The 56931-nt window shown below is 68.8% G+C and carries 55 protein-coding genes (1 of these 55 only partly in view); 22 read left to right on the plus strand and 33 right to left on the minus strand.

The window, feature by feature from the left end:
* Positions 1–753 precede the first annotated feature (753 nt).
* The 5 genes from ABD810_RS36530 to ABD810_RS36550 all read left to right on the plus strand — a co-directional run bounded on the left by ABD810_RS36530 (position 754) and on the right by ABD810_RS36550 (position 5789).
* Positions 754–1299 (plus strand): hypothetical protein, encoded by a 546-nt coding sequence (locus ABD810_RS36530; RefSeq protein WP_344951879.1) that lies wholly within the window; start codon positions 754–756, stop codon positions 1297–1299.
* Positions 1300–1459: 160 nt separating this feature from the next.
* Positions 1460–1993 (plus strand): winged helix-turn-helix domain-containing protein, encoded by a 534-nt coding sequence (locus ABD810_RS36535; protein ID WP_344951882.1) that lies wholly within the window; start codon positions 1460–1462, stop codon positions 1991–1993.
* Positions 1994–2024: 31 nt separating this feature from the next.
* A complete protein-coding gene (locus ABD810_RS36540) occupies positions 2025–2498 on the plus strand; it encodes a hypothetical protein (RefSeq protein ID WP_344951885.1) in 474 nt (157 codons plus the stop codon).
* Positions 2499–3129: 631 nt separating this feature from the next.
* Complete coding sequence (locus ABD810_RS36545) at positions 3130–3933, plus strand: purine-nucleoside phosphorylase (RefSeq protein ID WP_344952582.1); 804 nt, start codon at positions 3130–3132, stop codon at positions 3931–3933.
* A gap of 224 nt (positions 3934–4157) precedes the next feature.
* Entirely contained in the window at positions 4158–5789 is a 1632-nt protein-coding gene (locus ABD810_RS36550; protein ID WP_344951888.1) for a phospho-sugar mutase, read from the plus strand.
* An 85-nt stretch (positions 5790–5874) separates the two neighbouring features.
* Here the strand turns inward: ABD810_RS36550 and ABD810_RS36555 are convergent, their stop codons facing one another.
* From ABD810_RS36555 to ABD810_RS36570, 4 genes are all read right to left on the minus strand, one after another.
* Positions 5875–6501, minus strand: a complete 627-nt coding sequence (locus ABD810_RS36555) for a hypothetical protein (RefSeq protein ID WP_344951890.1) — start codon at positions 6499–6501, stop codon at positions 5875–5877.
* A gap of 64 nt (positions 6502–6565) precedes the next feature.
* Positions 6566–7645 carry an adenosine deaminase gene (locus ABD810_RS36560; protein ID WP_344951893.1) on the minus strand — a complete coding sequence of 360 codons (1080 nt, stop codon included), beginning with the start codon at positions 7643–7645 and terminating at the stop codon, positions 6566–6568.
* Between the two features lie 84 nt (positions 7646–7729).
* On the minus strand, positions 7730–8083 hold the full coding sequence (locus ABD810_RS36565; RefSeq protein WP_344951895.1) for a cupin domain-containing protein: 354 nt from the start codon (positions 8081–8083) through the stop codon (positions 7730–7732).
* Positions 8084–8114: 31 nt separating this feature from the next.
* Entirely contained in the window at positions 8115–8753 is a 639-nt protein-coding gene (locus ABD810_RS36570; RefSeq protein WP_344951897.1) for an AMIN-like domain-containing (lipo)protein, read from the minus strand.
* Between the two features lie 225 nt (positions 8754–8978).
* Here ABD810_RS36570 and ABD810_RS36575 point away from each other — a divergent pair, with 225 nt between their 5' ends.
* On the plus strand, positions 8979–9350 hold the full coding sequence (locus ABD810_RS36575) for a MarR family winged helix-turn-helix transcriptional regulator (RefSeq protein WP_344951900.1): 372 nt from the start codon (positions 8979–8981) through the stop codon (positions 9348–9350).
* 86 nt (positions 9351–9436) lie between these two features.
* Here the strand turns inward: ABD810_RS36575 and ABD810_RS36580 are convergent, their stop codons facing one another.
* The 9 genes from ABD810_RS36580 to ABD810_RS36620 all read right to left on the minus strand — a co-directional run bounded on the left by ABD810_RS36580 (position 9437) and on the right by ABD810_RS36620 (position 19625).
* Entirely contained in the window at positions 9437–10714 is a 1278-nt protein-coding gene (locus ABD810_RS36580; RefSeq protein WP_344951903.1) for a thymidine phosphorylase, read from the minus strand.
* 48 nt (positions 10715–10762) lie between these two features.
* Positions 10763–11182, minus strand: coding sequence for a cytidine deaminase (locus ABD810_RS36585; protein ID WP_344951905.1), 420 nt, complete (start codon positions 11180–11182; stop codon positions 10763–10765).
* A 28-nt stretch (positions 11183–11210) separates the two neighbouring features.
* On the minus strand, positions 11211–12479 hold the full coding sequence (locus ABD810_RS36590; protein ID WP_344951908.1) for an ABC transporter permease: 1269 nt from the start codon (positions 12477–12479) through the stop codon (positions 11211–11213).
* Positions 12476–13618 carry an ABC transporter permease gene (locus tag ABD810_RS36595; protein WP_344951911.1) on the minus strand — a complete coding sequence of 381 codons (1143 nt, stop codon included), beginning with the start codon at positions 13616–13618 and terminating at the stop codon, positions 12476–12478. Before ABD810_RS36595 ends, ABD810_RS36590 begins: the two co-directional genes overlap by 4 nt.
* Positions 13615–15375 (minus strand): ABC transporter ATP-binding protein, encoded by a 1761-nt coding sequence (locus ABD810_RS36600; RefSeq protein WP_344952584.1) that lies wholly within the window; start codon positions 15373–15375, stop codon positions 13615–13617. Before ABD810_RS36600 ends, ABD810_RS36595 begins: the two co-directional genes overlap by 4 nt.
* 148 nt (positions 15376–15523) lie before the next feature.
* Entirely contained in the window at positions 15524–16594 is a 1071-nt protein-coding gene (locus tag ABD810_RS36605; protein ID WP_344951914.1) for a BMP family lipoprotein, read from the minus strand.
* Positions 16595–16815: 221 nt separating this feature from the next.
* Positions 16816–18057, minus strand: a complete 1242-nt coding sequence (locus tag ABD810_RS36610; protein ID WP_344951917.1) for an amidohydrolase — start codon at positions 18055–18057, stop codon at positions 16816–16818.
* Positions 18044–19225, minus strand: a complete 1182-nt coding sequence (locus ABD810_RS36615; protein WP_344951920.1) for a glutamate--cysteine ligase — start codon at positions 19223–19225, stop codon at positions 18044–18046. The genes ABD810_RS36610 and ABD810_RS36615 overlap by 14 nt, the downstream gene beginning before the upstream one ends.
* A gap of 187 nt (positions 19226–19412) precedes the next feature.
* Positions 19413–19625 (minus strand): SCO4848 family membrane protein, encoded by a 213-nt coding sequence (locus ABD810_RS36620; RefSeq protein ID WP_344951922.1) that lies wholly within the window; start codon positions 19623–19625, stop codon positions 19413–19415.
* Positions 19626–19735: 110 nt separating this feature from the next.
* Between ABD810_RS36620 and ABD810_RS36625 the strand changes: the two genes are divergently transcribed.
* Positions 19736–20863, plus strand: coding sequence for a D-alanyl-D-alanine carboxypeptidase family protein (locus tag ABD810_RS36625; protein WP_344951925.1), 1128 nt, complete (start codon positions 19736–19738; stop codon positions 20861–20863).
* A gap of 27 nt (positions 20864–20890) precedes the next feature.
* Here the strand turns inward: ABD810_RS36625 and ABD810_RS36630 are convergent, their stop codons facing one another.
* From ABD810_RS36630 to ABD810_RS36640, 3 genes are all read right to left on the minus strand, one after another.
* Entirely contained in the window at positions 20891–21832 is a 942-nt protein-coding gene (locus ABD810_RS36630; protein WP_344951928.1) for a YihY/virulence factor BrkB family protein, read from the minus strand.
* 67 nt (positions 21833–21899) lie between these two features.
* A complete protein-coding gene (gene trpS, locus ABD810_RS36635; RefSeq protein WP_344951932.1) occupies positions 21900–22904 on the minus strand; it encodes a tryptophan--tRNA ligase in 1005 nt (334 codons plus the stop codon).
* A gap of 68 nt (positions 22905–22972) precedes the next feature.
* A complete protein-coding gene (locus ABD810_RS36640; RefSeq protein WP_344951935.1) occupies positions 22973–24316 on the minus strand; it encodes a hemolysin family protein in 1344 nt (447 codons plus the stop codon).
* A gap of 154 nt (positions 24317–24470) precedes the next feature.
* Between ABD810_RS36640 and galE the strand changes: the two genes are divergently transcribed.
* Positions 24471–25433 (plus strand): UDP-glucose 4-epimerase GalE, encoded by a 963-nt coding sequence (gene galE, locus ABD810_RS36645; protein ID WP_344951938.1) that lies wholly within the window; start codon positions 24471–24473, stop codon positions 25431–25433.
* Positions 25434–25559: 126 nt separating this feature from the next.
* Positions 25560–25715, plus strand: coding sequence for a hypothetical protein (locus ABD810_RS36650; RefSeq protein ID WP_344951941.1), 156 nt, complete (start codon positions 25560–25562; stop codon positions 25713–25715).
* Positions 25716–25751: 36 nt separating this feature from the next.
* Here the strand turns inward: ABD810_RS36650 and ABD810_RS36655 are convergent, their stop codons facing one another.
* The gene (locus tag ABD810_RS36655) at positions 25752–26606 is read right to left on the minus strand and encodes a hypothetical protein (RefSeq protein WP_344951944.1); all 855 of its coding nucleotides are present in this window, start codon (positions 26604–26606) and stop codon (positions 25752–25754) included.
* 130 nt (positions 26607–26736) lie between these two features.
* A complete protein-coding gene (locus ABD810_RS36660) occupies positions 26737–28203 on the minus strand; it encodes an MDR family MFS transporter (RefSeq protein ID WP_344951947.1) in 1467 nt (488 codons plus the stop codon).
* 126 nt (positions 28204–28329) lie between these two features.
* On the opposite strand from ABD810_RS36660, the gene ABD810_RS36665 reads away from it, so the two are divergent.
* Entirely contained in the window at positions 28330–28884 is a 555-nt protein-coding gene (locus ABD810_RS36665; protein WP_344951950.1) for a PadR family transcriptional regulator, read from the plus strand.
* 4 nt (positions 28885–28888) lie between these two features.
* Here the strand turns inward: ABD810_RS36665 and ABD810_RS36670 are convergent, their stop codons facing one another.
* The 4 genes from ABD810_RS36670 to ABD810_RS36685 form a co-directional block, all read right to left on the minus strand.
* Entirely contained in the window at positions 28889–30757 is a 1869-nt protein-coding gene (locus ABD810_RS36670) for a serine/threonine-protein kinase (protein ID WP_344951953.1), read from the minus strand.
* A 238-nt stretch (positions 30758–30995) separates the two neighbouring features.
* A complete protein-coding gene (locus tag ABD810_RS36675) occupies positions 30996–32213 on the minus strand; it encodes an NADP-dependent isocitrate dehydrogenase (RefSeq protein ID WP_344951956.1) in 1218 nt (405 codons plus the stop codon).
* A gap of 101 nt (positions 32214–32314) precedes the next feature.
* Positions 32315–32599 carry a DUF3017 domain-containing protein gene (locus ABD810_RS36680; RefSeq protein ID WP_344951959.1) on the minus strand — a complete coding sequence of 95 codons (285 nt, stop codon included), beginning with the start codon at positions 32597–32599 and terminating at the stop codon, positions 32315–32317.
* Entirely contained in the window at positions 32586–33707 is a 1122-nt protein-coding gene (locus tag ABD810_RS36685) for a citrate/2-methylcitrate synthase (RefSeq protein WP_344951962.1), read from the minus strand. The genes ABD810_RS36680 and ABD810_RS36685 overlap by 14 nt, the downstream gene beginning before the upstream one ends.
* A 182-nt stretch (positions 33708–33889) precedes the next feature.
* Here ABD810_RS36685 and ABD810_RS36690 point away from each other — a divergent pair, with 182 nt between their 5' ends.
* The 8 genes from ABD810_RS36690 to ABD810_RS36725 all read left to right on the plus strand — a co-directional run bounded on the left by ABD810_RS36690 (position 33890) and on the right by ABD810_RS36725 (position 41444).
* Complete coding sequence (locus ABD810_RS36690) at positions 33890–34537, plus strand: FHA domain-containing protein (protein ID WP_344951966.1); 648 nt, start codon at positions 33890–33892, stop codon at positions 34535–34537.
* A gap of 418 nt (positions 34538–34955) precedes the next feature.
* Positions 34956–36293, plus strand: coding sequence for a cytochrome P450 (locus ABD810_RS36695; protein ID WP_344951969.1), 1338 nt, complete (start codon positions 34956–34958; stop codon positions 36291–36293).
* Complete coding sequence (locus tag ABD810_RS36700) at positions 36290–37354, plus strand: terpene synthase family protein (RefSeq protein WP_344951972.1); 1065 nt, start codon at positions 36290–36292, stop codon at positions 37352–37354. Before ABD810_RS36695 ends, ABD810_RS36700 begins: the two co-directional genes overlap by 4 nt.
* Positions 37355–37455: 101 nt before the next feature.
* On the plus strand, positions 37456–38508 hold the full coding sequence (locus tag ABD810_RS36705) for a polyprenyl synthetase family protein (RefSeq protein ID WP_344951975.1): 1053 nt from the start codon (positions 37456–37458) through the stop codon (positions 38506–38508).
* Between the two features lie 89 nt (positions 38509–38597).
* Positions 38598–39038, plus strand: coding sequence for a nuclear transport factor 2 family protein (locus ABD810_RS36710; RefSeq protein ID WP_344951978.1), 441 nt, complete (start codon positions 38598–38600; stop codon positions 39036–39038).
* Positions 39039–39075: 37 nt separating this feature from the next.
* Positions 39076–39912, plus strand: coding sequence for an SAM-dependent methyltransferase (locus ABD810_RS36715; RefSeq protein ID WP_344951980.1), 837 nt, complete (start codon positions 39076–39078; stop codon positions 39910–39912).
* A 178-nt stretch (positions 39913–40090) separates the two neighbouring features.
* The gene (locus tag ABD810_RS36720; RefSeq protein WP_344951984.1) at positions 40091–40669 is read left to right on the plus strand and encodes a Uma2 family endonuclease; all 579 of its coding nucleotides are present in this window, start codon (positions 40091–40093) and stop codon (positions 40667–40669) included.
* 229 nt (positions 40670–40898) lie between these two features.
* Positions 40899–41444 (plus strand): hypothetical protein, encoded by a 546-nt coding sequence (locus ABD810_RS36725; RefSeq protein ID WP_344951987.1) that lies wholly within the window; start codon positions 40899–40901, stop codon positions 41442–41444.
* Between the two features lie 29 nt (positions 41445–41473).
* Here ABD810_RS36725 and ABD810_RS36730 read toward each other — a convergent pair whose 3' ends face one another.
* The 4 genes from ABD810_RS36730 to purN form a co-directional block, all read right to left on the minus strand.
* Positions 41474–41902 carry a VOC family protein gene (locus tag ABD810_RS36730; protein WP_344951990.1) on the minus strand — a complete coding sequence of 143 codons (429 nt, stop codon included), beginning with the start codon at positions 41900–41902 and terminating at the stop codon, positions 41474–41476.
* 150 nt (positions 41903–42052) lie between these two features.
* Positions 42053–42904 (minus strand): bifunctional methylenetetrahydrofolate dehydrogenase/methenyltetrahydrofolate cyclohydrolase, encoded by an 852-nt coding sequence (locus tag ABD810_RS36735; protein WP_344951993.1) that lies wholly within the window; start codon positions 42902–42904, stop codon positions 42053–42055.
* 209 nt (positions 42905–43113) lie between these two features.
* Positions 43114–44661 carry a bifunctional phosphoribosylaminoimidazolecarboxamide formyltransferase/IMP cyclohydrolase gene (gene purH / locus ABD810_RS36740; protein ID WP_344951996.1) on the minus strand — a complete coding sequence of 516 codons (1548 nt, stop codon included), beginning with the start codon at positions 44659–44661 and terminating at the stop codon, positions 43114–43116.
* The gene (gene purN / locus ABD810_RS36745) at positions 44658–45347 is read right to left on the minus strand and encodes a phosphoribosylglycinamide formyltransferase (RefSeq protein ID WP_344952586.1); all 690 of its coding nucleotides are present in this window, start codon (positions 45345–45347) and stop codon (positions 44658–44660) included. Before purN ends, purH begins: the two co-directional genes overlap by 4 nt.
* Positions 45348–45429: 82 nt before the next feature.
* Between purN and ABD810_RS36750 the strand changes: the two genes are divergently transcribed.
* Together ABD810_RS36750 and ABD810_RS36755 are read left to right on the plus strand one after the other, a co-directional pair.
* Complete coding sequence (locus tag ABD810_RS36750) at positions 45430–45837, plus strand: hypothetical protein (RefSeq protein WP_344951999.1); 408 nt, start codon at positions 45430–45432, stop codon at positions 45835–45837.
* Between the two features lie 137 nt (positions 45838–45974).
* On the plus strand, positions 45975–46274 hold the full coding sequence (locus tag ABD810_RS36755; RefSeq protein ID WP_344952002.1) for a ubiquitin carboxyl-terminal hydrolase 14: 300 nt from the start codon (positions 45975–45977) through the stop codon (positions 46272–46274).
* A gap of 36 nt (positions 46275–46310) precedes the next feature.
* Here ABD810_RS36755 and ABD810_RS36760 read toward each other — a convergent pair whose 3' ends face one another.
* The 3 genes from ABD810_RS36760 to sucC form a co-directional block, all read right to left on the minus strand.
* On the minus strand, positions 46311–48023 hold the full coding sequence (locus tag ABD810_RS36760; protein ID WP_344952005.1) for a cell division protein PerM: 1713 nt from the start codon (positions 48021–48023) through the stop codon (positions 46311–46313).
* 288 nt (positions 48024–48311) lie between these two features.
* Positions 48312–49199, minus strand: coding sequence for a succinate--CoA ligase subunit alpha (gene sucD, locus ABD810_RS36765; protein ID WP_344952008.1), 888 nt, complete (start codon positions 49197–49199; stop codon positions 48312–48314).
* Positions 49199–50377: an ADP-forming succinate--CoA ligase subunit beta gene (sucC, locus tag ABD810_RS36770; protein ID WP_344952011.1), complete on the minus strand. Its 1179-nt coding sequence runs from the start codon at positions 50375–50377 to the stop codon at positions 49199–49201. Before sucC ends, sucD begins: the two co-directional genes overlap by 1 nt.
* A gap of 399 nt (positions 50378–50776) precedes the next feature.
* Between sucC and ABD810_RS36775 the strand changes: the two genes are divergently transcribed.
* Positions 50777–51646, plus strand: coding sequence for a hypothetical protein (locus ABD810_RS36775; RefSeq protein ID WP_344952013.1), 870 nt, complete (start codon positions 50777–50779; stop codon positions 51644–51646).
* Between the two features lie 514 nt (positions 51647–52160).
* On the opposite strand, the gene pcrA is transcribed toward ABD810_RS36775, so the two are convergent.
* Positions 52161–54404, minus strand: a complete 2244-nt coding sequence (gene pcrA / locus ABD810_RS36780) for a DNA helicase PcrA (protein ID WP_344952016.1) — start codon at positions 54402–54404, stop codon at positions 52161–52163.
* Between the two features lie 178 nt (positions 54405–54582).
* Between pcrA and ABD810_RS36785 the strand changes: the two genes are divergently transcribed.
* Complete coding sequence (locus ABD810_RS36785) at positions 54583–55311, plus strand: PIG-L deacetylase family protein (protein WP_344952588.1); 729 nt, start codon at positions 54583–54585, stop codon at positions 55309–55311.
* A gap of 23 nt (positions 55312–55334) precedes the next feature.
* On the opposite strand, the gene ABD810_RS36790 is transcribed toward ABD810_RS36785, so the two are convergent.
* The 3 genes from ABD810_RS36790 to ABD810_RS36800 all read right to left on the minus strand — a co-directional run.
* Positions 55335–56105: a CPBP family intramembrane glutamic endopeptidase gene (locus ABD810_RS36790; protein WP_344952019.1), complete on the minus strand. Its 771-nt coding sequence runs from the start codon at positions 56103–56105 to the stop codon at positions 55335–55337.
* Positions 56106–56149: 44 nt separating this feature from the next.
* Positions 56150–56416 (minus strand): WhiB family transcriptional regulator, encoded by a 267-nt coding sequence (locus tag ABD810_RS36795; protein WP_344952022.1) that lies wholly within the window; start codon positions 56414–56416, stop codon positions 56150–56152.
* A gap of 139 nt (positions 56417–56555) precedes the next feature.
* A protein-coding gene (locus ABD810_RS36800; protein ID WP_344952025.1) for a neutral zinc metallopeptidase crosses the window boundary here: on the minus strand, positions 56556–56931 show its 3' portion. The gene runs 311 nt beyond the window's last position; only the last 376 of its 687 coding nucleotides appear in the window; its start codon lies off the right edge, out of view — the gene reads right to left on this strand; the stop codon is at positions 56556–56558.

Consider the following 56931-nt stretch of genomic DNA (forward strand, 5'->3'; position numbering starts at 1 on the left):
TGGCCATCAGCCTGGAGAAATCTGGCCGCCCATCAGGAGATCGGCGTGTCCGTTGACACAGGTGTTCTGACTAGCTTTGTGCGTTGCTACGCCTTAACAGCTAGAAAGGCGGTCAGCCGACCGCCGGGCACGACGTCGGCACTGGCCCTCGACGACGACCGAGAAATCGAAGGACCCACGTCCACCCCCATCGCGACCCATACCGCTCACCGCCGCCCAACTGTGCTGCTCCGAACCCGACCCCTAGCCCAGGGCCCCGGCGAGTTGATGTCTCGATGGGGTACGTTCGCAGACGTGACGCGCCGCAGGTAAGGAAAGCCAAGCCGCTGAAGACAGAAAGGCATGGTTCCCGAAGATCAGTGGTCTCTGAAGCCGCTTGATCCAAAGAGGAAACCTTGCCCGTCGCGCCATCATCGCTGATCGCCGCTGTCGACCATGAGCAGCTTGGGCCGGAGTTGCATGCGGAGCTACGCGGTTCGGGAACACCGTCAATGGCGAACGCGTGACCCGGCTGATGCGTCTGAACGACATCGCACCTCGCTAAACCGAACGGAAAGAGACTGTCGGGCCGTAATCGGTAGCTTCATCAGTCACGGTGACAAGGAATCTCCTGGCCGGAAATGCCCTCTCCAGTGCGGCGCTCCACATCTCGCCTATCCGTATCGCGAGCTCGGACAGGACTTGATACTCGGCACGCGATCGCGGTGCGATAACGTCCCACAAGTGCACGTGATTCACAACTGATTCGACAGCATGAGGGTCTCCCTTCAACTCACCAAACCAATTGTCAACCGCTTGCTCCTCGAAGAGAAATTTAAGAAACACGGCTCGTACGCCCACCGCACCGTCCTGGTGGGAGCGTCCGTACGGCCCGGAGACGACCTCTTCCTCACCGTCGACCACGACCTGTACCTCGGGCAGTCACCGCTCATGCCAGCCGAAATCGGCATCGACCACGAGTCAGCGGTCGGGCCGGGCAACCTCGAAGACCGTCTCGATGACAGCGACGACGCGCTCATCGGCGCGGCCCGCACCCAGATGCTCGCCTATCTGGCGCTGCGCTCCGCTCCCGCCTCGCAACTGCGCACTGTGCCCGTTTCCGCCGACCGCGCGTCCCGTCATCGGCGCTCCGGACTGACCACACCCCTAGAAGACGACGACCTCACCCGCGGCATGCGGGCCGAAGCCCGCGGAGTAGCGACCTACACCGAGCGGATGGCATCGGCGAACCGCACAGCGCTTCGAGCCTCAGCGCGGTGGCCTCGCTGCCATGCACCATCGGGTCGTTCCTCGCGGTGACCTCCCCCCGCGCCTTGTTGGATCACAGGTGACGATTGCGACAACCTCCGCCCACTCTACCGTCAGAGGTCTGAAGATAGGGGAACAGCCTGCCTGATCGAGGTTCCCGACCCATCGGTCGATCATGGCTGCCCTGCCCGGTGGTGACAAGAGGAGTTCCGTGCCGATCCCCGACTTTCAGACTCTGATGCGGCCCGTTCTGGAATTGCATGCCGACGGTATCGATCACGATTCTGCGGTGGTCGTCGCGTCGATGGCTGATCACTTCGAGCTGAGTGCGCGTATGGAGATGCCGCCCTCAGGCGGACAGAAGCTCTTCAACAACCGGGTCGCCTGGTCCATCACCGACATGGCGCAGGCCGGATTGCTGGAGCGACCCCGCCGGGGTGCCACTCGGATCACCGCCCGAGGTCAGAAGCTCTTGGCAGAGAACCGGGATCGGGTGGACATGAAGGTATTGAGCCAGTTCGCGGAATACCAGGAGTTCCGCACTCGGCGCCGTAAGCCCGACAAGCCGGCGGGCGAGCAGGACCTGTCCACGGCGGATGCGCCCCCGCTGGAGTTGATCCCGCAGCTCATCGCCGAAGCCCGCACGGCACTCGCCGATAAGCTGGTCGAACGACTTCGCCAGGCGCCGCCGCAGTTTCTGGAATATCAGCGACCGTCTCTACGGCCGATCCCTCGACGGTATTGAACTACACGTTCAAAGAGAGGAAGCTCACTTCATGAGCAACGCTGCTGTCACCTTTCGTCCGCGCTTGGGACGGCGTTTGATCACTTGTATTGCGCCCGTGGTGGGCATGGCTGCTGCTGCGGCCGTAGCCGGCGGATTACCACTCGCACTACGTGGCCTGCAGCTTCTTGGTGTGATGGCCCTTGGGGTTGCAGTAGGTGCTGTGCTCGCAATCCGAAACGCTATGGTTGGCATCACTTTCGCACCCGATCAAATCGTAGTCGTGAACGGATTCAAGACGATCCGTATACCCATCAATCAACTTGAACGCTTCGAGTGGTCGCAAGGCCTATATGTCGCATCGCATGGCGCAGGCGATTCGACGCTCACTCCTGTCGACGCATTCAACACCAGTACGAACCCGATGGCCGAACCAGAACACGGATATGAAGTATGGCGACAATTGGAGGCCTTGCGCACAAGTTCCGGTCCGGCACCAAAGCAGCCATCCGAGACGGACAACTAGCGGACGACGTGGTCGGGTGATTCAGCACTGGCCGATCACTTCCTCACCGCCCGCGCCGTCATCATCTGAAAGAATGGGCCGGGTGAGAATTCTGCTCAGCATCACCCCAACGAAGCCCTAGCAATCAACCGCTGAGGTCTCCATCAAAACCGGGGCGATTCAACCTGTTCCTGCGAACGTCCTTCGACAACGACCGCGGTGATGATGAGTCTGGCCTTGGACACAGGCCGGCTGTCGGCCGCCGAGGTTTCCTATGTCTTGAGACATGGGTTTCCTATGTCCTGAACCAGCACACTGAACCTTTTCAACCTAGGTGATGCGCCCTGGCGAGCAGGGGCGATGGAAGCCGACCCGAACTCGGGGTCAGGGTTGCCCGCGACGTCGCGACCAGGTAGCGGCTCGACGACATGGCCTCCGACCTGCGAGGACCGGTTGAAAACGTTTAATATGTCATCTTTGCCCGCGCGGGAAGTTCCTGGCGATCCTGCTCGGCCTAGCGACCGTGAATCGGCGAGGGCAGGGTGGCGATGGCACGACTGGTGAGGGTGCCGGTGGTGAGCCGGCAACCACGGGCATGTAGGACGTCCGGCTGTGTACAGATTGTCACGTTCGAGCGGTAGCCTCGGTGCACGTGGGCAAAGACGCATATGAACTCGCCGCGGAAGCCGCAGGCGCGCTGAAGGATCTTACCGGTGTCGACTCGTTCGACGTGGCTCTGGTGATGGGGTCGGGGTGGGTTCCGGCCGCTGACGCCATTGGGACGACGATCTCCGAGCATGCGGTGACCGAGTTGCCGGGCTTCGCGGCGCCGGCCGTGGCGGGTCACTCCGGCAAGATCCGAGCCGTCGAGACCGAGTCCGGTAAGAAGGCGCTCATCCTGATGGGACGCACACACCTCTACGAGGGCCGGGGCGTGGAGCCGGTCGTGCACGGTGTGCGTACCGCCGTCGCGGCGGGTGCCGGCACGGTGGTGCTCACCAACGCCGCCGGGGGCCTGCGGCCCGAGGTGCAGAGCGTCGGTGAGCCCGTGCTGATCAGCGATCACATCAACCTGACGGGGGCCAACCCGATCACCGGGGCGACCTTCATCGATCTGACCGAGGTCTACTCCAGGCGGCTTCGCGAGCTGGCCCGTGAAGTGGACTCGTCGCTGGCGGAGGGCGTGTACGTGGCCTTCCGGGGTCCGACGTACGAGACCCCGGCCGAAATCCGCATGCTTCGTACTCTTGGCGGCGACCTGGTCGGCATGTCCACCGTGCTGGAGGCCATCGCAGCACGTCAGGGCGGAGCCGAGGTTCTGGGCATCTCGCTGGTGACCAACCCGGGTGCGGGACTGGTCGGCGAGCCGCTGAACCACGCGGAGGTCCTCGAGGTCGGCAGGGCGACGGCGGCCAGGATGGGCGTCCTGCTGGCCAAGGTCGTCAACAAGCTCTGACGCCGTGACGGAAGCACGACGTCGTGGCGGAAGCTCTGACGTCGTGACGGAAGCTCTGACGTCGTGACGGCCGAATGTCCTACCGGTGCTCGGCGACGGGCTGAAGAGCCGTGGCACCTGCTCTTACGGCGCAGGCGAGCCGACGCTCGTGTAGCGCCTAACGGTGGCCGAGCCCGGACGGCGGGTACAGGATGACTCATTGAAATGCGAGCCAAAGGGCTGTGATGTCTGATCTCGTGCGGCGGGCTGAGGAGTGGCTGGCGCAGGACCCCGACCCTGAGACGCGAGCCGAGCTCCAGGAGATCCTCGACAGCGGTGACGCCGCCGAGCTTCAGGATCGTTTCGGGGCCAAGCTGGAGTTCGGTACGGCGGGCCTGCGGGGCGAGCTCGGAGCTGGGCCGAACCGCATGAACCGGGTGACGGTCATGCGTGCGGCGGCGGGGCTCGCCAGGCGGCTGGGAGCGGGCAAGCACGTCGTCATCGGGTACGACGCCCGGCACAATTCCGACGTCTTCGCCCGCGACTCGGCGGCGGTGCTCAACGGTGCCGGGCTGCGGGTCTCGTTGATGGCCCATCACTGGCCCACCCCGGTGCTGGCCTTCGCCGTGCGGCACCTGGACGCCGACGCGGGTGTCATGGTGACCGCGTCGCACAACCCGCCCCGGGACAACGGCTACAAGGTCTACTGGGGCGACGGCGCCCAGATCGTGCCGCCGCTCGACGAGGAGATCTCGGCGGCCATCGACGCCGTGGGCCGGGTGGACGGGCTCCCGCTCGGGGACGAGTGGGAGACGCTGAGCGACGCGGCGATCGTCGAGCCGTACCTGGCCGCGGTCAGCGCGCTGCCCTTGGGCGATGCCCGTGACCTGCGCGTCGTTTACACGCCGATGCACGGCGTCGGCGGCGAGGTGCTGCTGCGCGCCTTCACCACCGCCGGGTTCGAGAGCCCGTCCGTGGCCGAGGCGCAGTTCGAGCCGGACCCCGATTTCCCGACCGTCGCGTTCCCCAACCCGGAGGAGCCGGGCGCGATGGACCTCGCGCTGCAGATGGCCGAGAAGGTCGGCGCGGACCTGGTGATCGCCAACGATCCGGACGCCGACCGCTGCGCCGTGGGCGTGCCCATCCCGGACGGCGGCTTCCGCATGCTGACCGGTGACGAGGTCGGCGGCCTGCTGGGCGAGTACATCATCAACCACACCTCCAGCCCGGACCGGCTGGTGGCGGCCTCCATCGTGTCGTCCTCGCTGCTCGGCAAGATCGCGAGGGCGTACGGGGTCCGGCACGCCGAGACGCTGACGGGCTTCAAGTGGATCGTGAAAGCCGGGGACGGGCTCGTCTACGGGTACGAGGAGGCTCTCGGCTACAGCATCGGTTCCGACCAGGGCTTGCCCGTACGCGACAAGGACGGCATCGGCGCCGCGCTGACCGTCGCCGGCATGGCGGCCCAGGCCAAGCGCGAGGGCAGGACCCTCCTGGATCTGCTCGACTACCAGGCCGGGAAGTACGGCCTGCACGCGACGGCGCAGCTCTCCTTCCGGGTGGCGGACCTGTCGCTCATCGTGGACGCCATGGAACGGCTGCGCTCCGACCCTCCCCGGACGCTCGGCGGCCGGACCGTCCTGTCGACGGACGATCTCAGCATGGGCGCCGACGGCCTCCCGCCCACGGACGGGCTCCGCTACCGCCTCGACGGCGACGCCCGCGTGATCATCCGCCCCTCAGGCACGGAGCCCAAGCTGAAGTGCTACCTGGAGGTGGTCATCCCGGTCACCACCGACACCTCCACCGCCAGAGCCCAGGCCGTACACGACCTGAGCTCCCTCAAGTCCGACCTCTCCATGACCTTGGGTCTCTGATCCGCCTAGAGAGTGGGAAGCACCCGGGTGCCGCGATCAAAGGGGTGCCGAGTGGGTGCTCACTCGATCGCAGCGGCCTGGCTTGTTACGACAGGATGAGGGCGGCGATGAGCAGGATGAGGGCGGCGGCGATGGCGCCCAGGGCGGAGGGGGACCAGGTCGTGGTCAGGGGCTGCTTCTCGCCTTCGGCGCGGGACTTCTTCTCCGCCGTCTCGGTGAGCTGCTGAGCTACCCAGTCGGCGTGGGTGCGACCGGCCATGGCCTGCGCCGCCGCCTGCTCCGCCTTGGACACCTGCGGCTGGGTGCTCGGGTAGCGGCCACGGCCTGACCCGACGGGAACGCCGGCAGCCCCGCGCCGCGCGGCCTTGGCCCGCTCGCGCGCCGAGGACTGGGGCGACCAGCACCGCACGCTGTCGTCGCCCGACTCGATGATGATCGAGTGTGAGACGTGGATGCCGTCGACCGCCTTCCACGGGATGAAGACGTTGCGCAGCGGGTTGCGTACCAGGATGCCGTTCTCCTGGGGCAGGATGCCCGGCCGCAGGCAGCCGACGAACACCGTGGCGGTCAGCACGGCGAGCACCGCGCCGGCGACGAGAGCGGATGGGATGGTGCCGTTGGCGATCAGATCGACGGCGTTGAACGCGGCGAACGCCATCCACACCCAGCCGAGGACCCAGGCCATCGTGGACCGGAAGACTTGTGGCTTCACCGCTAGCTCACCGTACCTCTCCGTTCAGCAGGCGGTCACCACGTTAACGCCTCCGGCACAGTGCTCAAGCCTGCCACTTAAGCTGGGCGAAACCGGGCTTGATGACGCCGTTGATCAGTGCCAGCCGCTCGTCGAACGGGATGAACGCCGACTTCATGGCGTTGACCGTGAACCACTGCAGATCGTCCCACCCGTAGCCGAAGGTTTCGACGAGGTTGGCGAACTCCTGGGACACGCTGGTGTCGCTCATCAACCTGTTGTCGGTGTTGACGGTCACGCGGAAGTAGAGGCGGCGGAGCAGGCCGATGGGATGCTCGGCGAGCGACGAGGCCGCGCCGGTCTGGAGGTTGGACGTCGGGCACATCTCCAGCGGGATGCGCATGTCGCGGACGTACGCGGCGAGTCGCCCCAGCTTGGCGGTGCCGTCCGAGGCGACCTGGATGTCGTCGATGATGCGCACGCCGTGGCCGAGCCGGTCGGCGCCGCACCACTGGATGGCCTGCCAGATCGACGGCAGTCCGAAGCCCTCGCCCGCGTGGATCGTGAAGTGGGAGTTCTCCCGCTGCAGGTATTCGAAGGCGTCCAGGTGCCGGGTGGGCGGGTAACCCGCCTCGGCGCCGGCGATGTCGAACCCGGCCACGCCGACGTCGCGGTAGCGCACGGCAAGCTCGGCGATCTCCATGGAACGCGCCTGATGGCGCATCGCGGTGAGCAGCGCCCCGACGCGGATGTTCCGGCCCTCGGAGCCCGCCTTGAAGCCCTCAAGGACGGCCTCGACCACCTCGTCGAGGCTGAGCCCGCCGGAGGTGTGCAACTCGGGGGCGTACCTGACCTCGGCGTAGACGACGCCGTCGTTCGCCAGGTCCTCGGCGCACTCGGCGGCGACCCGCCTCAGGGCCTCCCGGGTCTGCATGACGCCGACGGTGTGGTCGAAGGTCTCCAGGTAGCGCTCCAGCGACCCGGAGTCGGACGCCTCGCGGAACCAGGTGCGCAGTTCGTCCGCGTCGGTCGTGGGAAGCCGGTCGTAGCCGGTCTCTCGGGCCAGGTCGATGATCGTCTGTGGTCGCAGGCCACCGTCGAGATGGTCGTGGAGGAGGACCTTGGGCGCCTTGCGGATCTCGTCAAAAGTGGGCTGCTGAGTCATCGAAACATCCTAAGGAGTCTTTGCGCCCATGATGGCCCACGGATCGCAGGAACCCCCGTCATCGGCCACAGGAGGACACCACGGTCATTCGTCGCGGTTCACGGTGTCGGGTGAGAAGGCGGGCAGGCACACGGCGATGTACTCCGCGCCCTCGGGGCCCACGGTGTAGCGGATCTTCTCGCCGGGGAGGCTGACGAACGCCTCGCCTTCGGAGGCCTCGGTCACGCCCTCGTCGTGCTCGACGACGACGGTGCCGTGCAGCACCAGGGTGTATTCGGTGAACTCGGGAGTCTGGGCCGGCTCCTCCCAGCCGGCCGGAGCGACCATGTGGGCGATCGACACCTGGTCGTCCCCACTGTTGACGCGGCCGACATACTCATCGATGATCTTGCCGCCTGGCACCGGGATGCGGGTCGCGCCCGCTATTTTGCGTACCACCCGGCCAGTCTAGTGAGCCATCGTCGCCGGGCTAGTGAGCGACATCGATGACCAGGCGTGATGGGTTCGACTGGTCGATGACCCGGAAGCCGGCGCGGTGGCGCAGGACGATGGCGATGGTCACGACGCCCTCGAAGTCACCGGCCTGCACGACGTTCCGCACGTTGGTGAGGTCGGGCTCCAGCACGGGGGTCCTCCCCCAGGTGGGCTTGCCGTCCTCGGTGTGGGCGGTGGCGGGGGTCAGCACGACCTGGAGGTAGGCCCCGCCCTTGATGTCGATGGGGTCTCCCGAGCCGTCCTGGACGAGCTGTTTCACCCAGTCGACCTTGTAGCCCGTCCGGTCGCCCTGGAGGTCGATGACCACCCGGTCGAACCCCTTGTGGCCAGCGAACCGCGCGCCCTTGACGACGGGCGGCTCGGCGGGGGTGCGTTTCACCTCGACCGGCTTGGTGGCCGTGGGCGGCGCCGGCTCGGAAGGGCCGGCCGACGGCGTGAGCGTCGCGGGCCCGGTGGTCGGCGTCGGCGGGGAGGACGTCTGGTCGGAAGCGGACGGCGAAAGGGAGACGATCGGGCTGGCGGGAGTGACCGTCACCTCGGACGGAGCACCCGGGGTCGTGCCGCAGGCCACGAGGAGCGCGAGGGGCACGAGTGCGACGGCGATCCTCTTCATGGCTCGGCACCTCCGCTGGTTTCGTCTACTCCTTTGATGGCGACAATGCCTCACCTGTTCGCGGGGAAACTCGGTATCCCGAAAATGTGTCCGATGTGCTCCCTTGAAACGGCGAGCCCTCCGGCGATCGCAGGCGCCGGAGGGCTCGTTCGAGGGAGCCACGCATTCGATGCACAAGCAAATAATGCGTGTGCATCTAATGAACGTGCATGCTATAGTGCGGTCATGAACGACCACGATGTCGTGGGTTCGTGGCGCGAGCTGCTGGCCCGGCATGCCACCACCTGGTGCGTCCTCGAGCGCGAGCTGGGCGAGAAGCACGGGCTGGGCGTGAGCGATTTCGAGGTCCTCGACCGCATGGCCGAGTCCGAGCACGGCAAGTACCGCGTTCAGGAGCTCGCGGACGAGGTCCATCTGAGCCAGAGCGCGCTGTCGCGTCTCGTATCACGCCTCGAGAAGGCCGGGCTGGTCTGCCGCAACATGTGCCAGGAAGACCGGCGCGGCGTCTTCGTCCAGATCACCGAGGCCGGCATCGACCGCCACCGCCAGGCGCTCCCCACCCACCGAGCCGTGTTGGGCGCGTCCCTGAACGACTGAGCGGCAGCGCCCGGCCACCGGGCTCCGGCCGCCCCCGAGCCGCTTGAAGAGGGATCACCGGCCGTACCCACTCGACGTGACCCCGGTCAGGCGGTGATCCTGTCGATCACCAGGGGAAGCAGGTCCGGGCCGGTGGTCTCCCCGACCTCGTAGGCCCCTTCCAGCGCTTCCAGGGCCCGGTCGAAGCGCACGTCGTCGTCGGCGTGCAGGGTCATGAGGGGCCGGCCCTCCTGGACAGTGTCGCCGGGCTTGGCGTGCAGCGTGATGCCCGCCCCGAAGGACACCGAGTCCTCCTTGCGCGCCCGCCCGGCGCCCAGGCGCCAGGCCGCGAGCCCGACCCCGTAGGCGTCCAGCCTGGACAGCACTCCCGACCCGGGCGCCGCGACCTGGATGCTCTCGGCCGCCTTCGGCAGCGCGGCGTCCGGGTCGCCGCCCTGAGCGGTGATCATGCGCCGCCAGGCGTCCATGGCCGACCCGTCCTTGAGCGCGGTCTCGGGGTCCTTGCCGGAGACACCGGCCGCGGCCAGCATCTCGCGCGCGAGCCGTACGGTGAGCTCCACCACGTCGGACGGCCCGCCCCCGGCCAGCACCTCCACCGACTCCTGGACCTCCAGGGCGTTGCCGACGGCGAGACCCAGCGGCCGGTCCATGGCCGTCAGCAGCGCGACGGTCGTGACCCCGTGGTCGGTGCCGAGGTCGACCATCGTACGGGCCAGCTCACGGGCCGTCTCGACGCTCTTCATGAACGCGCCCGAGCCCACCTTGACGTCGAGCACCAGCGCGCCCGTGCCCTCGGCGATCTTCTTCGACATGATGGACGAGGCGATCAGCGGGATCGACTCCACCGTGCCGGTGACGTCGCGCAGCGCGTACAGCTTCTTGTCGGCGGGCGCGAGCCCGTCACCGGCCGCGCACACGACCGCCCCAGCCTCACGCAGGACCCCGAGCATCTCGTCGTTCGACAGCGACGCCCGCCAGCCCGGGATGGACTCCAGCTTGTCCAGCGTGCCCCCGGTGTGGCCGAGACCCCGTCCGGACAGCTGCGGAACGTAGGCCCCGCACGCGGCCACCAGCGGGGCCAGCGGCAGCGTGATCTTGTCGCCCACGCCGCCCGTCGAGTGCTTGTCGGTGGTCACGCCGTCCAGCACCGACCAGTCCATGCGGGAGCCGGAGCGGATCATCGCCTCGGTCCACTGGCCGATCTCTCCGCGGCTCATCCCCTTGAGCAGGATCGCCATGGCGAGGGCGGACATCTGCTCGTCGGCGACCTCTCCGCGCGTGTAGGCGTCGACCACCCAGGCGATCTGCCCGGCGGAGAGCTCGCGGCCCTCCCGTTTGGTGACGATGACATCGATCGCGTCCATGAAGTTCAGGCTCCCCGAAATGATCGTCAGATGGGCAGGTGAGGCCGGTCAGGCGCCACGAGAGAGGTCGTCGGGACCGAAGGCGAAGGGCAGGAAACGGGCCATCGGCCACGGACCCTCCGGAGTCTCCACCATCAGGTCCGGGCCGCCGTGCTCGAAGAGGAGCTGCCGGCAGCGCCCACAGGGCATCAGCGGCTCGCCGTGGCCGTCAACGCAGGTGAACGCCACGAGCCTGCCGCCGCCCGACGCGTGGAGCGCTGAGACCAGCCCGCACTCCGCGCACAGCCCGACACCGTACGAGGCGTTCTCCACGTTGCATCCGGTCACGACGCGGCCGTCGTCGACCAGCGCGGCGGCCCCGACGGGGAACTTCGAGTAGGGAGCGTACGCGTGGGCCATCGCCTCGACGGCGTGCTCGCGCAGCACCTCCCAGTCGATGTCGTCGGCATCCCGGTTGAGGTCGTTCACGTGCTCTGTCCCCCTTGGTGGTCGTTCGTCACTTCGCCTGTCCCTTACGGTACGGAAGCCCGTCGGCGGCCGGCATGCGCAGCCTCTGGGAGGCCAGCGACAGCACCAGCAGCGTGGTCAGGTGAGGCGTGAACGAGGTGAACTGCTCGGGGACGGTGTCGGTCACCGCGAACACCGCGAACACCGCGATCGCGAAGACGCCGCTGATGAGCGCGGCACGGTTCTTCTGCAGCCTGACGAGCTGGTAGACCGCGACGGCGGCCAGGAGGATCGCCACGACGAGAAGCAGCGCATGGACCGACGTCCCGCCCTGGCGGAGCTGGAGCGCGTCGGTGTACCCGAAGAGCAGCGCGCCGCCCGCGAGGCCGCCGGGCCGCCAATTGCCGAAGATCATGGCGGCCAGGCCGATGAAGCCACGCCCGCCCGTCTGGCCCTCGCGGTAGATCCCGGACGCCACGATCGACAGGAAGGCGCCACCGAGCCCGGCGAGCGCACCGGAGATGACCACCGCGACGTACTTGTAGAAGTACACGTTGACGCCGAGCGACTCGGCCGCCACCGGGCGCTCACCGCACGAGCGCAGCCGCAGCCCGAACGCCGTACGCCAGAGGACGTAGAAGCTCAGCGGCACCAGCAGGATCGCCACGATGGTGAACAGCGAGACGTGCTGCGTCACGCCGCGGAGCACGCCGGCCAGGTCGGACAGGAAGAACACGTGGGTGTCCTCCAGGTCCTGCAGGGACCCGCCGATGCCGGGGATGCTGACGTCCGTGACCGGCGGGATGCGCGGCGACTGGGTCTCGCCGCCGCCCTTCATCCCGGTGAAGACCAGCTTGGAGAGGTACTGGGTGGCGCCCAGGCCGAGGATGTTGATGGCGACGCCGGAGATGATGTGGTCGACGCCGAAGGTGACCGTCACCAGCGCGTGCAGCAGCCCGCCCAGCGCGCCGCCGATCGCTCCCGCGATCACGCCGGCCCAGGGGTTGGCGAAGGCGATGGCCCCCCAGGCTCCGGCCCAGGTGCCGAGGATCATCATGCCCTCGAGGCCGATGTTGACCACGCCGGACCGCTCGGACCACAGGCCGCCGAGCGCGGCGAGGCCGATGGGCACCGCCAGGCCGATCGCCGCGCCGATGGTGCCGCCGGAGGTGATGTCGTTCGCTCCGGTCACCGTCCGGGCGACGGACATCATGAAGATCAGGGCGAGGACGCCCAGCAGGAGCACCTGCCAGCTCAGCCGGAAGCGGCGGACCTGGGGCGTCGCGGGAGGCGCCGCGGAGACCTCGGTGAGCGTCATACGGCCGCTCCTTCCTTGGGAGCGGGGTCACCCGGGGACAGCTGCCGGCTCACCCGGCGCTGTTCGGCCGCGATGCGGTACCGGTGGACCAGTTCGTAGGCGACGATGACCGAGAGCACGATGGTGCCCTGCATGATGATCACGATCTCCTTGGGGATGCCTTCGAGGTCGAGGATGTCCGAGGAGTTGTCGAGGTAGCTCCACAGCAGCGCGCCGATCGCGATGCCGACCGGGTTGTTGCGGCCGAGCAGGGCGATCGCGATGCCGGTGAAGCCGAGGCCGGTGGGGAAGTCCAGGCTGTAGGAGTACGACGCGCCCAGCAACTGCGGCATGCCGACCAGCCCGGCGGCCGCACCCGAGATGATCATCGTCAGCAGGACCATCTTCTTGACGTTGACCCCGCTGGCGACCGCGGCCGACTCGGACCTGCCGGTGGCCCGCATGTCGAAGCCGAAACGCGTCCAGTTGAACAGCACGTGGTACGCGACGCCCAGCAGGGCCGCGACGATGACGAACCCGAAGACCTTGGCCTGCGTGCCGGGGATGAGCGCGAGGCCGGGGAACTGGCCGGACGGCGGGATCGGCTTGGTGCCGATGTTGTTGCTGCCCGACACCGCGACGGCGAGGCGGTCGGTGGTGAGCAGCCAGGCCCCGAGCCCGGTCGCGATGGCGTTCAGCATGATCGTGGAGATGACCTCGCTGACGCCCCGGGTGACCCTGAGCAGTCCTGCCAGGGACGCCCAGAGGCCGCCGACGGCCACCGCCACCAGGACCGTGACCAGGACGTGCAGCGGCCCGGGAAGCACCAGCGCGCCGCCGACCGCGGCCGCGATCAAGGCGGCCAGGCGGTACTGGCCGTCGACGCCGATGTTGAAGAGGTTCATCCGGAAGCCGATCGCGACGGCCAGCGCGGAGATGTAGTACGTCGTGGCGAGGTTGATGATCATCACGATCGTCCGCGGCTGGGAGCCGTAGTCGACCAGCAGGTTCATCGTGTGCAGGGGTGCGCTGCCGGTGAGCTGCAGGATGATCGCGGTCACGATGGCGGCGAAGACGATGGCCAGCAGCGGGGCGGCGAGCGCCAGCAGACCTCCGAGTCTCACCCTGCCGAGCAGCCGGTCGGAGAAGGACGAGGTCATGCTTCCTCCCCGGCGTCGGTCGCCGCCGAGCCGCGGTGGTCAGGGGCGTCGGTCACCGCCGAGCCGCGTCGCTCAGGGGACGGACCGTCCCGGTCGTCGGTCACCTCGGGCTGCGCGGACGCGCCGCCCCCGGCACCGGTCACCTCAGGGTGCGCGGACGCGCCGCCCCCGGCACCGGTCGCTCCGGGAGCCGTGCTGTACGCGCCGTCCGTGGCGCCGGTCATGGCGGATCCGAGCCGCTCGGGGGTCACGTCGCCCGGGTCGACGTCGGCCACGATGCGGCCGCGCAGGATGACCTTCAGCGAGTCGGACAGGCCGATCAGCTCGTCCAGGTCCGCAGAGATCAGCAGCACGGCCAGCCCCGCGGCGCGCGCGGCCCGCAGGTGGTCCCAGATGGCGGCCTGGGCGCCCACGTCGACACCGCGCGTCGGGTGGGAGGCGATGAGCACGACGGGATCGCCGCTCATCTCCCGGCCGACGATCAGCTTCTGCTGGTTGCCGCCGGACAGGGCGGCGGCGTCCACGTCGATGCCCGGGGTGCGGACGTCGTACTCCCTGACGATCCGCTGGGTGTCGGCACGGGCGCCGGCCCGGTCGATCCACGGCCCCCGGACGTTGGGCTTGCGCGTCTGGTGGCCGAGGATGCGGTTCTCCCAGAGCGGGGCCTCCAGCAGCAGGCCGTGCCGCTGCCGGTCCTCGGGGATGTAGCCGATGCCGCCTTCGCGCCTGCGCAGGGTGGACCAGGCGGAGACGTCCGCGTCGCCCAGGGTGATCACGCCGTCGGCCGGGCGCATGCCCATGATGGCCTCGACGAGCTCGGCCTGGCCGTTGCCCTCGACACCCGCGATGCCGAGCACCTCGCCCTTGTGGATGTCGAACGAGACGTCCTCCACGACCGCCCGTCCCTCGCCGCCGCGCACCGTCAAGCCGCGTACGGACAGCGCCACCTGGTCGGTGACCGTGGACTCCCTCGTCTCGGGGCTGGGCAGCTCACTGCCCACCATCAGCTCGGCGAGCCGCCTGGCCGTGACGTCCTTGGGGTCGACGCTCGCCACGGTGGTGCCGCGCCGGATCACCGTGATCGCGTCGGCCACCGACAGCACCTCGTCGAGCTTGTGTGAGATGAAGATGATGGTGAGGCCCTGGCGGACCAGGCGGCGGAGGTTGCCGAACAGCTCCTCGACCTCTTGCGGCACCAGCACGGCGGTCGGCTCGTCCAGGATCAGGATGCGCGCGCCGCGGTAGAGGACCTTGAGGATCTCCACACGCTGCCGCGCGCCCACTCCGAGGTCCTCGACGAGCGTGTCCGGGCTGACCCCGAGGCCGTAGGCTCCGGAGATCTCCTGGATCTTCCTGCGTGCCTCGGCGAAGTCGATGCCGAGTCCGCGCCTGCGCGGCTCGCTGCCGAGGATGATGTTCTCCAGGACCGTGAGGTTGTCCGCCAGCATGAAGTGCTGGTGGACCATGCCGATCCCCGCGGCGATGGCGTCGGCCGGCGTACGGAAGCCGACCGGCGATCCATTGACGCGGATCTCGCCCTCGTCCGGCCGCTGCATGCCATAGAGGATCTTCATGAGCGTGGACTTGCCTGCGCCGTTCTCGCCGACGATGGCGTGAACGTGCCCGCCTCTCACGCTGAGCCGGATGTCACGGTTGGCGACGACCCCGGGAAATCTCTTGGTGATCCCCTGGAGCTCGACGGCGAGCTCGGTCGCGGTAGCCGAAGAAGTCGAAGTGCTGATGGCGGCCTCCTCCATGGCGGTGGCCTCGGTGGCGGGACGGATGCGCCTAGCGGGCGTGGCGGTCGGCACTGTCCATGCCGATGGCCTCGGAGGCCGAGCGGTGAACCGACAGTAATCCAAAGGGCCCGGTGGTATGGCCTCCGGGCCCCTTGGGATCAGCGAACTACTCGGCGGGAACCTTGATCTCGCCGTCGACGATCTTCTGCTTGTACTCGTCGAGCTTGTTCTTGATGTCGTCGACCTGGCCGCCGGTGGTGGAGAAGTCGACGCCACCCGCCTTGAGGTCGTAGGTCGTCGGGCCGGCCTTGACCGCGCCGTCGGCGAAGCTCTTCAGGAAGTCGAACACCGCGACGTCGACCTTCTTGAGCATGGAGGTCATGATGACGCTGCGAACGCTCTCGTCGGCCGTGAGGGCCTGGTCGGAGTCGACGCCGATGGCCAGGGCCTTCGCCGCCTTGGCCGCCTCGAAGACGCCGCCGCCCGAGCCGCCCGCCGCCTGGTAGACGATGTCGGCACCGGAGTCGTACATGCCCTCGGCCGCGGTCTTGCCCTTGGCCGGGTCGTTGAAGCCGCCGAAGTCCGGCGGCTGGGTGAGGTACTTCACGTCGATCTTGATGTCCGGCTTGACCGACTGGGCGCCCTTGGTGAAGCCCAGCTCGAACTTCTTGATCAGCGGCACCTGCACGCCGCCGACGAAGCCGATGTGGTCCTTCTTGGTCTTCATCGCCGCCGCGGCTCCGACCAGGAACGAGCCCTCGTTCTCTGCGAAGACCAGGTTGGAGATGTTCGGGCCCTGGGCCGCGTCATCGACGATCGCGAACTTGGTGTCGGGGAACTCGGCCGCGACCTTCTTGATCGCCTCGGAATAGGCGAAGCCCACCGCGATGACGGGGTTGTAGCCGCCCTGCGCGAGCAGGCGGAGCCGCTGCTCCTTCTGGGCGCCCGTCTCGCTGGAACCGGCCTCGAGCTCCTTGATGTCGGCCAGGCCGAGCTCGGCCTTGGCCTTCTCCAGGCCCGCGGCCGCGGCGTCGTTGAACGACTGGTCGCCGCGCCCGCCGATGTCGTACGCGAGGCCCACCTTGGCGCCGGCGGGCGCCGCCGAGGACGCGCTCGACGCGCCGGGCGTCGCGGTGTCGGTACCCGAGTTACTGCCGCCTCCACATGCCGCGGCGGCCATGAGCATGGCCCCTACCGCGGTCGTGGTGGCCAACTTGCTTGCATGATTGCGCAGCAAGGTGACTCCTTCCGTGTCTTCGCCGTCCAACTCGTGTGCACGCGCGAAGGAACGCACGGCAACCCTGCACGGAAGATAGTTGTTTGACCGGTGTTGGCCAAACCGGCACCCGGCTCCGAAACAGGTCCGTTATGCAGCTCACGCCACCCTGTGACCTGCGAAACCGCGGAGCATGGCGACGGGGACGCCGTTTCGGGCGTCCCCGTCTCACCCTCAGGCCCTCAGGCGGTCACCGGCTGGACGGCGTCCTCGTCGGCGGAGGTGCGGCGGCCCTCCCACAGCGCGGTGAGCGCCGTCGCCGCCATGACGCTGACTCCGACGCCGATGCAGCGCTCGTCGACGTCGAAGGTGCCCTGGTGGATGTCGATCTGGCGGCTCTCCCCCGGCGACCGCACGCCGAGCCGGGCGTACGCCCCGGGGACCGACTCGAGATACCACCCGAAGTCCTCCCCGCCCAGGGACTGCGGGGTCGGGACGGTGGCGTCGGGCCCGAGCACCTGGCCGGCCGCGTCGCGCAGCATCTGCACGCTGGTCGCCTCGTTGATGGTGGGTGGGACGCCGCGGACGTAGTTCATCTCGGCCTCCACCCCGTACGCGATCGCGACGGAGTCGAGCAGCGACTTGAACAGGTCGGGCGCCTCGTGCCACGCCTGCTCGTCGAGGCAGCGGATCGTGCCCTCGGCCAGGCCGTCGTCGGGGATGGCGTTGGCGACAGAACCGGCCTGGACCCGGCCCCAGACCAGCGACAGCGACGACCGGGGGTCGACACGCCTGCTCAGCGCGGCGGGCAGCTCGGTGACGATCTTGGCCAGGGCGAAGACGAGGTCGGCGGTCAGGTGGGGGCGGGCGGTGTGACCACCTGGGCCGGCGACGCGGACGCTGACCTTGTCGCAGGCTCCGGTGATCGGGCCGACGCGCAGGCCGAGACGGCCGACGTCGACCCGGGGGTCGCAGTGCAGGCCGAAGATGCGGTCGACACCGCTGATGCCACCGGCCTCCAGCACCCTCAGCGCCCCGCCGGGCATGACCTCCTCGGCGGGCTGGAAGATCAGGCGGACCCGCCCGGGGAGCAGGCCGGCCGCCGCCTGCTCGGCCAGGAACAGCCCGGTGCCGAGGACGATCGCGGTGTGGACGTCGTGGCCGCAGGCGTGGCACACGCCGGGGATGGTGGAGCGGTAGGAGACGTCCTTCTCGTCGGAGAGCGGCAGCGCGTCGATGTCGGCGCGCAGCGCGACGGTGGGGCCGTCTCCGCTGCCGATGTCGCAGATCAGACCGGTGCCACGCGGCAGGGGGGTGGGGGCGAGGCCGGCCTCGGCGAGCCGCGCGGCGATGCGCTCGGTGGTGCGGTGCTCCACGAATCCAAGCTCGGGATGGGCATGCAGGTCGCGCCGGAAGCCGATGATGGACTCGTTGTGAACGTTCAGGAACGCGTCGAGTTCCCCCCGTAGATCACGTGCCGGCATGACCGATCGCCCCGTTCGACGTTCTCAGATTGGTGGTGACGAAGCGGTCTTCCGCAAGCTCGACGATCGTCGCGTCCACGATGTCGTCAAGGGTGCCGCCTCCAGCGAGGATCGCGCGCTGACGCTCGCAGGAATTGCCCTGCTCCACGACGTCGGCGATGGTCGCCAGCTCGTCGGAACAGCCCAGCCTCTCGGCCACCGGGGCCAGCTCCCGCGTGAGCTCGTACAACATGTCGCGCATGGGCGCGGTGGAACCGTGGTCGTCGGTGATGACGTCCGCGTCGAGCCCGTAGCGGGTGGCGCGCCACTTGTTGTCGCGCACGACCCACGGCGCCGGGTGCGGCAGCCGATATCCGCGATCCAGCTGCTGGTCGAACTGCTGCACCAGACACTGCGAGAACGCCGTCACCATGCCGACCTCTCTCAGGGTCGGTATACCGTCGAACATTCGAATCTCAATCGTGCCGAAGTCAGGATGTGGCCGGATGTCCCACCACACCTCTTTGATGCTTTTGATGGTCCCCGCACGCTTCAGGGTGTCCATGTACTCCTCGAACCCGGCCCAGTCCGCCAGCATCTGCGGCGGACCCGCCGTGGGCAGTGCGCCAAAAACGATGGCCCGACTGGAGGCGAGTCCGGTGTCTTGCCCGCCCCAGTACGGGCTGGAGGCCGTCAGCGCCAGGAAATGCGGCAGGTAGGCCGCAAGTGCGTTGACGATGGGGATGACTTTATCCCTTTCCCGCACCCCGACGTGGACATGTACGCCAAATGTTTGGATACGCCATGCCAGCCACTGCATCTCTTCGACAAGCTCGGTGTATCTCTGGACCGGCGCGTAGACGGCCTCGCGCCAGTCGCTGATGGCGTGCGTACCCGTGCAGGCGAGGTCCATCCCGCGCTGCTGGACCACCTCGCGGACGCGGTCGATGGTCGTCCGCAGATCGTGGACGGCTTCCGACGCGGTGTGGCAGACATCGGTGATCACTTCGAGCTGGGACTGCATGAGCTCGTGCATGACCTTGGGGCGAGGGATCTCGCTCAGCTCGGGAATGGCCTCCAGAACCTGGCGCGCATCCTGCCGTAGCCTGCGAGTGTGCCTGTCGACAAGCTGGAGTTCCCACTCGACGCCCAGTGTCGGGCCGCGCGAAGGATTGAACTCGATTGCCACAGCACGCCTCCATGAGCAATGGTCTCAGGGCGGGTTTCCACCGGGTAGCGAAAACGCCCCCTACGGTCGCCCAGCCCGCCCCTACTTACGGACTTCCCTGCATTGGCCGCGAAACGGGAGATGACCACCACATATGCATGGTCAACCGCAAAACGGTCGTTTACCATCTCTGCCCAGGAAGGGGGGCTTATATGCGATCTATCCGGCGGCCGGCACGCCAGGCGCGCCAGCCGATGGCCCCAACGACCAGGGCGAGGATCAGATTGACCGCGATCAGGATGCCGTGCACCACATAGAAGCCCGTGGGATGGCCGTCGGCGAGGTTGAAGCCGAGGTTGATCCACTCGAAGACCATGAAGGCGGCCAGGACCAGCAGGAACCCGGAGACGCGTCGTGTCATCTTCACCACCTCCATGGTACCGCCGCGGTCAGGAGGTATCGCATCCGCGATCTTTGTCGTGTCTTGCCCCACACGAAAAGCGACAAAGCTACGCTGACTTCTCTATGGGGATGAAGCACGTAACTGCAGTCAGCGCGATCGCGCTCGCCGGGGGACTCACGCTGGTGGCCCCCGGACACGCGCGTGCCGCGTCCGACGACACCACACCGATCGGCGGGGCGCTGCTGGGCCAGCGCGGTGTGGTCGTGGATCCCGCCGCCAAGGCGCTGCCCAAGACCGAGTCGTCCGCCTTCGTGATCGCCGACGCCGACACCGGCCAGGTACTGGCCGCCAAGGACGCCCACGGGCGGTATCTTCCCGCCAGCACGCTGAAGATCCTGACGGCCGTCGCCCTCATCCCCCGGCTGAACAAGAACGAGACGATCAAACCGAGCGCCGAGGCCTGCAACGTCGAGGGAAGCGCCGTCGGGCTCACGCAGAACCGGATCTACAAGGTCGACGACCTGTTCCGCGCACTGATGATGGTCTCCGGCAACGACGCGGCCGTGGCGCTCGCCGAGACCAACGGCGGGCTCAAGCGGACCCTGGCCGACATGAACGCCGAGGCCAGGCGGCTCCAGGCCCGCGACACCGTGGCCAAGACGCCGAACGGCCTGGACCAGCCGGGCCAGAGCAGCTCCGCCTACGACCTCGCGCTCATCGCCCGGGCCGGGCTGGCCAACCCCGACTTCCGCGAGTACGTCAGCACCAAGGTGGCCAAATTCCCCGCGCCCGGGGGCGAGCACTACGAGATGGCCAACCACAACAGGCTGCTGGGCCGCTACCCGGGCATGATCGGCGTCAAGAACGGCTGGACGACCAAGGCGCTGGGCAGCTTCGTCGGGGCCGCCAAGCGGGACGGGCACACGATCATCGTCTCGGTCATGCGCCACGAAGGCTCGTTCTGGGAAGAGGTCAAGGACCTGCTCGACTGGGGGTTCGCGGCCCGGGGCCAGGTGGCGCCGGTCGGCGCGCTCGTCGGCCCGGTCCCCAAGGTCAAGCCGACCAGGCCCGTGGGCGGCCCTCCCGCGGCGGCTCCCGCGGCGACAGGCGGGCCCGCCGCCGCGGCCGAGGACTCGCCCCTGGTCGGCGCCGGGGCCCTGGTGGTGGCCGTGGGCCTGCTCGGAGGCGCCGCCTGGGTCGTGTACGGCGTCCGCCGGCGCACCCGCGCCCAGCGCGACGACCAGCCCGACCTGTAGCCGTTCGCACGGCTGGGCCAGGCCCGGCTAGTTGTACTCGCTGGTGGGGATGGGCGTGGGCTCGGGCGGAGGGGCTCCGTCGGCGGTGACCGTCCACGCCCCCACGTACAGCACCCAGCGGGCCGAGAGGTTGAGCCAGATGAGCAGGCCGACCACCACGGAGAAGACCCCGTAGATCGGGTTGCCGACCGTGTGGGAGAGCAGCAGCGTCGCGACCTGCTTGAGCACGCCGAAGCCGACGGCGCCGAGCAGCGCGCCCCTGAGGACGATCGTGAACGGCTGGCTCACCTTGGCCAGCCAGCCGAGGATGACGATGAACACCAGCATGTCGGCGCCGATGCCGATCAGCACTCCGGCGGCCGGCACCAGTGCGGCGGCGACGATCGAGTCGTCCAGCCTCAGCCAGCCGAGGACCGTGCCCGTGGCCTGGACGGTGAAGCCGCTCACCAGCACCGAGATCACCAGTGTCAGCCCGATCAGGACCAGCGCCACCAGGTCGCGCAGCTTGCCGAGGAACCAGTTCATCGGCGGCTCGCAGCTCACGCAGATCTCGTGGAGCGCGTCCCGCAACGCGTCGACGGCGCCGAGCCCGGCGTAGAGCAGGCCCGCGAGGCCGATGAGGCCGGCGCTCCTGCGGGCCTCGGCGAGCTCCCGGACGTGCAGGTCTTTGGCCAGCCCGGGAAGTTGCTGGTTGACCGCCTTCTCAAGGGTCGTCAGCACATCGGGGTTGAACGCGAGGAAATAGCCGAACACCGCGAACGCCAGCGCCATCAACGGGAAGAACGACAGGAACGCGAAGTAGGTCACGGCGCCCGCCAGCCGGTCGCCCCGCAGGCTCTGGTAGCGGTGGACGGTGCGGATCAGGTGGTCGGCCCACGGCCAGCGGACCCGGTAGTACTCGGTCCTGGCCCTGCCCCACCCCTTGATGACCTCGACCCACCGGAGGATCGAGGCCCACACGCTTCCCATCCTGTCCACCTACCCACCAGTCGTACGGTATGCGGACGGTGATGGCCGGCCTGAGACGCGCCCCGGGTCAGCTCTTCGGCAGGAACCCGATGTGGTCGCGGACGGCCTCCATCGTCTGCCGCGCGATGGCCGCCGCGCGCTGCCCGCCGACCGCCAGCAGCCGGTCGAGCTCGGTCTCGTCGGCCAGGAGCTTCTCGGTGCGTTCGCGGATCGGCGCGAACGCGTCCACGACCGCCTCGGCGACGTCCTTCTTGAACGCGCCGTATCCGAGGCCGGCGTAGCGTGCCTCCAGCTCGGGGACCGGGACGCCGGTGACCGCCGACTGGATGCGCAGCAGGTTGGTGACCCCGGGCTTGTTCTCGGGGTCGGCGACGACCTCCGAGCCGGTGTCGGTCACCGCGCGCATGACCTTCTTGCGCAGCGGCCCCGGCTGCTCCAGCACCTCCAGCAGGCCCTGAGGGCTGGAGGACGACTTGGACATCTTCGCGAGGGGATCCTGGAGGTCGCCGATCTTCTCGACCTCCTTGGGGATGTACGGGTTGGGCACGGTGAAGGTCTGGCCGTACCTGCTGTTGAAGCGCTGGGCGAGGTCGCGGGTGAGCTCCAGGTGCTGCTTCTGGTCGGCGCCCACGGGGACCTGGTCGGCCTGGTACATCAGGATGTCGGCCGCCTGGAGGATCGGGTAGGTGAACAGCCCCACACCGGCCGAGCTCTCGCCGAACTTCGCCGCCTTGTCCTTGAACTGGGTCATGCGGGCGGCCTCGCCCATGCCCGTGTTGCAGATCAGGATCCAGGCCAGCTCGCTGTGCTCGCGGATGTGGCTCTGCACGAACAGCGTGCTGCGCTCGGGGTCGAGGCCGGCGGCGAACAGCTGGGCGGCGGAGACGCGCGTGCGACGGCGCAGCTCGGAAGGCGAGGGGTTCACCGTGAGCGCGTGCAGGTCGGCGATGAAGTAGAACGCGTCGTGCGTCTCCTGCATGTCGACCCACTGGCGGACGGCGCCAAGGTAGTTGCCGAGGTGGAACGACTCGGCGGTGGGCTGGATGCCGGAGAGAACACGAGGTCTGGCCATAGCACACAATTGTGTCAGCACTCAGGGGCGGACTGCGACCGCATTGCCCTGCGCGAAGCGGCGGCTCGTCAAGCTCGGCCGGCGTCCGAATCGGGCTGGTCGCCGGAGACCAGTAAGGACTGCGGCTCAGGGAAGATTTTTCTGATGACCCGGACGCGGGCGATGCGGCGGCCGTCCATCTCGGTGACGATCAGCGTGCAGCGGGGGCGTTCGACCCGCTCTCCGGTCTCGGGGAGGTGGCCGAGTGCCGCCATGACGTAGCCGCCGAGCGTCTCGTACGGCCCTACTTCGAGCTGGATGCCGGTCTCCGCGGCGAAGTCGTCGAGGTTGACCAGCCCTTCGATCTCGATCTCCCCCGCGACCAGGCGCACGGCCTGCCCGTCGGCGTCGTACTCGTCACGGATGTCGCCGGTGAGCTGCTCGACCAGGTCTTCCATGGTGACGATGCCGGCCGTGCCCCCGTACTCGTCCACGACGATGGCGAGGTGCTGGCCGTCGTCGCGCATCTCGGTGAGCGTGGGGAGCACCCGTTTGGTCGCGGGCAGCAGCTTGACGGGTCTGATGGGCACCAGCTCGCTGATCGGCTCGATGCGTCCGGTGAGCACCGGGTCGAGCAGGTCGCGTACGTGGACGAATCCCACTATGTCGTCGTAAGAGTCACGGAACACCGGGAACCTCGAGTGCGGCATGGCCGCGGCCAGGATCGCCGCCTCGGCGAGGGGCGTGTCGACGGCCATGAACTCGACCTCGGTGCGGGGCAGCATCACCTCCCGGAGATGGCGCTTGCCCGCCGTGAACACCTCGTCGATCAGGTCACGCTCGTCCTTGGTCAGCTCCTGGTGTCCGACGACCATGTCGCGCAGTTCCTCGGTCGTCATCTCGGCGCGGTCGGCCTCGGGATTGCCGCCGAGGAGCCGCACCACGCCGTCGGTCGACTTGGACAGCACCCAGATCACCGGCCGCGAGAGCGCGGCCAGCCGATCGAGGACCGGGGCGAACAGCAGCGAGAACCCTTCGGCGCGCTGCCTGGCGAGGCGCTTCGGCGCCAGCTCCCCCAGCACCAGCGTGACGTAGGAGATGGCCAGGGTCACCACGACGAGGGACACCGGCCGGATGACTCCGGCGGGCAGCCCGGTTCTGACCAGGAGCGGCTCAAGCTGCCCCGCCAGGGTGTCGGCTCCGACGGCCGCCGACAGCACGGTCGCCACGGTCACCCCGATCTGCACGGCCGACAGGAAGCGGTTGGGGTCGCGGGCCAGCTTGGCCACGCGCGCACCCCGCCGGCCCTCATCGGCCAGCTTGCGGACCTGGCTCTCGCGCAGGGAGACCATGGCCATCTCGGCTGCCGCGAAGAACCCGCCGATCAGGACGAAGACCAACACGAGGAGGATGTTCGCCGCGACGTTCTGCACGTCGATCGATGTCCGTTCGCAAGAGGCTCACATGATGATCTGGTCAGCGTACCGGCTGTGCTTCATGCGGCGGTTACCGAGAGGCGCGTAAGCTAGGCACTGGTCCTACAAAATCGAACACGAACCAACAAGGTCGAACAGAGAGGCGGGCACAGTGAAGCTGCTGGTAACGGGGGGCGCGGGCTACATCGGAAGCGCCGTGGCCGCGCAGCTGGTCGAGACAGGGCACGAGGTCACCGTTCTGGACGACCTCTCCACCGGTCACGCGGACGCGGTCCCGCTGGGGGCCGCCTTCGTCGAGGGCTCCATCACCGAGGCGGCGGGAGTTCTGGAGCGGGGTTTCGACGGCGTGCTGCACTTCGCCGCGCGCTCGCTCGTCGGTGAGTCGGTGGAGAAGCCCGGGCTCTACTGGGCCGGCAACCTCGGCGGCACGCTGGCGCTGCTCGAGGCGATGCGGGTGAACGGCGTGCGGCGCATCGTGTTCTCCTCGACCGCGGCGACGTACGGCGAGCCGGAGAGCACCCCGATCCTGGAGACCGACCCGACGCGCCCCACCAATCCGTACGGAGCCTCCAAGCTGGCGGTCGACACCACCCTTACGGCCTTCGCCGGTCTGCACGGCCTCGGAGCGGTGAGCCTGCGCTACTTCAACGTGGCCGGCGCCTACACCGCTGCCGACGGGCGCGTCTACGGAGAGCGTCACGCCGTGGAGACCCACCTCATCCCGAACGTCCTGGCGGTCGCCCTCGGCAGGCGCGAGTCGGTGAACGTCTTCGGCACCGACTACCCCACGCCCGACGGCACCTGCGTCCGCGACTACATCCACGTCGCCGACCTCGCGCGTGCCCACCTGCTGGCGCTCGACGCCTGCGCGACGGGCACCCACAAGATCTACAACTTGGGCAGCGGCACGGGCTTCTCGGTGCAGCAGGTCATCTCGGTCTGCCGGGAGGTCACCGGCCATCCGATCCCCGCCGTGGTCGGCGGGCGCCGGTCGGGCGATCCCGCGGTGCTGGTGGCCTCCTCCGAGCGGATCCAGCGCGAGCTGGGCTGGAAGGCCGAGCGCGCCGGCCTGCACGACATCGTCGCCGACGCCTGGTCCGCGCTCACCCGCTGACGAGGGCGCCGGGATCCGTGTGGCCCGGCCGTGGAACGGGCCGCACGGACCAACCGATGAGAAATAAAATCACGTTCTGCGAAAGAGGCATCTCGCTCAGTCATCTGTGGTGAGATCTCATACGTGATGAAACTTGCAAGTTTTTCACCATTTACGCTGAAGGTGGTGCTCGCCGGGCTCATCGTTTTCTGCGCCGTTCTGGCCGTGGCCGGTGCGGTGTTCGCCACCACGGTGCCGGGCGGCGAGCCCTCCGGCCCCACCTGTACGGCACGCCCCCGGTAGCCGCCGGGGTCCCGGACGGGCAGGGGTGTCCAGCGGCTAACCGTGGCGCAGGGAGACACGCATGCGGGCCTGGTTGTTGGCCGGGCGGCGATCTCCGACGCGCGTCGAGTACACCGTGGCCTTGGTGCCCACCTCACGCGTCGCGTGGCGGGGCATGCGGAAGACGAGGCTGAGCGTCCCGCGCGCCCCTGACGCTATGGGCTCGAGCAAACAGCCCACGTGCCGGTCGTGCGCGGCGCACCGGGCCCCTCGGGCGGACAGGAACCGCGCCCCGGTCTCGGTGAAGGAGACCCGCGGGTCGTGCACCAGCCTCGGCCCGCTGTTGCGCACCGCGGCCTTGACCGTGAAACGCTGGCCCGGCTTCGCGCTTCGCATGGCGGGCGAGAGCCGTACGGCGAGGTCGGCGCCCTCGTCCACCTGGGTCACCACTTCGGCGTGGTTGTCGGTCTCGTCGCCGTCGACCACCTCGGAGGTGAGGCCGGCGGACGCGTGGAGCGGGCCACGAGCGCCCGTGCGGACCATGCCGATGACCGTCACCGCACCCGTCTCCCCCGGCGCGATGTCCACCTGCGAGGGACAGACCACCTCGCTCTTGGACGTCCCGGGATGGCAGCTCGCGACGTTCACCGTGGCGATGTCCACCTCGTCCGGCACCTTGATCGTGAGGACCGGCAGCACCGCGTCACCGGGCCCGGAGTTGCGCACCTTCACCTCGTACGTCAGCCACTGGCCCGGCTGCGCGACCTTGGGCGAGGCGGCCACCCGCACCGACAGGTCCGCCCCTCCCCACAACCTGGGCGAGTGCCCGGACGACGCGCTCACCACCGCGGGAGCACCCCCGACGACGACCAAGACGAGACCGGCGGCGGTTCCCGCCGAGAACAGACCCATTGACGTGCGACCCCCATGCGTTCGAGATCATTTAACGCCGTGAGGGTCGTGACGTGGCCGCTCGACACGCGCCATCCGATGCAGGCGAATCCCAGCGAAGGGCAAAGGTTCCGCACCGCGTCCCGCCTGGCTACTCGGCGACCGCCGGAGCCGCACGGGTCCCGAGGCCGGGGACGGCGCGGCCGGGGAGGAAGATCAGCGCCACGACCGCGATGACCGCCCCCACCACGGCGAGCCAGGGGATGACGGTGGCCGCCGCCGCGGCGTGCGCCTCGGTCAGGGGGACCCGGGCCGCGGCCTGGTCGCGTACGACGGTGGTGTAGGTGGTACCGGCGACCGCCAGCGCCACCGAACCACCGATCTGGCGGAAGAACGTGAGGTTCGCGCTGGCCGTGCCGATGTAGCTGGGCGGAACCGAGTACTGGATGGCCACCGTCAGCCCCGAGAGCATCGGGCCGATGCCGAGCCCCATGAGCGCCATCCAGGCCACCAGGGACCAGGTGGGGGTGTCCACGGCCAGGCCCGAGCAGAGCAGTGCCCCGGCGGCGATCAGGAACGGCGCCGCGACCAGCCACGGCTTGTACCGCAGTGTCCGGCTGATCAGCAGACCCGTGAGCATGCTGCCGGCCACCATGCCGAGCATGAGCGGGTAGATGTGCAGCCCGGAAGAGGTGGCGCTCTGGCCCTGTGCCTGCTGGAAGTAACGCGGCAGGAAGACGGCCCCCGCGAACAGGCAGGCCGCGGTGAAGAACGAGGCGAGGTTGACGATCGTGTAGGTGCGGTTGCGGAACAGGTGCAGCGGGATGATCGGCTGTTCGGCGCGCAGTTCCACCAGAACGAACGCCACGAGCAGCACGGCCGCCGCGATCAACGGGCCGATGACGGGCGGGCTCGTCCAGGTGTGGCCGTCCAGGCCCTTCTCGGTCAGGCCGACGAGCAGGGCGCTGATTCCCACGGTGAACACGGCGATGCCGAGGTAGTCCGGCCTGGCCCTCCCGGTGCCGGGCACGCGGGGCAGGCGCAGCACGATGATCGCCAGCAGGACCACGCCGATCGGGATGTTGACGAAGAACGCCCACCGCCAGCTGGCGTGGTCGGTGAAGAACCCCCCGAGGAACGGCCCGGCGATGTAGCTGCCGGCCATCACGGCGCCGATCGCGCCCTGCACCCTGCCGCTCTTGTCGGGGGGGAACAGGTCGGCGACCAGGGCGAGTGACAGCGGCAGGAGCGCGCCCGCGCCGAGCCCCTGCACGCCGCGGAAGGCGATGAGCTGGCCCATGTTCTGGGCGAGCCCGCACAGCACCGACCCCAGCAGGAAGACCGTGATGCCGATGAGCAGCAACGGCTTGCGGCCGTAGGCGTCCGACAGCCGGCCGTACAACGGGACCGTGACCGTCGAGGTCAGCAGGTACGCGGTCACGACCCACGTGTAGAGCCCCGCGCCGCCGAACTCGGCGGTGATCCGGGGTAACGCGGTGCCGACGATCGTCTGGTCGAGCATCGCGAGGAACATTCCCCCGAGCACGCCGAACAGCAGAAGGCCGTTCCCTCGCGTCTGGCGTTCCACGCTCGCCGGAACCGTGGTCGTCGCCGCCATCTCTCGTCCTCCCGCCTTGGGCCAGCGCCGGTGACCCGTCCTTGTGCGAGTACGGTCGTGTCTGGCTGAACATGTAGAAGGTGACATGTCTAGGCAGACATGTCAATCCTTAGCTACGATGGCGGCATGTCGTTGCGGATCGCCCTGTTGGGCCTGCTGTCCTTCTCCGGACCGGCCAGCGGATACGACCTGACCAAGAAGTTCGAGACGTCGATCAACCACGTCTGGCAGGCAGGGCACAGCCAGATCTACCCCGAGCTTGCCAAGATGGCGGCCGACGGCCTGATCACCGTCGAGGCCGAGGGCGCCCGGGGCCGCAAGATCTACACGATCACGCGCGAGGGCCGCGACGAGCTGCGCCACTGGCTGACCGAACACACACCCCCGGGCCCCGTACGCAGCGAGGGCGCGCTGCAGGCCTTCCTGCTGCCGATCCTCGACCCGCCGGAGGCGCTCGCCGTCCTGCGCAGGACCACCGAGGCCGTGGAGGCCAAGCTGGAGCACCTGCAGGGCCTGCGCGCGGTCAAGGGCTCGCAGGCCGCAGGCCGCGAAGAGCACAAGCTCGGCGGCTACGCCCTCGACCTCGGCATCAGGCACGCTTTGACGACGCTCGCCTGGGCCAGGGACACCGCCGCCGCCATCGACCCCGACGCCGATCCCGGCCAGGGCGAACCCGCCTAGGGGCTCAGCCGCAGCTCACCGGTGCGGGCCTCACCGTCTCGGGGTCGAAGTCGACCTTCGAGAAATACTTGTCCAGCAGCGCCCTGATGGTGCCGTCGGCGTACATCTCGGCGATGGCCGCCCGCACCGCCGTGCACGCCCTGACGTCACCCTTCCTGACCGCCACGGCGTACCGCTCGGTGGTCAGCTTGGCGCCGAGCACCTTGTAGCGGATGTTCTCACGGTTCGCGAACCCGGCCAGGAGCAGGTCGTCGCCGGGAACGGCGTCGACCACCCCCTGGTGCAGCATGTTCATGCAGTCCGCGTAGGTGCCCGCGGAGACGAGCTGGACCTCGACGGCGTCCTGCACGATGCCCGTCGACACGCTCGCGCCCGGGGCGCACATCTTGTGCCCCCTCAGATCGCCGACCTTGTCGAAGGGGTCGCCGTCGCGCACGAGCACGTCCACATGAGCCGTGTAGTACGGCCCCGCGAACGTGACCTGGTCCTTGTCGTTGATCGAATAGGTGGCGATCACAAGGTCGGCCTTACCGGACCTCAGCTGGGCCGCCCGCTCGGCCATGCTGGTCGCCTTGAAGGTGACGCCGCTGGAGGGGACGCCGAGCTGCTTGGCGATGTAGGTGCCGACCTCCACCTCGAACCCGTGCCACTCCTGCCCGTTGCTGAGGGCGAGTCCCGGCAGCAGGTTGCGCATGGCGATGGTCAGCTTGCGCGTGGCGGCGGCCTTGTCGACGACCGAGGCGAACGTCGCCGGTGGCGGCGTGGTGGTGCTGGGTGCGCCGGCCTGGACCGTGGTGGCCGGGGTGCCGGAAGGACGACCCCAGACGTCGGGTGCCCACTGCCTGACGGCGAGGGCCCCGCCGCCCGCGATCGTCAGCACCGCGATCGCCGCCGCGACCCATCTGCCCCTACGCGATCGGCGGCGCGGCTCTTGGCCGCCCGATCCGCTCGTCGGCGCCGCCGGTTCGCGGGTGCCGCTCCGCATCGTCCACGCCGACCCCGTGGTCTCCCGGCCCGCCAGCTCCGCGCCCTCGCTGAGCACGGCGGTGGACGCGCCGGTCTCCTCGGCGTGGCCGAGCAGGCGCAGCAGGATCTGGTCGGCGGAGGGCCGGGCGTCCGGCGACTTGTTCAGGCAGGAACGCACCACTCTTCGCAGCGGCTCGGGCAGGCCGCTCACGTCGGCCTCGTGGTTGAGTACCCGATTCAGGACCACCGCGATCGAGTTGCCGCCGAAGGGCACCGATCCGGTGGCGGCGAAGACGACCGTCGAGCCCCACGCGAACACGTCGGCGGCCGGCCCCACCTCGCCTCCGGAGATCTGCTCCGGGGCCATGTAGGCGGGCGTGCCCACGGCCCTGCTGGTGATGGTGCCGGTCGAGTCGAGGATGCGCGCGATGCCGAAGTCGACCACCCGCGGTCCGTCCGCGGCCATCAGCACGTTGTCGGGCTTGAAGTCGCGGTGCACGATGCCGGCGTGGTGGATCGCGGTCAGCGCCGTGGCGGTGCCGATGGCGAGGCGCTCCAGCGCGCTGCCCGACAGCGGGCCGTTGACCTCGATGGTCTCGCGCAGCGACCGGCCCTCGATGTACTCACTGGCGATGTACGGCGTGTCGCCGTCGAGGTCGGCGGCGATCACCCGGGCCGTGCAGAAGGAGGCCACCCGCTCTGCGGCCCTCAGCTCCCTGGCGAAGCGCGACCGCGCGGTCAGGTCACCGGTGAACTTGACGTGCAGCAACTTGACCGCGACACGTTCTCCGGCGTCGTTCTGACCGAGGTAGACGACTCCCTGACCACCCTCCCCGACGCGCCCGGCGAGTCTGAAGGGGCCCAGCTGGTGGGGATCCCCCCGTCCGAGCGGCCCGAGCTCCGGCATTCCTGTCCCCGTGATTCCTCAAGTGTCGACCATGAGAACTTTACGGCCCCTTGGGGGCCGGACCGGGATCCGAGACCACGCCGTAACGACTTTTAAATGAGATCGGACGGCCAAGCCGCGCCGGGGCCTGAGCGATCTTCGATCGCCGCCGGGGCACGATCGACCTGCCCAGAGATGGCCCGGGACAAGAATCGGCCCCTGCCCGCGGAGTCACCGCAGGTAGGGGCCGAGACGTCGGTTACGCCGCCATCTTCTTCTTCAGGTTCTCGTCCAGGGCCGCCAGGAAGTCCTGGGTGGTCAGCCACTTGGCGTCGCCGCCGACGATGAGGGCGAGGTCCTTGGTCATCTGACCGCTCTCGACGGTCTCGATGCAGACCTGCTCCAGCGTCTCCGCGAACGCGGTCACCTCGGGCTGGCCGTCGAGCTTGCCGCGGTGGGCGAGGCCCCGGGTCCACGCGAAGATCGAGGCGATCGGGTTGGTGGAGGTCGGGTTGCCCTTCTGGTGCTCGCGGAAGTGACGCGTGACCGTGCCGTGCGCGGCCTCCGCCTCGACCGTGCGGCCGTCGGGCGACATGAGCACCGAGGTCATCAGACCGAGCGAGCCGAAGCCCTGGGCGACCGTGTCGGACTGCACGTCACCGTCGTAGTTCTTGCACGCCCAGACGTAGCCGCCCTCCCACTTCATCGAGGCGGCGACCATGTCGTCGATGAGCCGGTGCTCGTAGGTGATGCCCGCCGCCTCGAAGTCGGCCTTGAACTCGCTCTCGAAGACCTCGGCGAAGATGTCCTTGAAGCGGCCGTCGTAGGTCTTGAGGATCGTGTTCTTGGTCGACAGGTAGACCGGGTAGTTGCGGTCCAGGCCGTACCGCATGGAGGCGCGCGCGAAGTCGCGGATCGACTCGTCCAGGTTGTACATCGCCATGGCGACGCCGCCACCGGGGAAGTCGTAGACGTCGATCTCGACGGGCTCGGTGCCGTCCTTCGGGGTGAAGGTCAGGGTCAGCGTGCCCTCGCCCGGCACCTTGATGTCGGTGGCGCGGTACTGGTCGCCGAAGGCGTGACGGCCGATCACGATCGGCTTGGTCCACCCCGGGACGAGCCTCGGCACGTTCGCCATGATGATCGGCTCGCGGAAGATGACACCACCGAGGATGTTGCGGATGGTCCCGTTCGGGGACTTCCACATCTTCTTGAGACCGAACTCCTCCACGCGGGCCTCGTCGGGGGTGATGGTGGCGCACTTGACCCCGACGCCGTGCTCCTTGATGGCGTTGGCGGCGTCGATCGTCACCTGGTCATCGGTCGCGTCACGGTTCTCGATCCCCAGGTCGTAGTACTTGAGGTCGACGTCGAGGTAGGGCAGGATCAGCTGGTCCTTGATGAACTTCCAGATGATCCGGGTCATCTCGTCGCCGTCGAGTTCGACGACGGGACCCGCTACCTTGATCTTGGGCATTCTTGGGGTTCCCCTTCTTGCAACTTCATACGACTAGGCTGACCAAACGGTCATTTCCTAACGCAATGGCGGGGTGAGGCTACCGGACCGGGCATGACCGGTTACTGCCTACCCGTGATCCACTGCACGGCGACGCTGAGGGCGACCACGGTAAGAACACCACCGAGGACTCCGTAGGTGACGGCATCGGTGCGCCTGCTTCGCACCGCGAGCAGGCTCTCTCTGTCGTCGGGAGCGATCAACCGCAGCACGGCGCCGAAGAGCACCGAGAAGGCCACGACCAATGAGCCCGCCCAGGCGGGCAGGCCCATCGCGATCGCTCCGAGACCGAACGTCGCACCCGCCAGGATCAGCAGGTACGACGCCCAGGCCTTACCGTTCGTCAATCGGTGTCCACTTCTGGTCGCGCTCCCCGATGTACTCGCTGTCCGGGCGGATGAGCCGGTTGTCAGCGTGCTGCTCGATCACATGAGCGGTCCAGCCGGACATCCTGCTGATCGAGAAGACCGGGGTGAACAGGTCCGTCGGGATATCGAGATAGTGGTAGACCGTCGCGGCGTAGAAGTCCACATTCGGGTACAGACCCTTCTCCGCGAAGACGACCTCCTCCATCTCCTTGGACATCCGATAGTAGGTGGCGTCCCCGCTTGCCTCCGCCAACTCCTGCGACATCTTGCGCAGGTGAGTCGCGCGGGGGTCCTCGGTCTTGTAGACCCGGTGGCCGAAGCCCATGATCTTCTCGCCGTCCGCGAGCTTCTGCCGTACGGCCTGTGCCACGCCACCGGAGGGGATGCTCTCGAGGGTCCGCATCACCTGCTCGTTCGCGCCGCCGTGCAGGGGGCCCTTGAGCGTGCCGATCGCGGCCACGATCGCCGAGTGCATGTCCGACAGCGTCGCCGCGCACACGCGGGCCGCGAAGGTCGAGGCGTTCATGGTGTGGTCGGCGTGGAGCACGAGGCACTCGTCGAAGATGTCGACTTCTCGCTGCTCGGGCACCCGGCCGGTGATCTGCATCAGGTAGTTGGCCGCGATGCTGAGGGACGGATCGGGTTCCCGCACGGTGACGCCCCTGCGCGCCGCGTGGTAGCGCGCGACGAGGATGGGCTGCTGGGCGGTCAGGCGTGCGGCCTTGCGGCAGTTGGCGTCGGACTCGTTGGAGTCCTTGTCCGCGTCCTCGGCCCCGGCGAGGGAGACCAGGCTCCGCAGCGCCTCCATGGGGGCCTGTTTCTCCGCGATTTCTGCGATGTTGGCCTCGACGAGGGCGCCGAGGGTCCGGCCACGGACCAGTTCGGCTCCGTAGTCGGCCAGCTGCTGACGCGTGGGGAGCGTGCCGTGCTGGAGCAGGTGCGCTGTCTCTTCGAAGCTCGTGCGGCCGGCCAGATCGTGGATGTCGTAGCCGCGGTAGAAGAGGCGACCGGCTTTGCCATCGATGTCGCTCAGCGCTGTGGACGCGGCGACGACATCGGCGAGGCCTTTGGTGGGGTTGTCCGCCATGTGTTGTTTCCTCCGCTTATCTTCGTCCGAAGTCTACCTGTGAGCAGGTAAAACCGGCCGAGGAGGTCCAGACCAATTTCTGCAGTGATTCTCGTTATGGCAAAGGAGATTCCCCAACCCCTCGTTTGGGTAAGCCGGAGCTGTAGCGGAAGTAACGGCGGGCTACCTGGGGAGGAACTGCCGTGGAGGGGCCGTTCATACGCGTCGAGGACACCGGTGAGGTCGTCCCGTTGCGCCCCGAGATCACGACGATCGGCCGAGGCCGAGGCGTCGACGTCAGGCTGGCTGATCCGAGCGTGTCACGTCTGCACGCCGAGTTCATCCGCCGAGGACCCTACCTGTATGTCGTTGACTTGGGCTTGTCCCGCAACGGCACCCGGGTGAACGGCAGGCCGATCGCCCGGAGGGTGCTGGACGACGGCGACGTCGTCTCCTTCGGAGCGGCTCGCTGTCGGGTCGGCGGGGTACCAAGGGAGGATTTCGCGCCGGAAGTCGAGCTGCGCCGTGCCGCGGCACCCGAGCTGACCAGGCGGGAGGTCGACGTGCTGACCTCTTTGTGCAGGCCGGCGCTGTCCGATGAGGCGTTCGTCGCCCCCGCGACGGCGCGCGAGATCGCCGACGATCTGGTGGTGACCGAGGCGGCCGTCAAGCAACACCTGCTGCGGCTCTACCAGAAGTTCCGCATCCCGGAGGGCATCAACCGGCGCACGAGGCTGGCGAACGAGGTCGTCGCCCTCGGCCTGGTCCGCCCGACACCGGTGGTCCCCCCGCAGCGCACCTCCGGCCCCGGTGAGTCACCACCGCAGACGGCCAACCGCCGCGCCTCGTAGGCGCGGGTCACCGCCCGTAGGCACCGCCGTTTCCTCGGTGCCCGGGCCGCCCACCACACGCATGGCTCCGCGACGGCGCGGGGCCATGCGTGGTGTACAGGCCTCTTGAGCCTGGCAGCGACCCGGCGCAGACCCCCCTATCGGCAGGTTCAGGGGTACCGCAGGCCCGCGAAGGCACTTTGAAAGATGTCTCTAGGGATATCGCGGTGTGACTCTCATAGGGCACAGCAACCGTAACGCGACGGGGTCTTGTAGCGACGTTCCCTCACGCTGCTGTGCGCTTCGCTTCAGATCCAACCATCGCCTCCCACACACTGGTAGAGAGCTGGTCGCTGAGATGAAGAGTAACGCCACTGCGGGTAGCGGAACCTTACTCCCGGAACGTGAACCGGCGAGGCCCGCACGGACATTGAAACGGGTGCCGGACACGAGCCTGCGCGACCAGCTCGGCGGGGTCTTCTCCATGCGCAGCGACCAGGTCGCCTTCCTGTCACGGATGATCGACACGCACGGCGACATCGTGAAGATCCGGGTACTCGGCATCAAAATGATCATGCTGAACAACCCGGACTTCTTCGAGCGCGTCCTGGTCAGGAACCACGAGAACTACGACAAGAACACCTTTCTGTTCCGCGCCGTGGAACCGATCCTCCGGGGCGGGCTCATCGGCAACGTGGGCGGGGAGCCGTGGCGGCGCCAGCGGCGGATCATGCAACCGTCGTTCCATCGTCCCAAGGTCGCCGGGTTCGCCGAGAACATGACGGACGAGACCTCGCGGATGCTGCGGCGCTGGGACAGGGAATACGAGTCCGGAGACGTCGTCAACGTCAGCACCGAGCTCGGGCAGCTCGCGATGCGGATCGTCTTCCGCTCGCTGTTCGGCGCGGACGTCGGCTCGCGGGGTGACGCCATCGAGGAGATGTTCCTGGAGGCCAACCAGATCGTGGGCGCCTTCTTCCGGTTCCCCTTCCCCCCGCTGAGCTGGCCGACCCGGCCCCATCGCCGGCTCAACTGGATCATCAGGACGATGGACGGCTTCGTCTCCGACGTGATCCGCAAGCGCGTCGCCAGCGAGGAGGACCATGGCGACCTGCTCACCGCGCTGATGAACGCGGTGGACGAGGAGACCGGCACCGGCATGACCCCGCTGCAGCTCCACCGCGAGGTGCTGAACATCATCATCGGCGGGTACGAGACGACGAGCAACTCGGTCGCATGGCTGATCTACCTCATCGGCCAGCATCCCGAGGTGCAGGCACGGCTGCACGCCGAGGTCGACAGCGTGCTCGGCGGACGGGTACCCACCTTCGACGACGTGCCGCGGCTGCAGTACACCAGGATGATCGTCGACGAGACCCTGCGGCTGTACACCCCGGCCTGGCAGACCATGCGCCGGGCCATCGAGGAAGACGAGATGGGCGGCTACCGCATCCCGGCCCAGTCGGACATCTACCTCAACATGTTCACCCTGCACCGGCACCCGGACTTCTGGCCCTCTCCCCACACCTTCGACCCCGAACGCTTCACGCCCGAGCAGATCGCCAATCGCCCCCGCCACGCCTACATCCCGTTCGCCAGCGGCCCCCGCAACTGCATCGGGAAGCACTTCGCGCTGACCGAGCTCACCCTGATCCTCGCGATGATCGCGCAGGCGTACCGGGTGGAGATCCCGGACGACCGCCGGTCGGTGGAGATCGAGCCGCTCATCACGATGCACCCGAAGGGCGGCATACACACGCGGATGGCACGGCGATGATCACGGCTCTTCCTTCCACCGTCCGGGACGCCGTGCCGGCGGACGCCACCGTCGACCGCTGTCTCGACGAGCTTCTGCCCGCCGCCTTCGACGTCTTCCCGCCGTCGGTCAACCCGCACGTGGAGGCGGCCCGGGCGCATCTTGCGCGGTGGGTCGAGGAGCACCGGCTGGTACGCAAGGAGGGGGCACGGCGGCGCTTCGCCCACGCGGACTTCGCCTGGTTCGCCGCGGTCACCTATCCCACCACGGACGAAGAAGGCCTCTGCCTGATCGCCGACTGGTTCGCCTGGCTGTTCCTCCTCGACGACCAGTTCGACGACGGCACGGTCGGGCGCGACCCGGAGCGCGTCAAGGACCTGATGGCCCAGATGGCGGCGGTGCTCGTCGACCACGGCGCTCCTCCTCCCGGCAGTCGCCCGGCCATCGTCGCGGCACTGGACGACCTGTGGCGGCGGACGACGCCGCGCTCCACGTCGGCGTGGCGGCACCGCTTCGTAGGCCACATCGCCGAGGGCGGGCTGGCCGCGTTCTGGGAAGCGGAGAACCGGGTCGGCGGGGTGGTCCCCGACGAGGCGTCCTACATCGTCAGGCGCAGGCACACCGGCGCCATCTACGTCTGCATGGATCTCATCGAGATCGCCGAACGGGCCGAGGTCCCGGCGCGCGTCTACGACGACGCCGCCTACCAGGACGCCCTGCGATCGGCATGCGACGTGGTGTGCTGGACCAACGACGTGTACTCCCTGGAGAAGGAGCTGTCGGTCGGCGAGTACCACAACCTCGTCGCGGTGGTCGAGCACGGCCACGGCCTCACCCGCGAGGAATCGATCCGCCATGTCGTGACGGCGATCGCCACGGAGATCGATCGCTTCCTGGGAGAAGAGGGCCGGGCCCTCACCGCCTTCGCCGGCGACGCCGATACGGCGGGCAACTTCGCGGGGATGCGTTCGTGGATGCGCGGCAACCTCGACTGGTCCGCGCAGACCAAGCGCTACCGCCCCGAATCCCGGACGGCGGCGAACAGGCCCATGGACTACCTCGACGCGGTCGCGGAGGCGTGAGGTGATGACCGCGTCGTTCCGCGGATGACGCGTATAGCCCGTCACCGGCGGACACCTGATCGCCGGAAGCCATCGAACGCAGGAAGGCAGAGACGAGCGTGATGAGCACGCGCACACCGCTTCTTTCGCCAGAGAGCCCGGCACCGGCCCTCCCCCAGGGAATCGCTCAGGCACGGCTGCTGCTTCCTCCGGCCCTGACACACTGGACCGACCGCCTCGAACCGGCCCTGCGGGACATCTGCGAGTACCAGCTGGGACTCCGGGACGAGCACGGACGTCCCACGGGTACCGCGCACGGCAAGCTGGTCCGCCCCGCCTTCGTCCTCCTGTGCGCGCGGGCGGTGGGCGGCGACCCGGTGGACGCGGTCTCCGGAGCCGTCGCCGTCGAGCTGGTGCACAACGCGTCGCTCATCCACGACGACATCATGGACGGCGATCTGGAACGACGGCACCGCCGGACCGTGTGGGCGCGTTACGGGACTCCCATGGCCATCCTCGCAGGTGACGCGCTGTTCACCCTGGCCTTCGAAGCGGTCTCGGCGCTGGAACGGCCGGAGTCGAGGACGGCCTGCCACCACTTGGCCCTGACCCTGCGCGAACTGATGGCAGGGCAGAGCCGCGACCTGGGCTTCGAGCGACGGGGCGTGCCGTCGATCACCGCGTGTTTGACCATGATCGAAGGTAAGACGGGATCGCTTCTCGGCTGCGCGTGCCGGCTCGGAACACTCGTAGCCGCCACGCCTCCGTCCTGGGGAGACCGCTTCGAGCGGTTCGGCCTCCACCTCGGCGTGGCGTTCCAGCTCGTGGACGACCTGCTGGGGATCTGGGGAGATCCGCGGGTAACCGGCAAGCCCGTCGGAGCGGACCTGCAGGCACGCAAGAAGAGCGCCCCCATCGTCGCCGCGCTCACCGCCGAATCCCCGGCCTCGCGGCGGCTGGCCGAGCTGTACGCGACGCCGGGGCCGTTCGAGGCGGACGAGCTGGCGCTCGTCGCCGAGCTCGTCGACCAGGCCGGCGGGCGTGCGTGGGCCCGTGAGGAGGCCAGGCGGCGCATCGAAACCGCCTGGGACTGCCTGGTGGGCATCGACGTCGCCGACGACGCGCGGATGGGCCTGGAGGAACTCGCCGCCCTCCTCATCGACCGCGAATGGTGAGCACCCCCCACCGGTGATCGTCCGGTGAGACCGACCGACAACGCGTAACCGCTCCACCAGAGCGGCCCACACCCCCAGGAGCAGAGCCGATGCCCGACAACCCCACCGCCAACGACCCGGCCGACGTGATCGACCGGTGGTTCGAGCTTTTCAACGGCCACGACTCCGCGCGCTGGTCGGAGTGCTACGCCGAGGACATCGTCTTCGAGGACGTCGCGCTCCAGAAGACCTTCAAAGGACGCGAGGAGATGGCTGAGTTCATGAGGGTCTGGGTGGATGCCTGCCCGGACACCCTGGTCGAGAGGGGCGACATCATCATCGCCGGTGACCGGGCGGCGGTCGCGTGGAACGGCAAGGGAACCCTCCTCGGCCACTTCTCCCACCTGCCGGAGACCGCCGTCAGGGGCAGCCGCATCGACAACCGCGGGCTGAGCATCATGGAGTTCGCTGAGAACGGCCTGATCAGACGGCAGACCGACTACTACGACGTCCTCAACGTCCTGCGCCAGATCGGCGTCATACCGGGATGACCGTCGTACCCGAACGATCCAAGAGGCTGGAGCGAGCATGAGTCCGCAACGTGTCACGATGACGCCGGAGGAAGTGGGCCGGTTCTTCGACGAGAAGGGCGACGTGCTCGGCGACCTGCTGGGCGGCAACATCCACTTCGGGTACTGGCTCGGTCCCGACGACACCAGCACGTTCGCCGAGGCGGGCGAACGCCTGACCGATCACATGATCGAGATCCTGGCCCCCCGGCCGGGCGAGCGGATCCTCGACCTCGGGTCCGGGAGGGGCCGCCCGGCGATCCGGCTGGCCCGCGCGGCGGACGTGCGGATCGTCGGCATCTCCATCAGCAAGAGGGACGTCGAGGTGTCCACCCGGCTCGCCCGGTCGGAGGGCCTGGCGGACCGGGTCACCTTCCAGCATGCGGACGCCATGGACCTGCCCTTCGAGCCGGGATCCTTCGACGCGGTGTGGGCACTGGAGTCCCTGCTGCACATGCCCGACCGGCTTCACGTGCTGAAGAACATCGCCACCGTCCTCAAGCCCGGGGGCAGGCTCGTCCTCTGCGACCTGTCGGGGGTCACACCCGCCACCGAGGAGGCCCGCGATGTCCTCGACGCGGTCCTGCGCGACTGGGCGGTCGAGTCCCTGATCGGCGTCGACGACTACGCCAAGCTCGTCACGGAGGCCGGCCTGGACCTGAAGAGGATCATCGACGTCAGCGAGCGCACGCGGTACTCCTCCACCAGGGCCGTGCGGATGTTCGAGGAGACGATGAAGGCCCAGGGCATATCGGTCGAATCCGTAGACCTGCCCATGGACCTTATGGAAAGGTCCTTCGCCGCCCTCGAGCACATGGGCTACCTCATCGTGTCAGCCGAACGCCCACCCGCCTGAAGCACCAGGGCGCTACGGAGGACGGCCGCCGTCCCCAATGCCGCGGCGCGGCCCGCGATCTCCTCCGCGGGCCGCACCCCCCGGAGCATGCCGCTTAGCGGTTGCGGGCAAACTCACTGGGGAGATGGGGTGTGATTGCTAGCGTGAGGACATGACGGTCCAGGTCCGGAGCGAAATGATGACAGATCCGCACCTTCCCGGCTGGCTGGTTCCGCCGCCCGAAGGATTCACCGCCACCGACCTCGATCACCTTACGGATTTGCCCGCACACACAGAGTTGATAGATGGAAGCTTGGTCTTCGTGAGTCCCCAGGCCTCCTTCCACGCGCTGATCATCACCGTGCTCGAAAACGGATTGCGCAAGACCGTCCCCTCCGATCTTCGGGTGCGCCGGGAGATGAGCGTCATCCTCGCCCCTCGGCAACGTCCGGAGCCGGATCTTGTCGTCATCCACGCGACCGCGGATCTGCGGCCCGACGTCACCGCGTATCAGGCCGCCGACGCCGTGCTCGCGGTCGAGGTCGTCAGTCCGGACTCCGAGACACGCGACCGGGAGCGCAAGCCACAGCTCTACGCCGCGGCGGGGATCCGTCACTTCTGGCGGGTCGAGCGGAACGGCGGCGGAGCGACGGTGTACGTCTACGAGTTGGACCCCGCCACCCGCGCCTACGCCCTGACAGGGATCCATCACGACAAGCTGCGGCTTGCCGTCCCCTTCGAGGTCGACATCGACCTGACGGAGATCGACCAGCTCTGACGCACGCGAACGCGCATTGGTCACCCGAGCGGCTGACCCAAGACACACATGTACGGCAGGCCGCCTCGGCGGGAGGGTCGCGTGCCCTGGCCTGGGCGGTGCATGGACCCGGTTCGTCTTATCCCATCCGCCGCTTAACGGGATTTATCGCCTTTGGCGGGACGGGGCGCGACTGATCACTTACGCTCCCCTCAAGTCCCGAGACCGGGACCCGAGGGGAGGCGATCTGATGTCGTCCAAGGATTTCCCGCCGGTGCTCGGTCCTGAGATCCAGCGCCGCCTGGGCCCCCTGGTCGCCGAGCATCAGCCGTCGACAGGCGGTTCAGGAGCTCTCACCGTGCTGCTGAGCGGCATCGGCGCCGGCGCGATAGGGCTCCTGGTGATGTGGGCGGCCCTGGCCACCGAGATCAGGCTGCTGGCGCTGTTCGGTCTGCTGATCTTCCTCATCGGGCCGGTGATGCTCATCCTCAGCGTCAAAACGGCCTTGCAGGGGTCACAGCACTACTACCTGCACGCGGGCGGCCTGGTCCGTGTCCAGAACAGGAAGCCCACAGTGGTGACCTGGCCGGAGGTCGCCGCGCTCAGGAAGCGGCGTGCGGCCAAGGAGGTCGCCACCTTGGACATCACGCGTGACACGGTGATGGGATACAAGGTCACCCTGAAAGACGGATCCGGATTCCTCTTCGTGGTCAGCGACATCCAGGAGGCCCAGGCCCGGTTCTGCGCCCGCCTCGACCAGCTCGCCACCGGCGCCGGAGTCCCCATCTCGGGCTGAACCCCGCGCCGGGATGCGTCTTGACCGGGTCACTCGCCGAGCTGGCGGCGGGCCTCCCGCTCCATCATCTCGGTGAAGGCGGCGTCGCGCTCCTCGTCTGCACGACGGGCCGTGTAGACGAGGGTGTAACCGTCCGGGTCCGTGACCCGCAGGTCGGTCGTGTTCCAGGGTGTGTCGACCGGGCCTTCCACCACGCCGCCGCCGTGGATGCGCGCCCGCTCGGCGAGATCGCCGAGCTGCTCGCGAGTGGCCATCATGCTGACCGTCCATCCCGTGCCCGCGGACACCTCCCCCTGGCGTACCAGGATGTCCTGGTACCGCCAGCGGCGCAGGTGCACCAGCGCGGGCCTGCCGCCCGGCCCGGGCATGGTGAACAGGGCGATGAAGTCCAGCCCGTTCACGTACCAGTCGACCGTCCGGTCGAGGTCGGCCACGTTGAGGGTGACGAATGCCGGCATTCCATATATTTCCCGGCTGATCTCCGGTTCTACTGTACTCACGCGACCCATCGTGAGGTCTCCAGTCGCTGGAGAGTCAAACGGGGCTTCATCCTCGGTGTCCGCCGGTGTCCGTCACCCGCCAGACCGCGCGGACCGCGCTTCGGGCGCCTATCGGGCGCGGCGTTCCGCGGCCTCGACCACGTTGGTGAGCAGCATCGCCCGGGTCATCGGGCCGACGCCACCGGGGTTGGGGGCGACGAAGCCGGCCACGTGCTTGACGCCGGGCGCCACGTCGCCCGCGAGCTTGCCGTCGACCCGGGAGACGCCCACGTCGAGCACGGCCGCTCCGGGCTTCACCATCTCGGGCGTGATCAGGCCGGGGACCCCCGCGGCGGCCACGACGATGTCGGCCTCGCGCACGCGGGCGGGCAGGTTGTGGGTGCCGGTGTGGCAGAGGGTCACGGTGGCGTTCTCGGTGCGGCGGGTCAGCAGCAGGCCGAGCGGGCGGCCCACGGTGATGCCACGGCCGATGACGGTGACGTCGGCGCCCTTGATCGGCACGCCGTACTCCTGAAGCAGCACCACGATGCCGCGGGGCGTGCAGGGCAGCGGGGCGTCGACCATGTGGACGAGCCGGCCGAGGTTGATCGGGTGCAGGCCGTCGGCGTCCTTGGACGGGTCCATGCGCTCGATCAGCGACTGGGTGTCGAGGTGGCGGGGCAGCGGTAGCTGGACGATGTAGCCGGTGCAGGAAGGGTCGGCGTTGAGCTCGTCGATCGCGGCCTCGACCTCGGCCTGCGTGGCCGTGTCGGGAAGATCCTTGCGGATCGAGGCGATGCCGACCTCCGCGCAGTCACGGTGCTTGCCCGCGACGTAGATCTGGCTGCCCGGGTCGTCGCCGACGAGGATCGTGCCGAGGCCGGGGGTGATCCCCTGGGCGGCGAGCCTGCTCACCCGCTCCGCGAGGTCGGCCTTGATCTTCGCCGCGGTGGCCTTGCCGTCGAGAATCTGCGCGCTCACAGCTCGCCATCCTTCCATGCCGTGCCCTCGCACAGCGCCGTGAGGGGTACGGCCCCCGCATCGCGCGGCGGCCGTACCCCACGGGGCTCCAAGAGATCCGGAAATATCACACCAGAACCACCAGCGCGGCCCGACCCGCCACGGCCGGGCCGCGCAGGAGAGCGCCGGGTGCTCGGTGCTCAGAAGCTCGGTGCTCAGAAGCTCGGTGTTCAGTGGAAGAAGTGACGGGTGCCGGTGAAGTACAGGGTGATCCCGGCCTTGGCGGCGGCCTCGACGACCTCCTCGTCGCGGATGGAGCCACCGGGCTCGACGACCGCCCGCACACCGGCGTCGACGAGGACCTGCAGCCCGTCCGCGAAGGGGAAGAACGCGTCCGAGGCGGCCACGGAGCCCTTCGCGCGCTCACCGGCACGTGACACGGCGAGGCGGGCCGAGTCGACCCGGTTCACCTGGCCCATGCCGACGCCCACAGTGGCCCCGCCGTCCGCCAGCAGGATCGCGTTCGACTTCACCGACCGGCACGACTTCCACGCGAACGCCAGATCGGCGAGCACCTCGGGAGAGGCCGCGGGGCCCGTCTTCAGCTCCCAGGTGGCAGGGTCGTCGCCGGGCGCGTCCACCCGGTCGACCGTCTGGACCAGGAGGCCGCCGTCGATCCGGCGGAACTCGGCCGGGTTGGACGGGCCCGCGGGGCAGCGCAGCAACCGGATGTTCTTCTTCTTGGTCAGCACGGCCAGGGCCTCGGGAGTGAACGAGGGTGCCACGACGACCTCGGTGAAGATCGGCGCGATCTGCTCGGCCAGCTCCTCGGTCACCTCGCCGTTCACCGCGATCACGCCGCCGTACGCCGACACCGGGTCGCAGGCGTGGGCCTTGCGGTGGGCCTCGGCCACGTCGGCGCCGACCGCCAGGCCACACGGGTTGGCGTGCTTGATGATCGCGACGGCCGGCTCACGGAAGTCCCACGCGGCCCGCCAGGCGGCGTCCGCGTCGACGTAGTTGTTGTAGGACATCTCCCTGCCGTGCACCTGCTCGGCGTTCGCCAGGCCGTTCGTGCCGCCGGAGTACAGCGCCGCGCCCTGGTGGGGGTTCTCCCCGTACCGCAGCACCGCGCGGCGCTTCCAGGTCGCGCCCATGAAGGACGGCCAGCCGGCCTCTTCCTCGGGGGCGTAGACGTTCGCGAACCACGAGGCCACCGAGGTGTCGTACGCGGCGGTGTGCGCGTAGGCCTGGGCGGCGAGCCGGCGGCGCTGGGCCTCGGTGAAGCCGCCCTCATCGATGGCCCTCAGCACCTCGTCGTACCCGCGCGGGTCGACGACCACGGAGACGGTGCCGTGGTTCTTGGCCGCCGCGCGGATCATCGCCGGCCCGCCGATGTCGATCTGCTCCACGCACTCGGCCTCGGACGCTCCGGAGGCCACCGTCTCCTGGAAGGGATACAGATTGACCACCACCAGCTCGAACGGCTCGATCTCGAGCTCTTCAAGCTGCTTGACGTGGGAGGGGTTGGATCCGTCCGCCAGCAGACCGGCGTGCACCCGGGGGTGCAGGGTCTTGACCCGGCCGCCGAGGCACTCGGGGAAACCGGTCAGCGACTCGACCGGGGTCACCGGCACGCCGAACGAGGCGATCTTCGACGCCGTGCCCCCCGTGGACACGATCTCGACGCCCGCGGCGTCCAGAGCCCGGGCGAGCTCCTCCAGCCCGGACTTGTCATATACCGTGATCAGCGCGCGCCGGATGGCGATGCGGGTCACTTCGTGCTCCTCCCTGTTTCCGGACGGTCCAGGGCTTCTGGACGACCCGGATGTTGCGACTGGCTCCGGTCGCCGGAGTCTTCCGGACGGCCGAGACGGGCGTGACGGCCGGTCACGGTCCAGCCGTACCGGGCCATGCGGCCCACGACCTCGACGAGCAGACGACGTTCGACGATCTTGATGCGCTCGTGGAGCGTCTCCTCGTCGTCTCCATCCTCTACGGGAACGGTCTCCTGGGCGATGACCGGGCCGGTGTCCACGCCCGCGTCGATGAGATGGACGGTGCAACCGGTCACGCGCACGCCGTACGCGAGGGACTCGGACACCGCGTGGGCGCCCGGGAACGACGGCAGCAGGGCCGGATGGGTGTTCACGACGGAGAACGCTTGGAGCACCTGGGGACCGAGGATCTTCATGAAGCCCGCGGAGACGACGAAGTCGGGCCGGTGGGCGGCGATGGCCGCGCAGAGGGCCTCGTCCCATTCCGCGCGCGACGGATGATCGCCCAGTTTGACGACGAAGGTCGGGACGCCCGCGCGCCTCGCGCGGGCCAGCCCCTCGATGCCGTCGCGGTCGGCGCCGACGGCGACGACCTCGGCGCCGTAAGCCTCATCCGCAGAGGCATCCATCAGGGCCTGTAGGTTGGTCCCCGAACCGGAGATGAGGACCACGAGCCGAGCCGACAGGGCTGCACTCCTTCGGGGCGACGTTGACGTGTACGGCTGTCAGCGTATCGGCCCGCCCACTCCACGACGCAGAGGAGGTCAGGTGCTCCCACCCGCGGAGACTTCGGGAGTCGAGGTCGGACGCCGGGCACTGTTGCTCTCCATCGGCGCGCTGGCGTTGACGATGCTGGTGCCGGTCATGGGTCTGGCGCTGGGCGTCTTCTCGATCATCGTCTGCTTCCGAGCGTGGCAGGCCCTGTCCCGGAAGCACCATCCTGTGGTGATGCCGGTCGTGGGGTTCCTGATCTCGAGCGTGTCGATCATCATGGCGGCCATGGTGACGTGGTTCCAGCTGTACTTCAGCGACGAACTCAGCGCCTACACCGAGTGCATGAAGGGCGCGGGCACGAGCACCTCACAGCAGGCATGCGTCAGAGCGCTGGAACAGGCGATGGAGCGCAAGCTCCCGTTCGTCCCCAAGGGCGGTTTCAAACTTCCCTTCGCACCTTGATCTGGTGATCAGCCGGTCGCCATCAGGGACAAAAACACTGCCGAAGTGGTGGTATCCCGATAAGAGACCTCGGATACCACCAGGGAGGGGCATCGCTCCGATAGCCGTGCCATACCCGCGAAGCTCAAGGAGGACCTGTGAACGTCTGCACCCACCTCAGCCTCATCCAAGACGTGGAGCCGCGCAACGCACTCGGATGCGAGGAATGCCTGGCGACCGGGTCGCGCTGGGTCCACCTGCGCACCTGTCTCACCTGCGGGCATGTCGGCTGTTGCGACTCCTCTCCTAACCGGCACGCGAGCCGCCACTTCGCCACGGACGGACATCCGATCGCCGAGTCCTTCGAGCCCGGTGAGGACTGGGCGTGGTGCTACTCCGACGATGTGCTGCTCGAGCCGTCCCCCAGCGGCAAGGGAGCGGTGCGGTCCCACGTGTGACCTCGCCGGAAGCGGCCCTCAGGCCGTCTCCGGCGATCAGGGATCGCGGTCCCACGCGTAGGGATCGACGTAGATGATGTGACCGCCGCGGTCATCGGATTCGTCCACGATGTCACGGCGCGGCGGTCTCGGTTCCTCGCGCTTGCCCTCGGCGCGCCCCTTCGCGGCGGCGGGCCGTGTCCCCGAGGGCCCCTTGGGTCCCTTCCCCGCGAGCCCCTTCCCCGCTGGGCCCTTCGCGATCACCGGCTCGAAGGTCTCCGCCGCCGCCGAGGCGTGCTCGTCGGCCCAGTCCGCTCGGATCACCGGGATGGGCTGGGTGACGGCCTCCGTGGCGTCCAGCCAGTGGCCGGGCAGGCTCCTGGAAGCGGGCGGCGAGGCCGGCTTGACCTTGCTCGCCACCCTGGCGATGGCGTCCCCGGCCTTTCGTACGGGCGCCGCGGGGATCAGGGCCCCGTGGAAGACCAGCCACCAGTTCGCCAGTCCGGCGGAGATGCCGGCGGCGACGCCGACCTCCAGCGCGACCGACAGCGCCACCTCCCAGGCGGAGGGCCCGACGGCCGAAAGGCGCGCGCCTCCCAGCGGGCCGCCCGCGAGCGCCGCGAGCAGCCCCGCCACCAGGCCGGTGACCAGGCCGCAGACGAAGCCCCAGAGCGGCGCCGACTCGAAGAGCGGGGTCGGGGCGATGCGGGCCACCACCACGCCGGCGATCGCGCCCGCCATGAAGGGGATGGCGAGCACCCCCATGATCCACGGAGAGGTGACCCCCGACTCGGGCAGCGCGCCCAGGATGGGCAGGGCGGGCATGGTGCCGAGTTGCACGCCGGTGGGCGCGACCAGCGTCCCGGTGCCGAGGGCGAAGCCCGGCCCGCTGATGTAGGCGACGCCCCAGATGACGAAGTTGAAGAGGTAGAGCGCCTCCACCAGCATCAGGAGCAGCCCGCCGACGAACCCGGGCGCCAGGAGTTCCGAGAGCCGCTGGACCTGCCCGAAGTTCATGATCAGCGCCGTGAGCACGAGCGCCAGCCCCGCGGCCAGCATCGTCGACAGAGCGACGGCGGTGCCGACCACGACCGACCTCGCCCGCTCGGGGAGCAGGCGGAGCATCGACCGCCAGGGCCCGATCGTGCGCGCGGTCGCCAGCGAGCCCGCGACGAACGCCAGCGCGAGGTGGCTCAGCAGCGCCTCCCCGACGAACGGCTGGGTCAGGTTGTTCCGGGCGACCAGCGCGATCACCCCGGCGAGCAGGGCGTACGGGGCGGCGAGCGAGATGCCGGCCTGCGCGATCAGCACGAGCTGGGCACGGCGGCGTGCATTGGCCAGATCCTTGGTGCTTCCCTTGGGCAGCCGGGCCGGCAGGCGAAGCCGCAGGTCTGCGTCCCGCGCCATCCACATCGCGGCGCGGTACAGCAGGGCCGCGGGCAGCACGATCAGGCCGAGCGGGAGCAGGCCGACCCGCCCGCCGGGGATCGCGAAGCCGGCGTGGTGGGCGGCCAGCCATACCTGGCAGGCGGCACGGAACACTCCGGGAAGCCCCTGCCCGAAGGCGCCGCGGGGCGCGGCGATCCAGCCGACGAGGGTGAGCGTGGTGAGCACGGCCAGGCCGACCCCGAGGGTCCAGGCGGCGGCGAGCATCCCGGACACGGGCAGCGGACGGCGTGCCTCGTCGTCGTCGCTCCCGCCGCCTGCGAGGGGGATGCGGCTGAGTACGGTACGGGGGGCCGCCCGGAGCTGGTCGAGAAGGGCCGTCACAGTACTCGATGGTCTCAGCATGTACGGCCCTGACGGGCTTAACGCGCCCGCGTGTCGCCCCCTTTGTCCCCGGAGTGACCGGGCTCCCGCCTCCACCGCCCCTTGCGCCGTCACACCTCGCCACACCATCCAGCCCCGGCATGGCCCCCTCGCGGGACTGCGGGTTCGAAATCAGGCGTCCGTAGCCCTTCGTACGAACACCTCGTCACACGGCCCGGACCCGGCAAGGGGTGCGGAAACGAAAACGCCCGGCCGTGGCCGGGCGTTCGTCGCGTTCGGGGTGAGCCGTCAGCGGGTGCGCATGACCTCGCGCATCAGGCGCGCGGTCTCGCTGGGGGTCTTGCCGACGCGGACGCCGACCTTCTCCAGCGCTTCCTTCTTGGCCTGGGCCGTGCCCGCCGAACCGGACACGATGGCCCCGGCGTGGCCCATCGTCTTGCCCTCCGGAGCGGTGAACCCCGCCACATAGGCGACGACCGGCTTGGTGACGTGCTCCTCGATGTAGGCCGCGGCACGCTCCTCGGCGTCCCCGCCGATCTCGCCGATCATCACGATCGCCTCGGTCTCGGGATCGGCCTGGAAGGCCTCCAGCGCGTCGATGTGCGTGGTCCCGATCACCGGGTCGCCACCGATGCCCACCGCGGTGGAGAACCCGATGTCCCGCAGCTCGTACATCAGCTGGTAGGTCAGCGTGCCCGACTTGCTCACCAGGCCGATGCGGCCCGCCGTGGTGATGTCCGCCGGGATGATCCCGGCGTTGGAGGCGCCGGGCGAGGCGATGCCGGGGCAGTTCGGGCCGATGATGCGGGTCTTGCCGCCCTTGGACAGCGCGTACGCCCAGAACTCGGTGGAGTCGTGGACCGGCACGCCCTCGGTGATGACCACGGCGAGCGGGATCTCGGCGTCGACCGCCTCGATGACCGCGGACTTGGTGCCCGCCGGCGGGACGAAGATCACGGTGACGTCGGCGCCGGTGGCGGCCATGGCCTCGGCCACGGTCGCGAACACCGGGAGCTCCACGCCCTCGAAGTCAACGGTCGTGCCCGCCTTGCGGGGGTTCGTACCGCCGACGACCTTGGCCCCGGACTTGAGCATGCGACGGGTGTGCTTCGACCCCTCGGAGCCCGTGATGCCCTGGACGATGATCTTGCTGTTCTCTGTCAGCCAGATTGCCATTACGCACCTACCGCAGCGAGCTCGGCGGCGCGCTTGGCCGCTTCGTCCATCGTGTCCACGAGTTCGACGCGGGGAAGTCCCGCGTCGGAGAGGATCTGCCGCCCGAGGGTGGCGTTGTTGCCGTCCAGCCGGACGACCAGCGGGTGGGTGACCGCCTCACCGCGGTCGCCGAGCAGCTGGAACGCCGAGACGATGCCGTTGGCCACCGCGTCGCAGGCCGTGATGCCGCCGAAGACGTTGACGAACACCGACTTGACACTCGGGTCGGACAGAACGATCTCCAGGCCGTTGGCCATGACCTCCGCCGAGGCGCCGCCGCCGATGTCGAGGAAGTTGGCCGGCTTCTGCCCGCCGAACTGCTCGCCCGCGTAGGCGACGACATCGAGCGTCGACATGACCAGGCCCGCGCCGTTGCCGATGATCCCGACGGACCCTTCGAGCTTGACGTAGTTGAGGTCCTTCTCCTTGGCCCTGGCCTCCAGCGGGTCCTCCGCGGCCTTGTCCGCGTAGGACTCGTGCTCGGCCTGGCGGAAGGAGGCGTTGTCGTCGAGGGTGACCTTGCCGTCGAGGGCCTTCACCTGACCATCGTCGGTGAGGATCATCGGGTTCACCTCGACCAGCGTGGCGTCCTCGTCGACGAAGACGGCCCAGATCTTCTCGATGATGTCCGCGGCGCCGTCGAGCGCCGCTTCGGGAAGGCCGCCCGCCTGGGCGATCTCACGGGCCCGCGCGCGGTCGACGCCGGTCAGCGGGGAGACCGGGATCTTCGCCACCTTCTCGGGCGCCGTGTGCGCGACCTCTTCGATCTCCATGCCGCCCGCTGCGGAGCAGATGGCGAGGAAGGTGCGGTTGGCGCGGTCGAGCAGGAAGGAGAAGTAGTACTCCTCCGCGATCGCGCTGGCCTCCTCCACGAGGACCTTGTGAACCGTATGACCCTTGATGTCCATGCCGAGGATGTCGGTGGCCTTCCGCTGGGCGTCGGCCGCGTCGTCGGCGACCTTGACCCCGCCGGCCTTGCCCCGACCCCCGGTCTTGACCTGGGCCTTGACGACAACGCGACCGGTCAGCTGCTCCGCTGCCGCGCGTGCCTCCTCCACGGTGTGCGCGACCACGCCGCGCGGCACCGGGATGCCATACTCCGCGAAGAGCTCCTTCGCCTGATGTTCGAACAGGTCCACGAGGGTCCGTCCTTGCTTGTCCGGCTGACTTCTTCTCTACGTTGAGGACCAGACCTCGGGGCACCCGCGATCGCCGGAAGTCTGGCGTCAGAAGCCTAGCCGCCACCAGGACCTGGAACGCTCGCCGGGGGCCCTTTACCTCCCCACAACCGGTAATGAGATACGGCAAGATTCCACAAATTTCACAAAATCACCGCCAGTCCCCGCTTTGTCATCGCCGCCGGCCCCAGCGCGCGGCGGTCCCTCGGCGCGCGCCCCAAAGACTCGCGCCGGTAACTCTCAATTCCTCCAAAAGCCATCTTCCCTGCACAAGTCGTGATTCCACTGAGATCTTGACTCGGGAGAATGCCCGAACCCTCCACGACGGGAGAGGGCCATTCAACGGGAGGAACCCCCCTAATGAGGCGATTGATCGCCCTTGCCGCAACCGCTCTGGTCGCACCCGCGCTCGCGATGGCCGCGCCGGCGACCGCGCACGCGGCTCCCGCCACCGCGAAGCCGGCTAGCCCGGTGGACGCCCTGCGGCAGCAGTTCGCCAAGAAGAGCACCGTGCGCATGGACGAGGACACCCGGATAAAGGTCGACGGGAAGGACCTGTTCCGGTACCGCCAGGCCGGCGTCCTGCGCTTCGGCAAGTCAGGCGTGGACGCCTCCGACACCAGGACCGTGGTCAAGTCCGACGCGGAGGGCGGTGACAGCACCGTGCGCGTCATCATCCTGAACGGCAAGGCCTACCTGAAGAGCCCGCTGTACGACGAGCTCCTGCCCGCGGGCCGAACCTGGGTGCGCACCAGCGCCCCCACGGCCGGAGGCACCAACAGCGTGATCGACGTCCTGCGGCCGAAGGTGCTGAAGACCGTCCTGGCGAGCACGAAGAGCAAGGCCCCCGCCGGCAGGGTCGGCGGCGCCAGGACCACCCTGCTCCGAGGCTCGCTGTCCCTGTCCGCCCTGGCCAAGGTCTCCCCCGACGCCGCCGAGTTCGCCCGCTCTGTGAAGAGCAAGAAGCCGGTCATGCTCCCGTGGAAGATGTGGATCGCCGCCGACCAGCTCCCCCGCCGGTTCCAGTCGAGCTTCCCGATGTCGGGTGGGGCCCTGCTCGGCAGCATGACGATCACCACTGACAGCCGCTTCACCTCGTGGGGAGGCAAGGTCGTCATCGCGGCGCCCCCGGCCGACCTGGTCATCGACGAGGAGGACCTCACCGAAGACCTTCCGGTGACCCCCGACCTCACCACCACCATCACCGGCGTCGCCGCACGGGAGCGGTGAACGCCGAGACCGAGCGGGGATAAGGAAGGCGCGGGTTCCCCGATCAAACGGGTGCCGGGAGGACCTCCAAAGGATCCGCCAGCCCATGGACCTACGACGATGGCGACCGAGGGCACCGAACTTGGTGGCCCACCCGTTACCCGGTTGATCGGGGCACCCAAGTGTTACCCGCCCAAGATCGTGACCATCTCAGGGACGCCGGACAGTCACCACCTCGGCGCTTGGGGTGGTTCTGCGCTGGGTGGGCAGCACACGGGTTCCCCGATCAAACGGGTGCCGGGAGGGCCTCCAAAGGTTCCGCCGACCCATGGACCTACGACGATGGCGACCGAGGGCACCGACCTTGATGGCCCACCCGTTACCCGGTTGATCAGGGCACCCGAGTGCCACCCACCCAACCATCGTGACGTCCAACCACGCCGGACCTGGGTGCAGGCTAAAGACGCCCGGCGTTCGCAGAGCCAACGAGGCCGAACGTGTGCCCAGCCCAAAGACGCCAGGCGCGTACGCAGGCCTACAGCTTCTCGAGCGGAGCGTAAGCGAGGAGGAGGGTCTTCTCGCCGCCGGAGCCGAAGTCGATCTTCACCTTGGTCTTCTCGGCCATGCCGTCGACCATGACCACGGTGCCGAGCCCGAAGGTGTCGTGGGTGACGCGATCGCCCGGGCTGAGGCTCGGGATCACCCGCCCGCCGGTCTTCTTGGGGGCGGGAGCCGTGCGGCTCTGGCGGACGCTGGCGGCGCTCCAGGCGGTCTTCTCCGGGTCGCCGCGCCAGTCGAGCAGGTCGGACGGCACCTCGGCGAGGAACCGGGACGCCGGGTTGAACGCCGGAGACCCCCAGGAACTGCGCACGGCGGCACGTGAGACGTACAGCCGCTGCTGGGCACGGGTGATGCCGACATAGGCCAGCCGGCGCTCCTCCTCCAGCTCGCGCGGCTCGCCCAGGGACCGCATGTGGGGGAAGACGCCGTCCTCCAGGCCGGTGAGGAACACCACGGGGAACTCCAGCCCCTTCGCGGTGTGCAGGGTCATCAGCGTGACCATGCCCTGGTGGTCGTCGCCCTCGGGGATCTGGTCGGCGTCGGCCACCAGCGAGACCTGCTCCAGGAAGTCGACGAGCGTGCCCTCGGGGTTGGCCTCCTCGAACTCCTGGGCCACGGAGATGAGCTCATTGAGGTTCTCCAGCCTGCTCTCGTCCTGCGGGTCGCCGGAGGTCTCGAGCTCGGTGCGGTAGCCCGTACTGGAGAGGACCTCCTCGGCCAGCTCCGACAGCGACAGCTCCTTGCCGCGCAGCTCGTCGAGCAGGCCGACGAACTCCTTGATCGCGTTGAGGGACCGGGTGGCCAGGCCCGGGGCCTCGTCCGCGCGGCGGAGAGCGTCCCAGAAGCCGATGCGCTCGCGGTTGGAGAACGCCTCCACCATCGCCTCGGCGCGGTCGCCGATGCCGCGCTTGGGGACATTGATGATGCGCCGCAGCGACACCGTGTCGTTGGGGTTGGCGAGCACACGCAGATAGGCCAGCAGGTCGCGGACCTCTCTGCGCTCGTAGAAGCGCACGCCGCCCACGACCTTGTAAGGCAGGCCGGTACGGATGAAGATCTCCTCGAACACACGGGAGGCGGCGTTGGTGCGGTAGAAGACGGCCACCTGGCCGGGCGTCACGTCGTCCTCGTCGGCGAGCCGGTCGACCTCCTGCGCGACGAACATGGCCTCGTCGTGCTCGTTGTCGGCGACATAGCCGATGATCTTGGGTCCGGCGCCCTGGTCGGACCAGAGGTTCTTGGGCTTGCGGCTCTCGTTGCGCGAGATCACGGCGTTGGCGGCCGACAGGATCGTCTGGGTGGAGCGGTAGTTCTGCTCCAGCAGGATCGTGCGGGCGGACGGATAGTCGCGCTCGAACTCCAGGATGTTGCGGATCGTCGCGCCGCGGAAGGCGTAGATCGACTGGTCGGCGTCGCCCACCACGCACAGCTCGGCCGGCTCGACCGCGCCCTCCCGGACGAGGTCGCCGTCGGCGGTGCGCGGTGAGGGAACCCCGACCAGCTCCCTGATCAGGGTGTACTGCGCGTGGTTGGTGTCCTGGTACTCGTCGACCATCACGTGGCGGAAGCGGCGCCTGTAGTGCTCGGCCACATCGGGGAAGAGCTGGAGCAGGGTGACCGTCAGCATGATGATGTCGTCGAAGTCCATCGCGCCGGCCTCGGTGAGCCTGCGCTGGTAGCTTCGGTAAGCCTCGGCCAGAGTGCGCTCGAGGTGGGTCTGCGCCTTCTCGGCGGCCGTCTCGTAGTCGATCAGCTCGTTCTTGAGGTTGCTGACCTGCGCGGAGAAGGAACGCGGCGGGTAGCGCTTGGGGTCGAGATCGAGCTCGCGGCAGACCATCGCCATCAGCCGCTGGGCGTCGGCCTGGTCGTAGATCGAGAAGCTGGAGGTGAACCCGAGCCGCTTGGCCTCCCGGCGCAGGATGCGGACGCAGGCGCTGTGGAAGGTCATCACCCACATGGCCTTCGACCTCGGGCCGATGAGCCGGTCGACCCGCTCCTTCATCTCCTTGGCGGCCTTGTTGGTGAAGGTGATCGCCAGGATCTCCTGGGGCTGGACGTGGCGATCGGAGAGCAGGTAGGCGATGCGGTGGGTGAGCACCCGTGTCTTCCCCGACCCGGCACCCGCGACGATCAGGAGCGGGCTGCCCTCGTGGACGACGGCATCCCGCTGCTGCGGGTTGAGCCCGTCGAGCAGCGGATGATCAACGGTGGGATTCATGGCTCGGGTCGACACGCCCCTAGATTATGGCCGCCCACCGACAGTGGGCGCCTCTTCTGGCACCACTGCGGCGTCCGGATCGGCGGCGCACCCGCCCGACCGGCACGGGTGTACCGCCTCACGCAGGAAATATCGAGAGAACACCCTTTGTTCACCGCGGAGTGAACCTAGGAGGACGATCGTGACCGTACTTGACGACACCGACATCGGCAGGGTGCTCGTGGTGACCGCTCACCCTGATGATGTGGACTTCGCCGCGGCCGGCACGGTCGCCAGGCTCACCGACAAGGGTATCGAGGTCGTGTACTGCATCGTCACCGACGGCGACGCCGGAGGCTTCGACCGCGAGTTGGACCACGGCGGCATGGCGGCACTGCGGCGCGCCGAGCAGACCGAGGCCGCCAGACGGGTCGGAGTGAAGGACCTGCGCTTCCTGGGATATCGCGACGGCACCGTGGAACAGACTCTCGGCCTGCGCCGTGACATCGCACGAGTGATCCGCCAGGTTCGTCCGGACCGGGTCGTCACCTCGACGCCCGAGCGTAACTACGCCCGCCTGGGACCGAGCCATCCCGACCACCGGGCCGTCGGCGGCGCGACGCTGGACGCGGTCTACCCCGACGCGCGCAATCCGTACGCCTTCCCCGAGCTGCTCGCCGAGGAAGGGCTCGAGGCGTGGACCGTGCGCGAGGTGTGGCTGTCGGGCGGGCAGGCGAACAACCACTACGTCGACGTCACCACGGTCGTGGACCGCAAGATCGCGGCTCTGCGTGCCCATGTGAGCCAGACGAGCCATATGGAGACGCTGGAGCAGTTCGTCAAGGCTTTCCTCGCGGCCAACGCCCAGACCGCCGGACTTCCCGAAGGCAGCTACGCGGAGGGTTTCCAGGTGGTCCCCACCGCCTGAACCCCGCCTGGAAAGAGGAGGGCTCAGGCGCGGCGGTCGAGCCGTCTGGTGGCGCGGGCGGCGAGGAAGCCGAGCGAGTTGGTGGCCAGGTGCAGCAGGGCGGGCGCCGTCAGTCCCCCGCGCCGGCGGAGCTCGAGGAAGAACACCCCCGCGAGCCCGGTGGCGATCACCGAGCCCACGACCACCCGCACGACGCCCTCCCCACCAGACGACACCTCCCCCTGCTCACCCGCGTCCTTGGGAGGTTCGCTGCTGTCGTCGGCTGGATCGGCCGAGGTGAGGTGGCTGAGCGCCGGGTTCGCGGCGGCCATGTCGAGGGCCGGGAGGATGTGCCACAGCCCGAAGAGGACGGCGGAACCCGCGACGGCCGCGCCCGGCCCGTACGAGCGGCGCAGCATGGCGGGAAGCACCCCCCTGAACGCGACCTCCTCCAGCAACACCGTGCCCAGCGGGACCTGGATCAGGACCTCCTCCAGGAGCCGGGCGCGCGACAGCGCGAGAGCCCGCTGGTCGCGGAAGAAACGCCTTGTCGGCGGGGTCAGGACACCCCCGGTGTACACCAACGCCACGGCGCCCGCGAGCGTCCCGCCGATCCCGGCGCCCCGGCGGGCGTGCTCGAACCCCATCTCGGACCAGGACAGACCGGACCGCCGGCCCAGCAGCACGAGCGTGCTCGCCGTGACCACCGAGGTCACGGGCGCGAGGCGCCGGGCGACGCGGTTGCTGAGAACGTTCGCCACCACGAGCAGGCCCACCGAGGGCAACAGGACGCGAGATCCGGCGCCCGTGGGCAACGGGACACCGGACCCGTCGCCGGTGGATGATGAGGCGTGCGGCGTCATGAGGCGGTGCGCCGGCCCCAGCCAGGGGGAAAGCGCAGCCTGCGGCGTTCTGCCGTGGTGAGGCCGCCCCAGATGCCCTCGGACTCACCCGCGCGGACGGCGTGGTCCCGGCATTCCCCGATCACCGGACACGTGGCGCAGACGGCTTTCGCCCGCGCCTCCTGCTCGGGGAACGGGGCATCGGGAAAGAACAACTCGGGATCAGATGTGCGGCACGACCCCCGGGACGCCCAGCCCGCCTCGCGGACGGCTTCCGTACCCATGACCACCTCCCTGGCCTGCGTTCACATCGCCAGGCTATGAGCCGCCTCCCGGCGGCACATCCATCTGGCGGTGTATCCGGCGATCGCGCCGGTCCCCATCACGGCGTACCTCAGCACGAGCCGACGTCCACGACGTACATCAGCACGAGTCGACGCCGCTGTTGAATCCCTTGGCGAAGAACTGCTGGCGCTGGGCCGGGGTGCCGTGGGCGTCGGAGCGCCACCAGGCCTCGGTCGGGTCTCCCGCCGCCGCGAGGTTGGCGAGCAACTCCTCCTCGTCGCCGCTCTCGGCCTCCAGTTGCTTGGAGTCGATCAGCCCCTTCAGCGCGCCCCCCGCGTAGCAGTCGGCCTGGAGCTCACGCTCGACGTTCAGGCTGAAGTCGCTCATGAGCTGCGCCTGGACGGCATGGCCGATCTCGTGGGGGATGATCAGGTACACCGCTCCGTCGCCCATCTCCTCGTACAGCGAGCGCATCCAGCGCTCGTCGTAGGCGACGAAGTGCCCCACGGGGCAG

This window comes from Sphaerisporangium flaviroseum (genome assembly GCF_039537005.1).
GTDB classification, from domain to species: Bacteria; Actinomycetota; Actinomycetes; order Streptosporangiales; family Streptosporangiaceae; genus Sphaerisporangium; species Sphaerisporangium flaviroseum.

Excerpts from the sequence above, each read along its gene's own strand:
- ABD810_RS36795 (WP_344952022.1), bottom strand. The coding sequence starts at position 56,416 with ATGGGTACGGAAGCCGTCCGCGAGGCGGGCTGGGCGTCCCGGGGGTCG.
- ABD810_RS36730 (WP_344951990.1), bottom strand. The coding sequence starts at position 41,902 with ATGCCGGCATTCGTCACCCTCAACGTGGCCGACCTCGACCGGACGGTC.
- ABD810_RS36725 (WP_344951987.1), top strand. The coding sequence starts at position 40,899 with ATGTCGTCCAAGGATTTCCCGCCGGTGCTCGGTCCTGAGATCCAGCGC.
- ABD810_RS36575 (WP_344951900.1), top strand. The coding sequence starts at position 8,979 with ATGAACGACCACGATGTCGTGGGTTCGTGGCGCGAGCTGCTGGCCCGG.
- ABD810_RS36675 (WP_344951956.1), bottom strand. The coding sequence starts at position 32,213 with ATGCCCAAGATCAAGGTAGCGGGTCCCGTCGTCGAACTCGACGGCGAC.
- ABD810_RS36610 (WP_344951917.1), bottom strand. The coding sequence starts at position 18,057 with ATGCCGGCACGTGATCTACGGGGGGAACTCGACGCGTTCCTGAACGTT.
- ABD810_RS36620 (WP_344951922.1), bottom strand. The coding sequence starts at position 19,625 with ATGACACGACGCGTCTCCGGGTTCCTGCTGGTCCTGGCCGCCTTCATG.
- ABD810_RS36715 (WP_344951980.1), top strand. The coding sequence starts at position 39,076 with ATGAGTCCGCAACGTGTCACGATGACGCCGGAGGAAGTGGGCCGGTTC.
- ABD810_RS36685 (WP_344951962.1), bottom strand. The coding sequence starts at position 33,707 with ATGGCGGACAACCCCACCAAAGGCCTCGCCGATGTCGTCGCCGCGTCC.
- ABD810_RS36660 (WP_344951947.1), bottom strand. The coding sequence starts at position 28,203 with ATGGCGGCGACGACCACGGTTCCGGCGAGCGTGGAACGCCAGACGCGA.
- ABD810_RS36560 (WP_344951893.1), bottom strand. The coding sequence starts at position 7,645 with ATGACTCAGCAGCCCACTTTTGACGAGATCCGCAAGGCGCCCAAGGTC.
- ABD810_RS36630 (WP_344951928.1), bottom strand. The coding sequence starts at position 21,832 with ATGGGAAGCGTGTGGGCCTCGATCCTCCGGTGGGTCGAGGTCATCAAG.
- ABD810_RS36720 (WP_344951984.1), top strand. The coding sequence starts at position 40,091 with ATGACAGATCCGCACCTTCCCGGCTGGCTGGTTCCGCCGCCCGAAGGA.
- ABD810_RS36705 (WP_344951975.1), top strand. The coding sequence starts at position 37,456 with ATGAGCACGCGCACACCGCTTCTTTCGCCAGAGAGCCCGGCACCGGCC.
- ABD810_RS36595 (WP_344951911.1), bottom strand. The coding sequence starts at position 13,618 with ATGACCTCGTCCTTCTCCGACCGGCTGCTCGGCAGGGTGAGACTCGGA.
- ABD810_RS36580 (WP_344951903.1), bottom strand. The coding sequence starts at position 10,714 with ATGGACGCGATCGATGTCATCGTCACCAAACGGGAGGGCCGCGAGCTC.
- sucD (WP_344952008.1), bottom strand. The coding sequence starts at position 49,199 with ATGGCAATCTGGCTGACAGAGAACAGCAAGATCATCGTCCAGGGCATC.
- ABD810_RS36710 (WP_344951978.1), top strand. The coding sequence starts at position 38,598 with ATGCCCGACAACCCCACCGCCAACGACCCGGCCGACGTGATCGACCGG.
- ABD810_RS36670 (WP_344951953.1), bottom strand. The coding sequence starts at position 30,757 with ATGCCGGAGCTCGGGCCGCTCGGACGGGGGGATCCCCACCAGCTGGGC.
- pcrA (WP_344952016.1), bottom strand. The coding sequence starts at position 54,404 with ATGAATCCCACCGTTGATCATCCGCTGCTCGACGGGCTCAACCCGCAG.
- ABD810_RS36665 (WP_344951950.1), top strand. The coding sequence starts at position 28,330 with ATGTCGTTGCGGATCGCCCTGTTGGGCCTGCTGTCCTTCTCCGGACCG.
- ABD810_RS36590 (WP_344951908.1), bottom strand. The coding sequence starts at position 12,479 with ATGACGCTCACCGAGGTCTCCGCGGCGCCTCCCGCGACGCCCCAGGTC.
- ABD810_RS36775 (WP_344952013.1), top strand. The coding sequence starts at position 50,777 with ATGAGGCGATTGATCGCCCTTGCCGCAACCGCTCTGGTCGCACCCGCG.
- ABD810_RS36625 (WP_344951925.1), top strand. The coding sequence starts at position 19,736 with ATGAAGCACGTAACTGCAGTCAGCGCGATCGCGCTCGCCGGGGGACTC.
- ABD810_RS36655 (WP_344951944.1), bottom strand. The coding sequence starts at position 26,606 with ATGGGTCTGTTCTCGGCGGGAACCGCCGCCGGTCTCGTCTTGGTCGTC.
- trpS (WP_344951932.1), bottom strand. The coding sequence starts at position 22,904 with ATGGCCAGACCTCGTGTTCTCTCCGGCATCCAGCCCACCGCCGAGTCG.
- ABD810_RS36540 (WP_344951885.1), top strand. The coding sequence starts at position 2,025 with ATGAGCAACGCTGCTGTCACCTTTCGTCCGCGCTTGGGACGGCGTTTG.
- ABD810_RS36550 (WP_344951888.1), top strand. The coding sequence starts at position 4,158 with ATGTCTGATCTCGTGCGGCGGGCTGAGGAGTGGCTGGCGCAGGACCCC.
- ABD810_RS36700 (WP_344951972.1), top strand. The coding sequence starts at position 36,290 with ATGATCACGGCTCTTCCTTCCACCGTCCGGGACGCCGTGCCGGCGGAC.
- ABD810_RS36600 (WP_344952584.1), bottom strand. The coding sequence starts at position 15,375 with ATGGAGGAGGCCGCCATCAGCACTTCGACTTCTTCGGCTACCGCGACC.
- ABD810_RS36570 (WP_344951897.1), bottom strand. The coding sequence starts at position 8,753 with ATGAAGAGGATCGCCGTCGCACTCGTGCCCCTCGCGCTCCTCGTGGCC.
- ABD810_RS36650 (WP_344951941.1), top strand. The coding sequence starts at position 25,560 with ATGAAACTTGCAAGTTTTTCACCATTTACGCTGAAGGTGGTGCTCGCC.
- ABD810_RS36530 (WP_344951879.1), top strand. The coding sequence starts at position 754 with ATGAGGGTCTCCCTTCAACTCACCAAACCAATTGTCAACCGCTTGCTC.